Source organism: Pseudomonas sp. GW823-FHT02C02 (assembly GCF_058797635.1).
Genome location: NZ_JBXAJV010000029.1, coordinates 1 through 57,671, shown reverse-complemented (window position 1 = coordinate 57,671; position 57,671 = coordinate 1). Strand labels below are relative to the sequence as shown.

Annotated in this window: 52 protein-coding genes and 1 pseudogene (1 of these 53 running past the window's edge); 43 read left to right on the top strand and 10 right to left on the bottom strand. The window is 56.2% G+C overall.

Translation table 11 applies throughout. From position 1 onward, the window contains the following. Positions 1 to 658 carry the 3' portion of an NADPH:quinone reductase gene (locus AC1ROI_RS32920; RefSeq protein ID WP_102594685.1) on the top strand. It extends 320 nt beyond the left edge of the window, so 658 of the gene's 978 nt are visible here — the last part of the coding sequence; its start codon lies off the left edge, out of view; its stop codon occupies positions 656 to 658. 127 nt (positions 659 to 785) lie between these two features. Here AC1ROI_RS32920 and tsaC read toward each other — a convergent pair whose 3' ends face one another. The 3 genes from tsaC to AC1ROI_RS32905 form a co-directional block, all read right to left on the bottom strand. Then, positions 786 to 1,343 carry an L-threonylcarbamoyladenylate synthase type 1 TsaC gene (gene tsaC / locus AC1ROI_RS32915; protein ID WP_010465525.1) on the bottom strand — a complete coding sequence of 186 codons (558 nt, stop codon included), beginning with the start codon at positions 1,341 to 1,343 and terminating at the stop codon, positions 786 to 788. Between the two features lie 54 nt (positions 1,344 to 1,397). Further along, complete coding sequence (dprA, locus tag AC1ROI_RS32910) at positions 1,398 to 2,501, bottom strand: DNA-processing protein DprA (protein ID WP_102594516.1); 1,104 nt, start codon at positions 2,499 to 2,501, stop codon at positions 1,398 to 1,400. Positions 2,502 to 2,581: 80 nt separating this feature from the next. Then, positions 2,582 to 3,607: a LysM peptidoglycan-binding domain-containing protein gene (locus AC1ROI_RS32905; RefSeq protein WP_102594517.1), complete on the bottom strand. Its 1,026-nt coding sequence runs from the start codon at positions 3,605 to 3,607 to the stop codon at positions 2,582 to 2,584. Positions 3,608 to 3,777: 170 nt separating this feature from the next. Between AC1ROI_RS32905 and def the strand changes: the two genes are divergently transcribed. The 5 genes from def (at position 3,778) to AC1ROI_RS32880 (ending at position 8,461) form a co-directional block, all read left to right on the top strand. Further along, entirely contained in the window at positions 3,778 to 4,284 is a 507-nt protein-coding gene (def, locus tag AC1ROI_RS32900; protein ID WP_010465519.1) for a peptide deformylase, read from the top strand. Between the two features lie 57 nt (positions 4,285 to 4,341). Then, complete coding sequence (gene fmt, locus AC1ROI_RS32895) at positions 4,342 to 5,301, top strand: methionyl-tRNA formyltransferase (RefSeq protein WP_102594518.1); 960 nt, start codon at positions 4,342 to 4,344, stop codon at positions 5,299 to 5,301. Further along, on the top strand, positions 5,298 to 6,608 hold the full coding sequence (gene rsmB, locus AC1ROI_RS32890) for a 16S rRNA (cytosine(967)-C(5))-methyltransferase RsmB (RefSeq protein WP_102594519.1): 1,311 nt from the start codon (positions 5,298 to 5,300) through the stop codon (positions 6,606 to 6,608). The genes fmt and rsmB overlap by 4 nt, the downstream gene beginning before the upstream one ends. A gap of 23 nt (positions 6,609 to 6,631) precedes the next feature. Beyond that, positions 6,632 to 8,005: a Trk system potassium transporter TrkA gene (gene trkA / locus AC1ROI_RS32885; RefSeq protein ID WP_010465514.1), complete on the top strand. Its 1,374-nt coding sequence runs from the start codon at positions 6,632 to 6,634 to the stop codon at positions 8,003 to 8,005. A gap of 141 nt (positions 8,006 to 8,146) precedes the next feature. Continuing rightward, a complete protein-coding gene (locus AC1ROI_RS32880) occupies positions 8,147 to 8,461 on the top strand; it encodes a tetratricopeptide repeat protein (protein ID WP_010465512.1) in 315 nt (104 codons plus the stop codon). Here the strand turns inward: AC1ROI_RS32880 and AC1ROI_RS32875 are convergent, their stop codons facing one another. The 3 genes from AC1ROI_RS32875 to tag all read right to left on the bottom strand — a co-directional run bounded on the left by AC1ROI_RS32875 (position 8,462) and on the right by tag (position 10,348). After that, entirely contained in the window at positions 8,462 to 8,701 is a 240-nt protein-coding gene (locus AC1ROI_RS32875) for a pilus assembly protein PilZ (RefSeq protein ID WP_102594520.1), read from the bottom strand. Positions 8,702 to 8,862: 161 nt separating this feature from the next. After that, complete coding sequence (locus AC1ROI_RS32870) at positions 8,863 to 9,750, bottom strand: lysophospholipid acyltransferase (protein ID WP_010465508.1); 888 nt, start codon at positions 9,748 to 9,750, stop codon at positions 8,863 to 8,865. 40 nt (positions 9,751 to 9,790) lie between these two features. Further along, positions 9,791 to 10,348 carry a DNA-3-methyladenine glycosylase I gene (gene tag, locus AC1ROI_RS32865; protein WP_077748847.1) on the bottom strand — a complete coding sequence of 186 codons (558 nt, stop codon included), beginning with the start codon at positions 10,346 to 10,348 and terminating at the stop codon, positions 9,791 to 9,793. An 81-nt stretch (positions 10,349 to 10,429) separates the two neighbouring features. Between tag and glyQ the strand changes: the two genes are divergently transcribed. The 4 genes from glyQ to AC1ROI_RS32845 all read left to right on the top strand — a co-directional run bounded on the left by glyQ (position 10,430) and on the right by AC1ROI_RS32845 (position 14,840). Next, the gene (gene glyQ / locus AC1ROI_RS32860) at positions 10,430 to 11,383 is read left to right on the top strand and encodes a glycine--tRNA ligase subunit alpha (RefSeq protein WP_003213601.1); all 954 of its coding nucleotides are present in this window, start codon (positions 10,430 to 10,432) and stop codon (positions 11,381 to 11,383) included. Next, positions 11,380 to 13,434, top strand: a complete 2,055-nt coding sequence (glyS, locus tag AC1ROI_RS32855; protein ID WP_010465502.1) for a glycine--tRNA ligase subunit beta — start codon at positions 11,380 to 11,382, stop codon at positions 13,432 to 13,434. Before glyQ ends, glyS begins: the two co-directional genes overlap by 4 nt. A gap of 4 nt (positions 13,435 to 13,438) precedes the next feature. Beyond that, entirely contained in the window at positions 13,439 to 13,978 is a 540-nt protein-coding gene (gmhB, locus tag AC1ROI_RS32850) for a D-glycero-beta-D-manno-heptose 1,7-bisphosphate 7-phosphatase (protein WP_167362290.1), read from the top strand. An 82-nt stretch (positions 13,979 to 14,060) separates the two neighbouring features. Beyond that, on the top strand, positions 14,061 to 14,840 hold the full coding sequence (locus AC1ROI_RS32845; protein WP_102594521.1) for a lysophospholipid acyltransferase family protein: 780 nt from the start codon (positions 14,061 to 14,063) through the stop codon (positions 14,838 to 14,840). 266 nt (positions 14,841 to 15,106) lie between these two features. On the opposite strand, the gene gyrB is transcribed toward AC1ROI_RS32845, so the two are convergent. Genes gyrB through dnaA form a run of 4 tightly spaced genes read right to left on the bottom strand, consistent with a single transcriptional unit; the run spans position 15,107 to position 21,323 of the window. Next, a complete protein-coding gene (gene gyrB / locus AC1ROI_RS32840) occupies positions 15,107 to 17,530 on the bottom strand; it encodes a DNA topoisomerase (ATP-hydrolyzing) subunit B (RefSeq protein ID WP_010465497.1) in 2,424 nt (807 codons plus the stop codon). A 5-nt stretch (positions 17,531 to 17,535) separates the two neighbouring features. Next, positions 17,536 to 18,639, bottom strand: a complete 1,104-nt coding sequence (gene recF, locus AC1ROI_RS32835; RefSeq protein WP_010465495.1) for a DNA replication/repair protein RecF — start codon at positions 18,637 to 18,639, stop codon at positions 17,536 to 17,538. A gap of 20 nt (positions 18,640 to 18,659) precedes the next feature. Beyond that, positions 18,660 to 19,763: a DNA polymerase III subunit beta gene (gene dnaN / locus AC1ROI_RS32830; protein ID WP_008155702.1), complete on the bottom strand. Its 1,104-nt coding sequence runs from the start codon at positions 19,761 to 19,763 to the stop codon at positions 18,660 to 18,662. A 39-nt stretch (positions 19,764 to 19,802) separates the two neighbouring features. After that, a complete protein-coding gene (dnaA, locus tag AC1ROI_RS32825) occupies positions 19,803 to 21,323 on the bottom strand; it encodes a chromosomal replication initiator protein DnaA (RefSeq protein WP_102594522.1) in 1,521 nt (506 codons plus the stop codon). A gap of 566 nt (positions 21,324 to 21,889) precedes the next feature. On the opposite strand from dnaA, the gene rpmH reads away from it, so the two are divergent. From rpmH to AC1ROI_RS32660, 33 genes and pseudogenes are all read left to right on the top strand, one after another. After that, on the top strand, positions 21,890 to 22,024 hold the full coding sequence (gene rpmH / locus AC1ROI_RS32820; RefSeq protein WP_003213577.1) for a 50S ribosomal protein L34: 135 nt from the start codon (positions 21,890 to 21,892) through the stop codon (positions 22,022 to 22,024). Positions 22,025 to 22,040: 16 nt separating this feature from the next. Further along, positions 22,041 to 22,442 (top strand): ribonuclease P protein component, encoded by a 402-nt coding sequence (rnpA, locus tag AC1ROI_RS32815; RefSeq protein WP_010465490.1) that lies wholly within the window; start codon positions 22,041 to 22,043, stop codon positions 22,440 to 22,442. After that, complete coding sequence (yidD, locus tag AC1ROI_RS32810) at positions 22,435 to 22,680, top strand: membrane protein insertion efficiency factor YidD (protein WP_010465488.1); 246 nt, start codon at positions 22,435 to 22,437, stop codon at positions 22,678 to 22,680. Before rnpA ends, yidD begins: the two co-directional genes overlap by 8 nt. Before the next feature lie 2 nt (positions 22,681 to 22,682). Next, positions 22,683 to 24,368: a membrane protein insertase YidC gene (gene yidC, locus AC1ROI_RS32805; RefSeq protein ID WP_042932461.1), complete on the top strand. Its 1,686-nt coding sequence runs from the start codon at positions 22,683 to 22,685 to the stop codon at positions 24,366 to 24,368. Between the two features lie 79 nt (positions 24,369 to 24,447). Beyond that, on the top strand, positions 24,448 to 25,818 hold the full coding sequence (gene mnmE / locus AC1ROI_RS32800) for a tRNA uridine-5-carboxymethylaminomethyl(34) synthesis GTPase MnmE (RefSeq protein WP_010465483.1): 1,371 nt from the start codon (positions 24,448 to 24,450) through the stop codon (positions 25,816 to 25,818). A 550-nt stretch (positions 25,819 to 26,368) separates the two neighbouring features. Continuing rightward, on the top strand, positions 26,369 to 28,267 hold the full coding sequence (gene mnmG / locus AC1ROI_RS32795) for a tRNA uridine-5-carboxymethylaminomethyl(34) synthesis enzyme MnmG (RefSeq protein WP_102594523.1): 1,899 nt from the start codon (positions 26,369 to 26,371) through the stop codon (positions 28,265 to 28,267). Then, positions 28,264 to 28,908, top strand: a complete 645-nt coding sequence (rsmG, locus tag AC1ROI_RS32790; RefSeq protein ID WP_102594524.1) for a 16S rRNA (guanine(527)-N(7))-methyltransferase RsmG — start codon at positions 28,264 to 28,266, stop codon at positions 28,906 to 28,908. The genes mnmG and rsmG overlap by 4 nt, the downstream gene beginning before the upstream one ends. An 18-nt stretch (positions 28,909 to 28,926) precedes the next feature. Then, positions 28,927 to 29,724, top strand: coding sequence for a ParA family protein (locus AC1ROI_RS32785; protein ID WP_010465477.1), 798 nt, complete (start codon positions 28,927 to 28,929; stop codon positions 29,722 to 29,724). A gap of 9 nt (positions 29,725 to 29,733) precedes the next feature. Then, positions 29,734 to 30,606, top strand: coding sequence for a ParB/RepB/Spo0J family partition protein (locus tag AC1ROI_RS32780; protein WP_077748853.1), 873 nt, complete (start codon positions 29,734 to 29,736; stop codon positions 30,604 to 30,606). Between the two features lie 148 nt (positions 30,607 to 30,754). Further along, positions 30,755 to 31,162, top strand: coding sequence for a F0F1 ATP synthase subunit I (locus AC1ROI_RS32775; protein ID WP_010465473.1), 408 nt, complete (start codon positions 30,755 to 30,757; stop codon positions 31,160 to 31,162). A gap of 16 nt (positions 31,163 to 31,178) precedes the next feature. Continuing rightward, positions 31,179 to 32,048 (top strand): F0F1 ATP synthase subunit A, encoded by an 870-nt coding sequence (gene atpB, locus AC1ROI_RS32770; RefSeq protein ID WP_010465471.1) that lies wholly within the window; start codon positions 31,179 to 31,181, stop codon positions 32,046 to 32,048. A gap of 133 nt (positions 32,049 to 32,181) precedes the next feature. Beyond that, positions 32,182 to 32,439 (top strand): F0F1 ATP synthase subunit C, encoded by a 258-nt coding sequence (gene atpE / locus AC1ROI_RS32765; protein WP_002555987.1) that lies wholly within the window; start codon positions 32,182 to 32,184, stop codon positions 32,437 to 32,439. 56 nt (positions 32,440 to 32,495) lie between these two features. Then, complete coding sequence (locus tag AC1ROI_RS32760) at positions 32,496 to 32,966, top strand: F0F1 ATP synthase subunit B (RefSeq protein ID WP_007948090.1); 471 nt, start codon at positions 32,496 to 32,498, stop codon at positions 32,964 to 32,966. Positions 32,967 to 32,978: 12 nt separating this feature from the next. Further along, the gene (locus tag AC1ROI_RS32755) at positions 32,979 to 33,515 is read left to right on the top strand and encodes a F0F1 ATP synthase subunit delta (protein ID WP_010465467.1); all 537 of its coding nucleotides are present in this window, start codon (positions 32,979 to 32,981) and stop codon (positions 33,513 to 33,515) included. Between the two features lie 21 nt (positions 33,516 to 33,536). Continuing rightward, entirely contained in the window at positions 33,537 to 35,081 is a 1,545-nt protein-coding gene (gene atpA / locus AC1ROI_RS32750) for a F0F1 ATP synthase subunit alpha (RefSeq protein WP_010465465.1), read from the top strand. Between the two features lie 50 nt (positions 35,082 to 35,131). Next, positions 35,132 to 35,992: a F0F1 ATP synthase subunit gamma gene (gene atpG / locus AC1ROI_RS32745; protein ID WP_010465463.1), complete on the top strand. Its 861-nt coding sequence runs from the start codon at positions 35,132 to 35,134 to the stop codon at positions 35,990 to 35,992. Positions 35,993 to 36,019: 27 nt separating this feature from the next. Then, the gene (gene atpD, locus AC1ROI_RS32740; protein WP_008155715.1) at positions 36,020 to 37,399 is read left to right on the top strand and encodes a F0F1 ATP synthase subunit beta; all 1,380 of its coding nucleotides are present in this window, start codon (positions 36,020 to 36,022) and stop codon (positions 37,397 to 37,399) included. 45 nt (positions 37,400 to 37,444) lie between these two features. Then, entirely contained in the window at positions 37,445 to 37,870 is a 426-nt protein-coding gene (locus AC1ROI_RS32735; RefSeq protein WP_010465460.1) for a F0F1 ATP synthase subunit epsilon, read from the top strand. Positions 37,871 to 37,986: 116 nt separating this feature from the next. Continuing rightward, entirely contained in the window at positions 37,987 to 39,354 is a 1,368-nt protein-coding gene (glmU, locus tag AC1ROI_RS32730; RefSeq protein WP_102594525.1) for a bifunctional UDP-N-acetylglucosamine diphosphorylase/glucosamine-1-phosphate N-acetyltransferase GlmU, read from the top strand. A 255-nt stretch (positions 39,355 to 39,609) separates the two neighbouring features. Continuing rightward, complete coding sequence (locus AC1ROI_RS32725; protein WP_010465456.1) at positions 39,610 to 40,386, top strand: DeoR/GlpR family DNA-binding transcription regulator; 777 nt, start codon at positions 39,610 to 39,612, stop codon at positions 40,384 to 40,386. A gap of 1 nt (position 40,387) precedes the next feature. Beyond that, entirely contained in the window at positions 40,388 to 42,220 is a 1,833-nt protein-coding gene (gene glmS / locus AC1ROI_RS32720; protein WP_010465454.1) for a glutamine--fructose-6-phosphate transaminase (isomerizing), read from the top strand. A gap of 279 nt (positions 42,221 to 42,499) precedes the next feature. Then, positions 42,500 to 43,357 carry a TnsA endonuclease N-terminal domain-containing protein gene (locus AC1ROI_RS32715; RefSeq protein WP_102594539.1) on the top strand — a complete coding sequence of 286 codons (858 nt, stop codon included), beginning with the start codon at positions 42,500 to 42,502 and terminating at the stop codon, positions 43,355 to 43,357. Continuing rightward, a complete protein-coding gene (locus AC1ROI_RS32710) occupies positions 43,354 to 45,519 on the top strand; it encodes a TnsB C-terminal domain-containing protein (RefSeq protein ID WP_102594526.1) in 2,166 nt (721 codons plus the stop codon). The genes AC1ROI_RS32715 and AC1ROI_RS32710 overlap by 4 nt, the downstream gene beginning before the upstream one ends. Beyond that, positions 45,519 to 46,988 (top strand): ATP-binding protein, encoded by a 1,470-nt coding sequence (locus AC1ROI_RS32705; RefSeq protein ID WP_102594527.1) that lies wholly within the window; start codon positions 45,519 to 45,521, stop codon positions 46,986 to 46,988. The genes AC1ROI_RS32710 and AC1ROI_RS32705 overlap by 1 nt, the downstream gene beginning before the upstream one ends. Positions 46,989 to 47,003: 15 nt before the next feature. Beyond that, positions 47,004 to 47,477 (top strand): annotated as a pseudogene (locus AC1ROI_RS32700) (TniQ family protein); the annotation flags it as partial. A 9-nt stretch (positions 47,478 to 47,486) separates the two neighbouring features. After that, positions 47,487 to 48,728, top strand: a complete 1,242-nt coding sequence (locus AC1ROI_RS32695; RefSeq protein WP_306461194.1) for a TnsD family Tn7-like transposition protein — start codon at positions 47,487 to 47,489, stop codon at positions 48,726 to 48,728. Between the two features lie 274 nt (positions 48,729 to 49,002). Continuing rightward, a complete protein-coding gene (locus tag AC1ROI_RS32690; RefSeq protein WP_102594529.1) occupies positions 49,003 to 50,673 on the top strand; it encodes a TnsD family Tn7-like transposition protein in 1,671 nt (556 codons plus the stop codon). 558 nt (positions 50,674 to 51,231) lie between these two features. Beyond that, positions 51,232 to 51,624, top strand: a complete 393-nt coding sequence (locus tag AC1ROI_RS32685) for a DUF6957 family protein (protein WP_371857866.1) — start codon at positions 51,232 to 51,234, stop codon at positions 51,622 to 51,624. A 279-nt stretch (positions 51,625 to 51,903) separates the two neighbouring features. Continuing rightward, positions 51,904 to 52,161, top strand: coding sequence for a BPSL0761 family protein (locus tag AC1ROI_RS32680; protein ID WP_102594530.1), 258 nt, complete (start codon positions 51,904 to 51,906; stop codon positions 52,159 to 52,161). Positions 52,162 to 52,445: 284 nt separating this feature from the next. Then, on the top strand, positions 52,446 to 53,579 hold the full coding sequence (locus AC1ROI_RS32675) for a nucleoid-associated protein (protein ID WP_047535429.1): 1,134 nt from the start codon (positions 52,446 to 52,448) through the stop codon (positions 53,577 to 53,579). Positions 53,580 to 53,581: 2 nt separating this feature from the next. Then, a complete protein-coding gene (locus AC1ROI_RS32670) occupies positions 53,582 to 54,844 on the top strand; it encodes a hypothetical protein (protein ID WP_102594531.1) in 1,263 nt (420 codons plus the stop codon). 316 nt (positions 54,845 to 55,160) lie between these two features. Beyond that, complete coding sequence (locus AC1ROI_RS32665) at positions 55,161 to 55,493, top strand: DUF2790 domain-containing protein (protein ID WP_102594532.1); 333 nt, start codon at positions 55,161 to 55,163, stop codon at positions 55,491 to 55,493. A 220-nt stretch (positions 55,494 to 55,713) separates the two neighbouring features. Continuing rightward, positions 55,714 to 57,039 carry an OprD family porin gene (locus AC1ROI_RS32660; protein WP_102594533.1) on the top strand — a complete coding sequence of 442 codons (1,326 nt, stop codon included), beginning with the start codon at positions 55,714 to 55,716 and terminating at the stop codon, positions 57,037 to 57,039. Positions 57,040 to 57,671: the final 632 nt, after the last annotated feature.

Sequence of the window (57,671 nt, the reverse complement as noted above, 5' to 3'; positions counted from 1 at the left end):
GCACTTGCCGGACGCCATCAGTTTTGAACAGGCCGCCGGTGTGATGCTCAAGGGCCTGACCGTGCAATACCTGCTGCGTCAGACGTATGAACTCAAGGGTGGCGAAACCATCCTGTTCCATGCCGCCGCGGGCGGTGTCGGATCCCTGGCCTGCCAATGGGCGAAGGCCTTGGGGGTGAAGTTGATCGGCACGGTCAGCTCGCCGGAGAAAGCCGCACTGGCCAAAGCCAACGGCGCATGGGCGACTATCGATTACAGCCACGAAAACGTCGCACAACGGGTGCTGGAATTGACTGACGGCAAAAAAGTCCCGGTGGTGTACGACGGCGTCGGCAAGGACACCTGGCTAACGTCGCTCGATAGCGTGTCACCACGGGGCCTGGTGGTGAGCTTCGGCAATGCGTCCGGCGCAGTGGACGGGGTGAACCTGGGGATTTTGGCGGCGAAGGGCTCGTTGTACGTGACCCGGCCGACGCTGGCGACCTACGCCAATAACGCAGAAAACCTGCAGCGCATGGCCGATGAGCTGTTTGAGATGATCATCAGCGGCAAACTTAAGGTGGACGTCAGCCAGAAGTATCCGTTGGCTGAGGCGGCGAAGGCGCAGACCGAGTTGTCGGCGCGGCGGACGACTGGCTCGACTGTTCTGCTGCCTTAACATCAAACTGTGGCGAGGGAGCTTGCTCCCGCTGGGCCGCGAAGCGGCCCCTCATATCTTTAAAAGAACGGGACTGCTGCGCAGTCCAGCGGGAGCAAGCTCCCTCTCCACAGGTGTTACTGCGGTCTTAATCCGGGCGAATGACGTTCCCGGTCGCGACATCGCGAATCACGCTCGGATTCTTGCGCCCACCCAGATTCCCGCCCAACACGTAGTCCACTTGCCCGCGGAAATACTGCTCGACGCGAATTCGCGTCCGCGCCGCTGGCCGGCCCTGAGGGTTAGCCGAGGTCGACACCAGCGGCCCGACCACCGCGCACAGATCCCGCACCAGCGGGTGGTCGCTGACGCGCAGCGCTACGGTTTCATGCACGCCGGTAATCCACTGCGGCAACAGATTCTGATGCGGCACCAGCCAGGTATTCGGCCCCGGCCAAGTGCTGGCCATGCGGTCCATCCACAGTTCCGGGAAGTCTTCGAACAGGAAGTCGAACTGACGAATATTGTCGGCTACCAGAATCAGGCCCTTTTCCACAGACCGGCCCTTGATCATCAACAGACGATAGACCGCTTCTTCATCCCACGGATCGCAACCCAGGCCCCAGACCGCTTCGGTTGGATAGGCAATTACTGCCCCTGCGCGAACGGCTTGTGCGGCTTGTTGCACGCGCCAACTGTTGACCATGAAAAACTCTCCGGAATAAGGCTCTGCGCAGTTTACCGATCTTCCTTATAAAACCTAGCTCACCCGCGCAAACCAGCGCCCGCTTTCGCACACCGCCCGGCCGTCCATTTCCAGCTCCGTCAACGCTGCCAGCACTTTGGACAAGGCCCAGCCACTGCTGACCGACAACGCTTCGCTGGTGTGGGGCGCGGCGTGAAGCAACAGGAGCAGTGGATGAGTGGGTGCTTGCAGCGTCTCTGTGGACAACGGCAACCGTTGCCAGCCGCGCAAGGCTTCGAGGATATGCTCGGTGGTTTCCACCAATACCGCACCGTCACGGATCAGCTGATGACAACCCTTGGCGCCAGGGTGGTGGATCGACCCTGGAATCGCATACACCTCGCGTCCTTGCTCCGCCGCCAGCCTCGCCGTTATCAATGAACCGCTGGCGACACTCGCTTCGACCACCAGCACCCCGAGGGATAAACCGCTGATGATCCGGTTGCGCCGGGGAAAGTTTCCGGCACTGGGGCCGGCATCCAGCGGGAACTCGGAAAGCACTGCGCTGCCCGAGGCGATCATGGCGTCCGCCAGCCGCCGATTGCGCTGTGGATAAAACTTTTCAAGTCCCGTGCCAAGGACCCCGACCGTTCGCCCGCCCACGTCCAGCGCGGCTTGATGCGCGGCGGCATCGATGCCTAGCGCCAGACCGCTGGTGATGACGAAACCGGCGCCGGCCAGGCTGCGCGAAAACGCCGCCGCAGTGTCCATGCCCGGTCGCGAGGCGCGCCGACTGCCGACCATCGCCAATTGCGGTTTTTCCAGAATGTCGGGATCGCCTGCCACAAATAACAGCGGCGGCGCATCGCTGATTTCCGCCAACAGCGCCGGGTACTCAGGCTGGTCCCACATCAATAAATGCTGGCCCGGGCGCTCTAGCCAGGCCAATGCGTGGGCCGCGCCATCGCGTACTTCATTGACGCGCCGTGCCTCGGCGCACGCCAGCGGCAAGCCCAGCGAACGCCAGGCGCTGGCGGGCGCGCTGATGGCTTTGGACGCCGAGCCGAAGGCTTCGAGCAATTTCTTGAAACGCGCCGGGCCGAGTTCTGGCAATCGGTGCAGACGTAAACGAGCTTCCAGTTCCGCAGGGGAAACCGGTGTGACGGCAGACAGCGACATGGATCATCCTTGATCGTTATGAGCCCCGTTCAAACGGGAATAAGCTGTGGATAACTCTGTTGGTAACTTGTGGAGCCTGCTTACGGATTTCGCACCTTATCCATCACCGCCAGAGAGCGCGATGCGTTGAGTACCAGCCCGTAACTGAGCTTGTCGTAAGTGCGGAACACCATCAGCAAACCGGCACGCTCATCGGGGATTTTCAGTGGCTGGCCAGTGATCCGGTCGCGTACGGTTTCACCGGTTTTCATCACCACCAGCACGTTGCCTTCGGCCAGGCCATCACGCTGACCTTTGTTCAGGGTAACCACATCCAGCGCGCCAATCTGGGTAACCCCGCGCGGCACATCGATGATCAAGCCATTGATCTCGGTTTTTGGCGCACTGGGCATGAAGGTCGAGTTGATGGATCGTTCTTCACCGCTGAACAAACGGTCGCCGAGACGCACTTCTTGAGTCGTGCGTTGCAGTGCCAGGGTGGCGACGTCGCCCTCGGTGGCCACAATCTCGCCACCGCCGATGTCATCAGCATTGATCCCCAAAAACTCTTTGCTATCGGGATCGGTGTAGACCTTGCCCTGGCGGAAGATGCCGTAGACCGGCTGGTTCGGGTCGAAATGGCCACGGGCGAAAATGCGGTCACCGGTGCCACTGAGCACGCGTTCGGCATCGCCGGCGACGATATAAGGCGCCTTGTCGAAGTCCTCGACCTTGTCGACGATGCGGTTGCTCAGCAAAAAGCTGTTGATCGATTGCAGCGGAATGCTCGGGATCGCATCGGCCACCGACGAGCTGCGCACCCGAGGCGAGAGCTTGATGGTGCCGCGCGAAGCACCGCGATTGAGGGTCAGGCGGGGCTGGCCGTTGACATAGACCAGCGACAGCGAGTCGCCGGGATAGATGAGATTAGGGTTTTCGATCTGAGGATTGGCTTGCCACAGTTCCGGCCACTTCCACGGCTCCCGGAGGAATTTTCCGGAAATGTCCCAGAGAGTGTCACCCGTCACCACGGTGTATTGCTGTGGAAAACCTTCCTTGAGTTGCACTTGCCCGTGCGCCAAACCGGCCGAGGCCAGAAGGAGCAAGGCGAGTAGTGATTTCCTCATGCGGTGAATCCCTTTATTATGTGTGTTCGCGTGAAACGCCAGAGCCCTCGTGGCTCGCTCCTGACTCTTTGATAAAAGAAAAGGAGCTACGCTTCACAACGGTAGCCTGCATCTTCGGACCTGCCAGGCCATCGACCCGACTTTACCTCACACGTGCAGCAATTAAGCTTATGGCCATTTTAGACATCCTCGAATTTCCCGACTCGCGCCTGCGCACTATCGCCAAACCTGTGGCCGTAGTGGACGACGAAGTGCGTCAGTTGGTCGATGACATGTTTGAAACAATGTATGAAGCGCCAGGCATCGGCCTCGCCGCGACCCAGGTCAACGTGCACAAACGTATCGTCGTGATGGACCTCTCCGAAGACCGCAGCGAACCACGGGTGTTCATCAACCCCGAGTTCGAACCGCTGACCGACGAGATGGAGCAATACCAGGAAGGCTGCCTCTCGGTGCCGGGCTTCTACGAAAACGTCGATCGCCCGCAGAAGGTCAAGGTCAAGGCCCTGGACCGCGACGGCAAGCCTTACGAACTGATTGCCGAAGGTCTGCTCGCCGTGTGCATCCAGCACGAATGCGACCACCTCAACGGCAAATTGTTCGTCGACTACCTGTCGAACCTCAAACGCGACCGAATCAAGAAGAAACTGGAAAAGCTCCATCGCCAGAACGCTTGATGCCCTTCTTTCAAAGGCTTGCTGCGGCAAGCCTTTTTCTTTTCAGAGATTGCTCCCATGACTGAGCCACTGCGCATCGTCTTTGCCGGCACCCCGGAATTCGCCGCCGAACACCTCAAGGCCCTGCTCGCCAGCCCTTACGAAGTCGTCGCGGTTTACACCCAGCCGGACCGTCCGGCGGGCCGTGGGCAAAAGCTGATGCCAAGCCCGGTCAAGCAACTCGCGCTGGAACACAACATCCCGGTGTTGCAACCGCCAACGCTGCGCAACGAAGACGCCCAGGCTGAACTGGCCGCACTCAAGCCGGACTTGCTGGTGGTGGTCGCCTATGGCTTGATCCTGCCGCAAGCGGTGCTGGATATTCCGCGCCAGGGTTGCATCAACAGCCACGCTTCGTTGCTGCCACGCTGGCGCGGGGCGGCGCCGATCCAGCGTGCAGTCGAAGCAGGCGACAGTGAAAGCGGCGTGACCGTGATGCGCATGGAGCTGGGCCTCGACACCGGGCCGATGCTGCTGAAAGTCACCACGCCGATCACCGCCGAAGACACCGGCGGCAGCCTCCACGACCGTCTCGCCGAAATGGGCCCACCGGCCGTGATCCAGGCGATTGCCGGCCTCGCCGCCGGAACGCTGGAAGGCGAAGTGCAGGATGACAGTCTTGCAACGTATGCTCACAAATTGAACAAAGACGAAGCACGCATCGACTGGAGCCGTCCGGCGGTTGAGCTGGAACGCCTGGTCCGCGCGTTCAACCCTTGGCCGATCACCCACAGCACGCTGAACGGCGAAGCGTTGAAAGTGCTGGCCGCGAGCCTCGCTGAAGGGCAGGGCGCACCGGGGCAAATCCTCAGCGCCAGCAAGGACGGCTTGCTCGTCGCCTGCGGTGAGCAAGCGCTATGCCTGACCCGTCTGCAATTGCCCGGGGGCAAGGCGCTGAACTTCAGCGACTTGTTCAACAGCCGTCGTGAGAAATTCGCCGTCGGCACCGTGCTCGGTCAAGCGGCGGACGCTCAATGAATCCACGTCTGGCCGCCGCCAAGGCACTTGCCGCTGTTCTTAACGGAAAAGCCTCACTCAACAGTTCGCTGCCGACACAAATGGACAAGGTTGAAGACCGTGATCGCGGCTTCACCCAGGACCTGGCCTTCGGCACGGCGCGCTGGCAACCACGTTTGTCGGCGCTGGCGGCCAAGTTGTTACAGAAGCCGTTCAAGGCTGCGGACGCCGATGTCGAGGCGCTGCTGCTGGTCGGCCTCTATCAATTGCTCTACACCCGCGTCCCGGCCCACGCCGCCATCGGCGAAACCGTCGGTTGTGCCGACAAGCTGAAAAAGCCTTGGGCCAAAGCCTTGCTCAACGCCGTGTTGCGCCGCGCCCAGCGTGAAAGCGAAGCGTTGCTGGCCGAGCTGGAACACGACCCGGTGGTGCGCACCGCCCACCCGCGCTGGCTGCAAAAATCCCTCAAGGCATTCTGGCCTGAGCAATGGGAAGCCATTTGCGCGGCGAACAATGCGCATCCACCGATGATTCTGCGGGTCAACCGCCGCCATCACGCCCGCGACGCTTACCTTGGGCTGCTGACTGAGGCCGGCATCGCCGCTACGCCGTGCGTCTACAGTCAGGACGGCATCATTCTCGAAGCTGCCGCCGACGTGCGCAGCCTGCCAGGCTTCGCCGAAGGCTGGATCAGCGTGCAGGACGAAGCGGCGCAATTGGCCGCCGATCTGCTCGGCCTCGCGCCGGGCCAACGGGTACTGGATGCCTGCTGCGCACCGGGCGGCAAGACCTGCCACATCCTCGAAGCCGAGCCAAAACTGGCGGGCGTCGTGGCCGTGGATCTGGAAGCCAAGCGTCTGGTGCGCGTGCGCGAGAACCTCGCACGCCTGGGCCTGAGCGCCGAGCTGATCGCCGCCGACGGCCGCGACACGGCGACCTGGTGGGACGGCAAACCCTTCCAGCGCATTTTGCTGGATGCGCCATGCTCGGCGACTGGCGTGATCCGACGTCACCCCGACATCAAGCTGACTCGCCAACCGGATGACATCGCTGCACTCGCGGTGCTTCAGGGCGAGCTTTTGGACGCCATGTGGATAACTCTGGAAGTCGGCGGGATTCTGCTTTACGCCACCTGCTCCACGCTGCCGACCGAGAACACTGAAGTCATCGAAGCCTTCCTCGCTCGCACGCCGGGTGCGCGTGAACTGGACCTCGCCACGGCGGCCGGTATCAAGCAACCTCACGGTCGCCAGTTGCTGGCCCAGGAAGGCGGCCACGACGGGTTCTACTACGCCAAGCTGATCAAGATCGCCGCCGCGCGCGGTTAACCGGTTTATAAGGGAGTGACTGGATGAAAATCATCATCCTCGGCGCAGGCCAGGTCGGCGGTTCGCTGGCAGAACATCTGGCCAGCGAGGCCAACGACATTACCGTGGTCGACACCGACGGCGAACGCCTGCGCGACCTCGGCGATCGGCTGGACATCCGTACCGTGCAGGGCCGCGGCTCGTTGCCGACGGTGCTGCGTCAGGCCGGCGCGGACGATGCCGACATGCTAGTGGCAGTAACCAACAGCGACGAAACCAACATGGTGGCCTGTCAGGTCGCCCACACCCTGTTCCATACCCCGACCAAGATCGCCCGGGTCCGCGAAGCCGCGTACCTGACGCGCTCCGAGCTGTTCGATAACGAAGCAATTCCGGTTGACGTGCTGATCAGCCCGGAACAGGTTGTCACCAATTACATCAAGCGCCTGATCCAGCATCCGGGCGCGTTGCAGGTGATCGACTTCGCCGAAGGCAAAGCGCAACTGGTGGCGGTGAAGGCCTACTACGGCGGACCGTTGGTGGGCCAGCAACTGCGCCAGTTGCGGGAACACATGCCCAATGTTGAAACCCGGGTTGCAGCGATTTTCCGCCGCGATCGGCCGATCCTGCCCCAGGGCGATACGGTGATCGAGGCGGATGACGAAGTGTTTTTCATTGCCGCCAAGGCAAATATCCGCGCGGTGATGAGTGAAATGCGCCGTCTGGATGAAACCTACAAGCGCATCGTCATTGCCGGTGGCGGGCAGATCGGTGAACGCCTGGCCGAGGCGATCGAAAGCCGCTACCAAGTGAAGATCATCGAGATGAACCCGGCCCGCTGCCGCCATCTCTCGGACACCCTCGACAGCACCGTGGTGTTGCAGGGCAGTGCTTCCGACCGCGACTTGCTGATGGAAGAGAACATTGCCGACGCAGACATCTTCCTGGCCCTGACCAACGATGACGAAGCCAACATCATGTCCTCGCTGCTGGCCAAGCGCCTGGGTGCGAAGAAGGTGATGACGATCATCAACAATCCGGCTTACGTGGACTTGATCCAGGGCGGCGATATCGACATCGCCATCAGCCCGCAACTGGCAACCATCGGCACGCTGCTGGCCCACGTGCGGCGCGGCGATATCGTCAGCGTGCACTCATTGCGCCGCGGCGCGGCGGAGGCCATCGAGGCGATTGCACATGGTGATGAAAAGTCGAGCAAGGTGATTGGCAAGGCGATCCAGAACATCGGTTTGCCGCCGGGGACGACGATTGGCGCGATCATTCGTGATGAAGAGGTGATCATTGCGCATGACAACACGGTGATCGCGGCGGGCGACCATGTGATTTTGTTCCTTGTGGATAAAAAGCATATTCGGGATGTGGAGAAGCTGTTCCATGTGGGGCTCAGCTTCTTCTGATCCGAGGACCTCTTCGCGGGCAAGCCTCGCTCCTACAGGTCCGAGGCGTGCCCATAATTGGCGAATGCTCCAAAACCGTAGGAGCTAGGCTTGCCCGCGAAGGCAATTTCGAACTCCACACATAAACAAAGGTGTTGCCCGATGCTCGAATCCCTGGAAAAAATGCTCGCCAAGGGTGTGGATAACTCATTGCTGCGCTTCGGCCTTGGCAAGGGTTATCTGGATCTTGGGGAAAACGCCAAGGCCGCCGAGCATTTCCAGCGTTGCGTCGAGTTCGATCCAAAGTATTCGGCGGCCTGGAAGTTGTTAGGCAAGGCCCATCTGGCACTGGCCGACTTTCCAGCTGCGCGTCAGGCGTGGGAGCAGGGCCTGGAAGCCGCCCGTGCGCATGGCGACAAGCAGGCAGAGAAGGAGATGACGGTGTTTCTGAAGAAGCTTGAGCGTCAGGCGCACTGATCAGAGGTAACGCAGGCCGATGCCATCGGCATCGACCAGCACCACTTCCATGCGCACGCGTGGCGCACCGGTGGGCAAGCCCTGTACCTGTCCAAAAACCACCGCGCCTTTAGGCAACGACGACAAGCCGGGATGCTTGACGTAGACACTCGTGGCCGACAGGTTACGTGTCTGACCGAGGCATTCGCCGAAGCTTTCGTGAGTGATCTTGATGCGAAACGATTTGCGGTGCTCGGACATCTTTTGCGCCCTTGTATGAACCGTTGTGGATAACCTGCCCCCTGTGGGAGCGAGGCTTGCCCGCGAAGAGATCATTACATTCAACATTGATGCTGGATGCTATATCGCTTTCGCGGGCAAGCCTTGCTCCTACAAGTTATCCACAGATCATGCCAATCAACTCAATACCAACGCTCTTCACCGGGTGGCCGCTTCTTGAAGCGCTTCATGCTCCACATGTACTGGCTCGGATAGGCCCGCACATACCGCTCGACCACCTGACTCATGGCTGCGCACGACGTTTCGGTATCGGTGCTGTACATGGCTTCGGGCGCGGCTTCCAGGATCACTTTGTAACCTGAACCGTCCGGCAGGCGCAGGGCATGCAAGAACACGCCGACCGCTTTACCGCCGGCGAGCATGTTCGGTACGAACTTGCTGGTCAGCGCCTGGGTGGCGAAAAAAGGTACGAATATCCCAGCGGATTCGGCTGGTTCCGGGTCAGCGGGAATACCCACTGCACCACCTTTGCGCACTTCCTTGATGACGCTGAGGATGCCTTCCTTGGTGGAAGCGGCCACGCGGTTACCCAATTGCACCCGCTGTTTGCGCAGCAGATCATCCACGGCTTTCAGTTTCGGCGGTCGGTAGAAAATGATCGGTTTGCACTGGTTGCAATAGAAGTGGTTCAACACTTCCCAATTACCCAGGTGGCTGGTGATGCCGACCACGCCCTTGCCGGAGGCGAGGGCGTCCTTCAACACATCGAGCCCTTCGACTTCACGCACCAGATCGATCGAACGCTGGGCCGGCCAGATCCAGGCGCAGGCGCTTTCGGTCAGGGACTTGCCGATGTCTTTCAGGCTCTGGCCGACCAGACGCTCGCGTTCAGCCGGGTCCATTTCGGGGAAGCACTTGGCGAGGTTGATCCGCACCACATCGCGGGAACGGTTGGGTGTTTTCCACATGACCCAGCCAATGGCCGAGCCCACGGCTTGCACTGCCCGCCACGGGAGCAGGGCAAACAGCCGCAGAGCGCCTACCAGCAAGGCGCCTTTAAACTTATCCACAGGTCACTCCTGATCTTGTGCGGTGCGCGAGGCGGCTATTCTAACCGCCGTTGGCAAGCTGAGCGTAGCGGTCGCAGTCTTGCGTGTGGTCCATGACCATGCCCGAGGCCTGCATCATCGCGTAGCAAATGGTCGGACCGACGAACGTGAAGCCGGCCTTTTTCAAGCCTTTGCTCATCTCCACCGCCGTCGGCGTGACCGCCGGCACTTCGGTGCGATCCTTGAAATGATTGATCACAGGCGTGCCGCCGACGAAGGACCAGAGAAACGTTACCGGGTCCTCCAGCGCCAGCCAGGCCTGGGCGTTGCGTCGGGCGGCGTTGAGTTTGAGGCGATTGCGAATAATGCCCGGATCGAGCATCAATTCATCGATTTCCGCGTCGCTCATCTGCGCCACCCGTTGTACGTCGAAGCCGAACAATACCTCGCGATATCGCTCACGTTTTCGCAGCACGGTGATCCAGGAAAGGCCGGCCTGGAACCCTTCGAGCAAAAGCAACTCGAACAAACCCTGCGCATCGCGTAGCGGCGTGCCCCACTCCTGATCGTGATAAGCCATGTACAGCGGATCTTCGGAACACCAAAAGCAGCGTGGCATAAGGCTCCAGGGGGCGTGCGCAGGACCGAATCGGGTATACTCCCGCTCTTTAAATCGCAGCCCAAGAAACAGGTGAATTTCGTGAGCCAGCCTACGCCAGCCGTGCGTACCTTCCAAGACTTGATCCTCGCCCTCCAGCAATACTGGGCCGAGCAAGGTTGTGTGGTACTTCAGCCCTACGATATGGAAGTAGGCGCCGGCACTTTCCACACCGCTACATTCCTGCGCGCCATTGGCCCGGAAACCTGGAACGCCGCTTATGTGCAGCCCAGTCGTCGCCCGACTGACGGCCGCTACGGCGAAAACCCGAATCGTCTGCAGCACTACTACCAGTTCCAGGTAGTCCTGAAGCCGAACCCGGATAACTTCCAGGAACTGTACCTGGGCTCCCTCAAGCACGTCGGCCTGGACCCGTTGGTCCACGACATTCGCTTCGTCGAAGACAACTGGGAATCGCCGACACTGGGCGCCTGGGGTCTGGGCTGGGAAGTCTGGCTCAACGGCATGGAAGTGACGCAGTTCACTTACTTCCAGCAAGCGGGCGGCATCGAGTGCTACCCGGTGACCGGCGAGATCACTTACGGTCTGGAACGTCTGGCCATGTACCTGCAAGGCGTGGACTCGGTCTACGACCTGGTCTGGGCTGACGGTCCGTTCGGTAAAGTGACTTACGGCGACGTGTTCCACCAGAACGAAGTGGAGCAGTCGACCTACAACTTCGAACACGCCAACGTCGAGAAGCTGTTCGAACTGTTCGACTTCTACGAAAGCGAAGCCAAGCGCCTGATCGAACTCGACCAGCCGCTGCCATTGCCGAGCTACGAAATGGTGTTGAAGGCCTCCCATACCTTCAACCTGCTGGATGCGCGCCGGGCGATCTCGGTGACCGCGCGTCAGCAATACATCCTGCGTGTGCGCACCCTGGCGCGTTCCGTTGCGCAAGCCTACCTGCTGGCTCGCGCCAAGCTGGGCTTCCCGATGGCGACCCCGGACCTGCGTGACGAAGTACTGGCCAAGCTGGAGGCTGCACAATGAGTGCTCAAGATTTTCTGGTTGAACTGGGCACCGAAGAACTGCCACCCAAAGCCCTGAACACCCTGGCCGACGCGTTCCTGGCCGGTATCGACAAGGGCCTGCAAGCCGCGGGCCTGAACTACGAGACCAAAACCGTCTACGCCGCACCACGTCGTCTGGCTGTGCTGATCACCTCGCTGGCGACTCAGCAGCCGGATCGCAGCATCAACCTCGACGGCCCGCCACGTCAGGCCGCGTTCGATGCCGAAGGCAACCCGACTCAAGCAGCACTGGGCTTCGCCAAGAAATGCGGCGTCGACCTGAGCGAAATCGATCAAAGCGGCCCGAAACTGCGTTACAGCCAAAGCATCGCCGGCAAGCCGACTGCGAGCCTGCTGCCGACCATCGTTGAAGATTCGCTGAACGACCTGCCGATCCCAAAGCGCATGCGCTGGGGTGCTCGCAAGGAAGAATTCGTTCGTCCGACCCAGTGGCTGGTAATGCTGCTCGGTGACCAGGTCATCGATTGCACGATCCTCGCCCAGAAGTCCGGTCGTGATTCCCGTGGTCACCGCTTCCATCACCCGGAAAGCGTGCGTATCACTTCGCCGGCCAATTACCTGAGCGACCTGCGTGCCGCCTACGTACTGGCCGATGCCAACGAGCGTCGCGAGCTGATCAGCAAACGCACCGAAGAGCTGGCGACGATGCAGGAAGGTACTGCCATCGTTCCCCCAGCCTTGCTCGACGAAGTGACCGCGCTGGTCGAATGGCCGGTGCCGCTGGTGTGCTCGTTCGAGGAACGTTTCCTCGACGTGCCACAAGAAGCCCTGATCACCACCATGCAGGACAACCAGAAGTACTTCTGCCTGCTGGATGCCGACGGCAAGTTGCTGCCACGTTTCATCACCGTGGCCAACATCGAAAGCAAAGACCCGCAGCAGATTATCGCCGGTAACGAGAAAGTGGTTCGTCCACGCCTGACCGACGCCGAGTTCTTCTTCAAGCAAGACAAGAAGCAGAAACTCGAAGACTTCAACCTGCGCCTGCAGAACGTGGTGTTCCAGGAAAAACTCGGCAGCGTCTATGACAAGGCCGAGCGCGTTTCCAAACTGGCCGCGTTCATCGCGCAACGCATTGGCGGCAACGCAGCCTGGGCTTCCCGTGCCGGCCTGCTGTCCAAGTGCGATCTGGCGACCGAGATGGTCGGTGAGTTCCCGGAGATGCAAGGTGTCGCCGGTTACTACTACGCCCTCAACGACGGCGAGCCGGAAGAAGTCGCACTGGCCCTGAACGAGCAGTACATGCCGCGCGGTGCCGGTGCTGAACTGCCGACCACCCTGACCGGTGCGGCCGTGGCCATCGCCGACAAGCTCGATACCCTGGTCGGTATCTTCGGCATCGGCATGCTGCCAACCGGCAGCAAAGACCCGTATGCCCTGCGTCGTGCTGCACTCGGCGTGTTGCGCATCCTGATCGACAAGAAGCTCGACCTCGACCTGAACGACGCCGTGGCATTCGCCGTGAATGCGTTCGGTACCAAGGTCAAGGCTGCCGGCCTGAACGATTCGGTGCTGGAGTTCATCTTCGACCGTCTGCGTGCCCGTTACGAAGACGAAGGCGTGGATGTCGGGACTTACCTGTCGGTCCGTGCCCTGAAACCGGGTTCTGCCCTGGACTTCGATCAGCGCGTACAAGCCGTGGAAGCGTTCCGCAAATTGCCGGAAGCCGCAGCCCTGGCCGCAGTGAACAAACGCGTTTCGAACTTGCTGAGCAAGGTCGAAGGCTCCATTCCTTCGGTCGTGGAAGCCAAGTACTTCGACAATGCCAACGAGTTCTCCCTGTACTCGGCGATCCAGCAGGCTGACCAGGCTGTACAGCCGATGGCCGCTGCCCGTCAGTACAGCGAATCGCTGGCCCGTCTGGCTGCCTTGCGCGAGCCGGTGGATGCGTTCTTCGAGGCCGTGATGGTCAACGCTGAAGACGCCAAGGTCCGCGCAAACCGTTACGCATTGCTGGCGCGCCTGCGTGGACTGTTCCTCGGCGTTGCCGACATTTCGATGCTGGGCTGAGGGACTGCTGTTGAAACTGCTGATTCTCGATCGGGACGGGGTGATCAATTACGACTCCGACGCTTACATCAAGTCGGTGGAGGAGTGGATTCCGCTCCCCGGTTCGATCGAAGCCATCGCGCAGTTGAGCAAGGCCGGCTGGACGGTGGCGGTGGCTACCAACCAGTCGGGCATCGCTCGCGGCTATTACGACATCGCTACCCTGGACGCTATGCACGAGCGCTTGCGTTCGTTGGTGGCGGAGCAGGGCGGCGAGGTCGGGCTGATTGTCTACTGCCCGCACGGGCCGGACGACGGCTGCGATTGCCGCAAGCCAAAACCCGGGATGTTGAAAACCATCGCCGCTCATTACAACGTATCGCTGACTCATCTATGGTTCGTCGGCGATACCCTTGGTGACCTGGAAGCCGCCAAAGCCGTCGACTCTCAGCCAGTTTTGGTAAAGACCGGGAAAGGCGAAAAGACTCTGGGCAAGACCCTGCCGGTGGGCACCTTGATTTTTGACGATCTTGCGGCGATTGCCGCAGAACTTATCCACAATTAGAGTGCTTCGATTGTTCCTGACCAAGGATTGATCGGGAGTGCGCTTGAATAGGCGGGCAGTGCCCGCAACGGTAAATGTCGCCATGTCGATACTGCAGGCCATCAGAACCTTCCTCTTTTACCTGCTGCTGGGCACCAGCTCCTTGCTTTGGTGCAGCCTGAGCTTTTTAATCGCGCCGTTTCTGCCGTTCAAGGCGCGGTATCGCTTCATCAATGTGTACTGGTGCCGTTGCGCCTTGTGGCTGAGCAAAGTCTTTCTGGGCATCAGCTACGAAGTAAGGGGCGCCGAGAACGTGCCTGACCAGCCCTGCGTGATTCAGTCGAACCACCAGAGCACCTGGGAGACCTTCTTTCTCTCTGCCTACTTCGAGCCATTGAGCCAAGTGCTCAAGCGCTCATTGCTGTTCGTGCCATTCTTCGGCTGGGCCATGGCCATGTTGCGACCGATCGCTATCGACCGCGACAATCCGAAAGCTGCGCTCAAGCATGTGGCGAAGAAGGGACATGAATTGCTGAAGGATGGCGTCTGGGTGCTGATCTTCCCCGAAGGGACTCGCGTTCCTTATGGCACCATCGGCAAGTTCTCACGCGGTGGCACCGCATTGGCAGTCAATGCCGCACTTCCAGTCCTGCCGATTGCGCACAATGCCGGCAAGTTCTGGCCGAAAACCGGTTGGGCGAAGAAGCAAGGCATCATCACCGTGATCATTGGCGAGCCAATGTACGCCGTAGGCAGTGGGCCGCGCGCCATTGCCGATCTGAATGACCGTGTGCAGAGCTGGAACGAGCAGATGCAGCGGGAAATGGGTTCGCTGCCAGCCGCCCCAGCCGCCCCCTCGGCCAACGATCAAGTGGCTGTCTGAGATTCTGTGGATAACCTGTGTACCGTTTTACCGAAAACTAACGTTTTATGAGCGTATCTTTATGATTTATATATATATTTCTTAAACTCATAAAACTCCGGAAATGGTGCATAAGTTTTTTTCGGGCGCAAAAAAACCGGCTGATATAGCCGGTTTTTTTATGCCTGCGATTTGCGATGTGTTTGGCTCTGCGATCATCTTTGAAGGTATAAAAAAAAGGCCAACGCTGAGCGTTGGCCTTTTTCAATTAGCAGTCAGCTGCTGGATTAGAAATCCAGGTTAGACACCGCCAAGGCGTTGCTTTCGATGAAGTCACGACGAGGTTCGACCGCATCACCCATCAGGGTGTTGAAGATCTGGTCTGCGCCAATGGCGTCTTCGATGGTCACTTTGAGCATCCGGCGCTGGCTTGGGTCCATGGTGGTTTCCCACAGCTGATCCGGGTTCATTTCGCCCAGACCTTTGTATCGCTGGATGGTGTGACGCTTGGTGCTTTCAGCCATCAGCCATTCAAGGGCTTCCTTGAACTCGGTGACCGGCTTTTTGCGCTCGCCACGCTGGATGTACGCACCGTCGTCCAGCAAGGTGCTCAGTTGAGCGCCCAGGGATACAACGGTTTTGTAATCGTTGCTGCCGAAGAAGTCGCGGTTGAAGGTGACGTAGTTCGACAGGCCGTGGGAGATCAGTTCGACCTCTGGCAGCCAGACGTTACGTTCACGGTCTTCACGCAGGCTGGCTTTGTAGACCAGGCCAGACTTCTCGACAGTGCGCAGACGGACTTCGTACTGGGCCATCCAATTCTGCATCGCTGCGTGATCAGACAATTGCTCCAGACTGACAGCAGGCAGATAGATGAAGTGCTCGGTCAGTTCCTGTGGGTACAGTCGCGACAGACGCTTGAGAGTCTTCATTACCAGACGGAAGTCGTTCACCAGACGCTCAAGGGCAGGTCCGGAAATACCCGGAGCATCCTCGTTCAGGTGCAGGCTCGCGTCTTCCAGGGCCGACTGCGTCATGTACTCTTCCATGGCGTCGTCGTCTTTGATGTATTGCTCTTGCTTGCCTTTCTTGACCTTGTACAGCGGCGGCTGAGCGATATAGATGTAGCCGCGCTCGATCAGTTCCGGCAACTGACGGAAGAAGAAGGTCAGCAGCAGGGTACGGATGTGCGAACCGTCGACGTCAGCATCGGTCATGATGATGATGTTGTGGTAACGCAGCTTGGCGATGTTGTACTCGTCGCGGCCGATGCCACAGCCCAGCGCGGTGATCAAGGTGCCCACTTCTTGCGAAGAGATCATCTTGTCGAAGCGCGCCTTCTCGACGTTCAGGATCTTGCCTTTCAACGGCAGGATGGCCTGGGTCCGGCGGTTGCGACCCTGCTTGGCGGAGCCGCCAGCAGAGTCACCTTCCACGAGGTACAGTTCTGACAGGGCAGGGTCTTTTTCCTGGCAGTCAGCCAGTTTGCCCGGCAGGCCGGCGATATCCAGCGCACCTTTGCGACGGGTCATCTCACGGGCTTTACGCGCCGCTTCACGAGCGCGAGCCGCGTCGATCATCTTGCCGACGACCAGTTTGGCCTCGTTCGGGTTTTCCAGCAGGAAGTCGGAGAAGTACTTGCCCATTTCCTGTTCTACCGCTGTCTTCACTTCGGAAGACACCAGCTTGTCTTTGGTCTGGGAGCTGAACTTCGGATCCGGGACTTTCACCGAAATGATTGCGGTCAGGCCTTCACGGGCATCGTCACCGGTGGTCGCGACCTTGTGCTTCTTCGCCAGGCCTTCCGCTTCGATGTAGGTGTTCAAGTTACGCGTCAGTGCGGAGCGGAAACCCACCAAGTGAGTACCGCCATCGCGCTGTGGAATGTTGTTGGTGAAGCACAACAGGTTCTCGTTGAAGCTGTCGTTCCACTGCAGGGCGATTTCCACGCCGATGCCGTCTTCGCGCTGGATGTTGAAGTGGAACACCTGGTTGACCGGAGTCTTATTGGTGTTCAGGTATTCAACGAACGCACGCAGGCCACCTTCATACTTGAACAGCTCTTCCTTGCCGCTGCGCTCATCCTTGAGGACGATACCGACACCGGAGTTGAGGAAGGACAGTTCACGAATCCGCTTGGCCAGGATGTCCCAGCTGAAGTGGATATTCTTGAAGGTCAGATCGGACGGTTTGAAGTGGATCTGGGTGCCGGTGGTTTCGCTCTCACCGACAATTTTCATCGGCTCTTTCGGAACGCCGTGAATGTACGTCTGTTCCCAAATCTTGCCGCTGCGGCGAACGGTCAGGACCAGCTCTTCGGACAGGGCGTTGACCACCGAAACACCTACACCGTGCAGACCGCCGGATACTTTGTAGGAGTTGTCGTCGAACTTCCCGCCGGCGTGCAGCACGGTCATGATGACCTCGGCTGCCGAAACGCCTTCTTCTTTGTGCACGTCTACCGGGATGCCACGACCGTTGTCGCGAACGGTGATGGATTCATCCGGGTGGATAATGATGCTGATGTCGTCACAGTGGCCAGCGAGCGCTTCATCGATGGAGTTGTCGACTACCTCGAAGACCATGTGGTGCAGACCGCTGCCATCGTCGGTGTCACCAATGTACATACCAGGACGTTTACGGACGGCATCCAGGCCTTTCAGCACCTTAATGCTCGTTGAGTCGTAGGTATTCGTATTTTCTTCGCTCAATGCCTTCACTCCCGATGGTCGTGGGTCTGGGTGATACGGCCCTGTTCCACGTGGAACAGAGCGACTGGCGTTTCCGTCTGCCAGCCGTCCCTCAATAATTCGTGATCTACACAGGTGATAAACACCTGGCAGCGTAAGTCTTCCAGCAAGCGGCAAAGCGCGCGACGGTGGTGCTCGTCCAGTTCGGACGGCAGGTCATCCACCAGATAAATACACTGGCCGCGTCGGGCCTGGCTTACCAGGTGCCCTTGGGCAATCCGCAATGCACAGACCACCAACTTCTGCTGACCACGGGACAAGATGTCCGCGGCGTTATGTGCACCCAACCTAAGGCGCAAATCAGCACGTTGTGGTCCGGCTTGGGTATGACCCATTTGCTGATCCCGCTGAAGGGACCCGGCGAGCACAGCACTCAACTCCCGGTCCTTGTCCCAACCGCGGTAATAGCTGAGCGTCAAACCCTCGAGCTCAACCAGTTCGCTCAAGGTCTGTTCAAAGACTGGTTTCAAGGCTTTGATGTAAGCGCGGCGGTATTCATCTATTTCAGCGCTGGCCTGGCACAGTTCCCTGTCCCAAACCGCTTGCGAAACGGCGTCAAGTGTACCATGCCGCAGCCAAGAGTTTCTCTGGCGCAGGGCCTTCTGCAAGCGCTGCCAGGTGGACATGAATCGCGGTTCCACGTGGAACACACCCCAGTCGAGAAACTGCCGACGAATCTTCGGTGCGCCTTCCAGCAAGCGGAAGCTGTCCGGGTTAATCAACTGAAGCGGCAGGATCTCCGCCAGTTGCGCCGCACTGCGAGCGTTCTGGCCGTCGATGCGAATCTGAAACTCGCCCTGCCTGTCTCGAGATATCCCCAACGCGCTATGGCCACCCTCGGCCAGTTCAACCTGCCCAAATACCGTGCATGCCAGTTGCTCGTACTGAATGACGGGCAACAATCGGGTGCTACGAAACGAACGGGCAAGCCCCAGCAGGTGAATGGCTTCCAGAACACTGGTTTTGCCGCTGCCGTTGGCGCCGTAAAGAATATTGATTCGGGGGGAGGGGGAGAAGGTCACCGGGTGCAGATTACGCACCGCGGTGACCGAGACGCGACTTAAAGACATCTAGCTTCTGCTGAGCATGATTACAGACGCATCGGCATGACAACGTAGGCCGAGTCATCGTTGTCGGACTCTTGCACCAGCGCACTGCTGTTCGAGTCGGACAGGATCAGGCGAACCTGCTCGGTGGTCATCACGCCCAGCACGTCGAGCAGATAGCTCACGTTGAAGCCGATTTCCAGATTGCCGCCGTTGTACTCGACGCCGACTTCTTCTTCAGCTTCTTCCTGCTCCGGGTTGTTCGCCTGAATTTTCAGCTGGCCGTTGGCCAATTGCAGTCGGATACCGCGGTACTTCTCGTTGGACAGGATCGCAGTGCGGCTGAATGCTTCACGCAGGGCTTGGCGATCACCGAGTACCAGCTTGTCGCCGCCTTTTGGCAGAACGCGCTCGTAATCAGGGAATTTACCGTCGACCAGTTTCGAAGTGAAGGTGAACTCGCCGGTGGTCGCGCGGATGTGGTGTTGACCCAGCACGATGCTGACGATGCCGTCCGGCTCGGTCAGCAAGCGCGCGAGTTCAAGGATACCTTTGCGCGGCACGATGACCTGATGGCGATCCGGCTGACCGATATCGGCCTTCATCGAGCACATCGCCAGACGGTGACCGTCGGTGGCCACGGCGCGGATGATGCCTTCGGACACTTCAAGCAGCATGCCGTTCAGGTAATAACGCACGTCCTGCTGGGCCATGGCGAAGCTGGTACGTTCGATCAAACGACGCAGCTTGCTCTGCTCCAGGCTGCAAGTCAGCGAGCCAGGGCCTTCTTCGACCGTAGGGAAATCGTTGGCCGGCAGGGTCGACAGGGTGAAGCGGCTACGACCGGCCTTCACGACGAGCTTCTGCTCATCGACCTTAATGTCGATCAGCGCATCGTTCGGCAAGCTCTTGCAGATGTCCATCAGCTTGCGCGCAGGCACAGTGATGGAACCCGGGTCCGCAGGCTCTTCGAGTTGCACACGACCGACCAGCTCGACTTCCAGGTCGGTACCGGTCAGCGACAGTTGCTGGCCTTCGACAACCAGCAGCACGTTGGAGAGCACCGGCAAGGTCTGTCGGCGCTCGACGACGCCTGCGACCAGTTGCAGGGGTTTCAACAGGGCTTCGCGTTGAATGGTGAAATGCATGGTCTAGTCCCTTGCCTTAATAAGCTGCGCTGGTGTTCATCAAGTAGTCAGTGTACGCAGCAGGTTCTTGTAGTCCTCGCGGATGTCCGCGTCGGATTCCTTAAGTTCGTTGATCTTGCGGCAGGCGTGCAAAACGGTCGTATGGTCGCGGCCACCAAACACATCGCCGATTTCGGGCAGGCTGTGGTTAGTCAACTCTTTGGACAACGCCATTGCAACCTGACGCGGACGTGCGACCGAGCGAGAACGACGCTTGGACAGCAGATCGGAAATCTTGATCTTGTAGTACTCGGCGACCGTGCGCTGAATGTTATCCACAGAGACCAGTTTGTCTTGCAGCGCCAACAGGTCTTTCAGGGATTCGCGAATCAACTCGATGGTGATGTCGCGGCCCATGAAGTGCGAGTGTGCGATCACGCGTTTAAGCGCGCCTTCCAGCTCACGGACGTTGGAGCGGATACGCTGGGCAATAAAGAACGCCGCATCGTGTGGCAGATCGACTTTGGCCTGGTCAGCCTTTTTCATCAGGATCGCGACGCGGGTTTCCAGCTCCGGCGGCTCGACGGCGACCGTCAGGCCCCAGCCGAAGCGGGATTTAAGGCGCTCTTCAAGGCCTTCGATTTCTTTCGGGTAGCGGTCACTGGTAAGAATGACCTGCTGGCCACCTTCAAGCAGGGCGTTGAAGGTGTGGAAAAACTCTTCCTGGGACCGCTCTTTGCGAGCAAAGAACTGAATGTCATCGATCAGCAGCGCATCCACCGAACGGTAGAAGCGTTTGAACTCGTTGATCGCGTTCAGCTGCAGGGCCTTGACCATGTCGGCGACGAATCGCTCCGAGTGCAGGTACACGACCTTGGCATTCGGGTTCTTCTTTAATAGATGGTTACCCACAGCATGCATCAAGTGAGTCTTACCCAAGCCGACGCCGCCATAAAGGAAGAGCGGGTTGTAACCGTGCTTGGGGTTATCCGCGACCTGCCAGGCCGCAGCCCGGGCCAGCTGGTTGGACTTACCCTCGACAAAGTTTTCGAAGGTGAACGTGCGGTTCAGGTAACTGGTGTGCTTGAGCGCGCCTTCGACTTGCACCGTGCGCTGCTCGGACCGAATAGGAGCCTGTTGCGAGCTGGCGCCGGCCATCGGGTCGAAGCTGTCGCGTGACGGCTCTTCACTGACCTCCGCCACTTTTTGCGTCGCACGCTTGGTCGGTGCGGTCGCCGGGGGAGGCGCTGGAGCGCTGACAGGCGCTTGAGCGGCCTGAGCCTGGGAAGCAGCGGCGGCCAACGGTGCATTTGGTGCCGCACGCGGTGCCGAACTGCGTTTGCTGCCTATTAATAAGGAGAGCGCGGGCGCGATGCCATTGCCATGCTCATCCAGCAGTTCAAGGACGCGGCCCAGGTACTTTTCGTTGACCCAGTCGAGAACAAAACGATTCGGTGCGTAGACACGCAACTCGTCGCCTTCGGCTTCGACCTGTAGTGGACGGATCCAAGTGTTGAATTGTTGGGCAGGCAGCTCATCGCGCAAAAGCTCCACGCACTGCTGCCAAAGTTCCACTGACACGGATATCCCCTAAGTTGAAAGCCGGTGAGGCAAAAACAAGCGGCCATTGTAGCGGCCAGACGTCCACTTATCCACATGCAGGTTGCGCACAGGCCATGAATTATCAACGCGTTAACCGCCAAAAAGGCGACCAATGGTATGTGCATAAGCTCTGTGGATAACCGCCCATGAGGGCACTGGACAAGTGGGGGTGAAACTCGGTGGATAACCCTCCTGTGGATAACTGTCCATTCCACCCACAGCTTATCCGACAGTGCAGCACAGGCTGCCCCCTGTTTTCCACCGTAGTTGTCATTCTCTGTACAGCACGGGATAGAAGGGCTGAAGGTAGTTATCCACAACTGAACGCCTCCCTAGCTTTTATAAGCTTTACAGAAAAGCTTTAAATAACTTCCTTCTTTATTTCTATATCTAGCGAAGACGTGCGGACGAGAAAATGCCTGGAGATCTATTTATAAGGAAACGCTGGTTGGAAATTGACCTAGAGGCTTGCTTTCTCTAGAATCCCCGGTCTCTTAAAACGGGGGCCATTCCGGCCCGTTGTGGACGAACCAGGTAACACGACAATGAAACGTACTTTCCAACCAAGCACTATCAAACGCGCTCGTACCCACGGTTTCCGTGCTCGCATGGCTACCAAGAACGGTCGTGCCGTCCTGTCGCGTCGTCGCGCCAAAGGTCGTGCGCGTCTGGCAGTTTGATAATCCGGCACTGGAGGTGAGTCAGGACTTCAGTCGGGAAAAGCGTCTGCTTACTCCCCGGCATTTCAAGGCAGTCTTTGACTCCCCTACCGGCAAGGTTCCGGGGAAAAATCTCCTGCTCCTTGCGCGCAACAACGATCTTGATCACCCCCGTCTCGGGTTGGTTATCGGGAAAAAGAGCGTAAAGCTCTCCGTCGAGCGCAATCGCCTCAAACGTCTGATGCGCGAATCGTTTCGCCTGAACCAGGATTCACTGGTCGGTTGGGACATCGTTATCGTCGCGCGCAAAGGTTTGGGTGACGTAGAAAACCCCGAATTGATTCAGCATTTCGGCAAGCTCTGGAAGCGTCTGGCACGTAGCAAGCCGGTACCAGCAGTCAAAACCGAAACTGTAGGGGTAGACAGTCCCGATGCGTAAACTGGCACTCGTTCCGATCCAGTTTTATCGCTATGCCATTAGTCCTCTGATGGCCAGTCACTGTCGTTTCTACCCCAGTTGTTCCTGCTACGCGTATGAAGCCATAGAAAATCATGGCCTTCTGCGCGGTGGCTGGCTGACCTTTCGTCGTTTAGGTCGCTGTCATCCGTGGAATCCCGGTGGTTATGACCCGGTTCCGCCTATCCCTACCTCCCGTTCTTCTTCGATGGCCGAGTAATCATGGATATCAAACGCACGATCCTGATCGTCGCCCTGGCAATCGTGTCCTACGTTATGGTTCTTAAATGGAACCAGGACTATGGCCAGGCTGCCCTGCCGACTCAGAATGTTGCTTCCAGTACTACCGCACCGGGCCTACCGGACACGGCGACTGGCAATAATGCTTCTGTCAGTGACGACATTCCACGCGCACCAAGTGATACCAGTGCAACTGCACCCACTGAAACACCAGTGGCTGTAAGCAAAGACCTCATCCAGATCAAAACGGATGTGCTCAACCTGGCTATCGATCCACAAGGTGGTGATGTTGCCCAACTGACGTTGCCGCTGTATCCACGTCGCCAGGACCATCCGGAAATTCCATTCCAGTTGTTCGATAACGGCAACGAGCGGACTTATCTGGCCCAGAGCGGTCTGATCGGCACCGACGGTCCGGACGCAAGTCCAGCCGGTCGCCCGGTTTACTCCTCCGAGAAGAAGATCTACCAACTGGCTGACGGTCAGGACCAAATGGTCGTGGACCTCAAGTTCAGCAAGGACGGCGTCAACTACATCAAGCGTTTCACCGTAAAACGTGGCTTGTATGACGTAACCGTTTCCTACCTGATCGACAACGAAAGCGCCAAGCCTTGGTCGGGTGCGATGTTCGCCCAGCTGAAGCGTGACGCCAGCTCCGATCCTTCTTCCAGCACTGCCACCGGCACCGCGACTTACCTGGGCGCCGCCCTGTGGACAAGTAACGAGCCGTACAAGAAAGTGTCGATGAAGGACATGGACAAGGCTCAGCTGAAAGAAACCGTTAACGGTGGTTGGGTTGCCTGGTTGCAACACTACTTCGTGACCGCGTGGATTCCGGCGAAGGGCGAAAACAACCTCGTCCAGACCCGTAAAGACAGCAAAGGCAACTACATCATCGGCTACACCGCTCCGGCAGTGACCGTTGCACCAGGTGCAAAAGCCGAAGTCAGCGCTGTTCTGTACGCCGGTCCAAAAAGCCAGGCTGTGCTGAAAGAGTTGTCCCCAGGTCTGGAATTGACCGTCGATTACGGCATCCTGTGGTTCATTGCCCAGCCAATCTTCTGGCTGCTGCAACACATCCACGCGCTGATCGGTAACTGGGGCTGGTCGATCATCTTCCTGACTATGCTGATCAAGGGGATTTTCTTCCCGCTGTCGGCTGCCAGCTACAAATCCATGGCGCGCATGCGTGCAGTGGCACCGAAACTGGCTGCGCTGAAAGAGCAACATGGCGATGATCGGCAGAAAATGTCGCAAGCCATGATGGAGCTGTACAAGAAAGAGAAGATCAATCCGCTGGGTGGTTGCTTGCCAATCCTCGTGCAGATGCCGGTTTTCCTGTCGCTGTACTGGGTTCTGCTGGAAAGCGTTGAAATGCGCCAAGCGCCGTTCATGCTGTGGATTACTGACCTGTCGATCAAGGATCCGTTCTTCATTCTGCCGATCATCATGGGTGCAACCATGTTTATCCAGCAGCAGTTGAACCCGACTCCTCCGGATCCGATGCAGGCGAAGGTCATGAAGCTGATGCCAATCATCTTCACCTTCTTCTTCCTGTGGTTCCCGGCTGGTCTGGTGCTGTACTGGGTTGTGAACAACTGCCTGTCCATCGCCCAACAGTGGTACATCACTCGTAAAGTTGAAGCAGCTACCAAAGCAGCTGCCTGATTTACACTGTGGATAACCACTCAAAACGCCCCCTAGTGGGGCGTTTTGCTATCTGTCACTTTTGTCTGGGTACTGGTTTATGAGCGTTCCTCGGGAAACCATCGCAGCTGTCGCCACCGCTCAAGGTCGCGGCGGTGTGGGCATCGTCCGTATTTCCGGGCCGTTGGCGAGCATTGCTGCCAGGGCGATCAGCGGTCGGGAATTGAAACCTCGATTTGCCCACTACGGTCCGTTTCTCAACGAAAACGAAGAGGTGCTGGACGAAGGCATCGCGTTGTATTTTCCGGGACCGAACTCCTTCACCGGCGAAGATGTGCTTGAACTGCAGGGGCACGGCGGGCCGATTGTTCTCGATATGCTGCTCAAACGTTGTCTGGAACTGGGCTGTCGTCTGGCTCGGCCAGGAGAATTCAGTGAACGCGCCTTCCTCAACGACAAGCTCGACCTGGCCCAGGCGGAAGCCATTGCCGACTTGATCGAGGCCAGTTCTGCACAGGCTGCGCGAAATGCACTGCGTTCGTTGCAAGGCGCATTCTCCTTGCGTGTGCATAACCTCACCGAGCAGTTGATCGGCCTGCGCATCTACGTCGAGGCTGCGATCGATTTCCCGGAAGAAGAAATCGACTTCCTGGCCGACGGCCACGTACTGGCCATGCTCGACAAAGTGCGCGATGAATTATCCACAGTGCTTCGTGAAGCCGGGCAAGGTGCCTTGCTTCGCGACGGGATGACCGTGGTCATTGCCGGCCGACCCAATGCCGGCAAGTCCAGCCTGCTGAATGCCTTGGCCGGTCGAGAAGCCGCGATCGTGACCGAGATTGCCGGCACCACCCGGGATATTCTTCGCGAACATATCCACATCGATGGCATGCCGTTGCACGTGGTCGACACCGCCGGTCTGCGGGATACCGATGACCAGGTGGAAAAAATCGGCGTCGAGCGGGCGTTGAAAGCCATCGGCGAAGCAGATCGGGTGTTGCTGGTGGTCGATGCGACCGCTCCTGAGGCACTTGATCCGTTTGCGTTATGGCCGGAGTTCCTTGAAATCCGCCCGGATCCGGCAAAAGTTACGCTGATCCGTAATAAGGCTGACCTGACGGGAGAAGCGATTGCCCTGGAAGTCAGTGACGATGGCCACGTCACCATCAGCCTTAGTGCCAAATCTGGCGGTATGGGGCTGGAATTGCTACGCGAACATCTCAAGGCCTGCATGGGTTACGAGCAGACTTCGGAAAGCAGCTTCAGTGCACGCAGGCGTCACCTTGATGCGTTGCGACACGCCAGCGCATCCCTTGAGCATGGCCGTGCGCAGTTGACTCTGGCGGGTGCTGGTGAGCTGCTGGCGGAAGATTTGCGCCAGGCTCAGCACTCTTTGGGTGAGATCACCGGCGCATTCAGCTCGGATGATCTGCTGGGACGTATTTTTTCCAGCTTCTGCATCGGTAAATAGTCCTTCCGATATTCACAGACAGGCCGTTCGCGCCTGTCTGTTCCCTCCCTTGCCTTAAATTTCCTCCAGTGCCGAGCAGATTCTTTCTGCTTGAGCGGATTTTCCGTGTCCGGAATTTGCTCGATCAGCATTTATCTGTGGATTAAGCCCTGTGAGTAAGTGCCACTAAGGGCAGTTGATAACAGGGCGTGAAAACTGAAGATAACCGCCCCTGTGGATAACCATCCCTTTCATCCACAGGCTTAAACCGGTTATCCAAGGGCCTCCTTGGTACATGACCACAGGGTTTTGAATCGCTGTACATATTGAATATAAAGGCTTGTAGCGATCTATCCACAGAAATGTGACTCAGTAGAAATAAACATAAAAACAAAGATTTAATAAATTTCTCTCTTTTTAATTTCTATAACCCCGACTTCTCCACAGCTGGTTAAATTTTGTGCAAAGGGTTCTTTAGGAAGGGCGAAGTCCCTATACTTGTCGACCAGGTCCAGAAACCTGAGCTCAAACTATTCCTGATTACCTAACTGAAGCAGGCACGAGGTGCGTGGTGGATTTCCCTTCCCGTTTTGAAGTGATCGTCATCGGCGGCGGTCATGCCGGTACCGAGGCAGCACTGGCCTCAGCACGTATGGGTGCAAAAACCCTGTTGTTGACGCATAACGTGGAAACCCTCGGTGCCATGAGTTGCAACCCCGCCATCGGTGGGATCGGTAAAAGCCATCTGGTGAAAGAAATCGATGCCCTCGGCGGCGCGATGGCCATGGCTACCGACAAAGGTGGTATTCAATTTCGCGTGTTGAACAGCCGCAAAGGTCCGGCCGTACGAGCGACTCGCGCTCAGGCAGACCGGGTTCTGTACAAGGCCGCTGTCCGCGAAGCTTTGGAAAACCAGCCGAACCTGTGGATATTTCAACAAGCTGCTGATGACCTGATCGTCGAGCAGGAACAAGTGCGCGGTGTTGTCACCCAGATGGGTCTGCGTTTCTTCGCCGATTCCGTGGTGTTGACCACTGGCACCTTCCTCGGTGGACTTATCCACATCGGCTTGCAGAATTACTCCGGTGGCCGTGCCGGCGATCCGCCATCGATCGCCCTGGCTCATCGTCTGCGTGAATTGCCGCTGCGAGTCGGTCGCCTGAAAACCGGTACGCCACCGCGGATCGACGGTCGTTCTGTGGATTTCTCGGTGATGACCGAGCAAGCAGGCGATACACCGATCCCGGTGATGTCGTTCATGGGGTCCAAAGAGCAACATCCGAAACAGGTGAGCTGCTGGATTACCCACACCAACGCTCGCACCCACGAAATCATTGCCGCCAACCTCGATCGTTCTCCGATGTATTCCGATGCAGGGCTGATCGAAGGCATCGGCCCGCGGTATTGCCCGTCGATCGAAGACAAGATCCACCGCTTTGCCGACAAGGAAAGCCACCAGGTCTTCATCGAGCCGGAAGGTTTGACTACGCACGAGCTGTACCCGAACGGGATATCCACCTCCTTGCCGTTCGACGTGCAACTGCACATCGTGCAATCGATCCGCGGCATGGAAAACGCGCACATTGTTCGTCCTGGCTATGCCATCGAGTACGACTACTTCGACCCGCGTGACCTGAAGTACAGCCTCGAAACCAAAGTCATCGGCGGTCTGTTTTTCGCCGGGCAAATCAACGGCACCACTGGTTACGAAGAAGCCGGCGCCCAGGGTTTGCTGGCTGGCGCCAACGCGGCTCTGCGTGCGCAGGGCAAAGATGCCTGGTGCCCGCGTCGCGACGAGGCGTACATCGGGGTGTTGGTCGACGACCTGATTACTCTCGGAACTCAAGAGCCGTACCGGATGTTCACGTCCCGTGCCGAGTACCGCCTGATCCTGCGTGAAGACAACGCCGACCTGCGTCTGACCGAAAAAGGTCGCGAGCTGGGTCTGGTGGATGACGCGCGTTGGGCGGCCTTCTGCAAGAAACGCGAAAGCATCGACCTTGAAGAACAGCGCCTGAAAAGTACCTGGGTCCGCCCGGGCACTGAGCAGGGCAATGCGATTTCCGAGAAGTTCGGTACGCCGCTGACTCACGAATACAATTTGCTCAACCTGCTGAGCCGTCCGGAAATCGACTACGCTGGTCTGATCGCCGTGACCGGTGGGGGCGCGGAAGATCCACAAGTCGCCGAGCAGGTCGAAATCAAGACCAAGTACGCCGGCTACATCGATCGCCAGCAGGATGAAATCGCTCGTCTGCGGGCCAGCGAAGATACAAAACTGCCTGTGGATATCGATTACACAAACATTTCCGGTCTCTCAAAAGAGATCCAGAGCAAGCTCGGCGCGACCCGTCCAGAGACTTTGGGCCAGGCGTCACGTATCCCGGGTGTCACGCCGGCAGCGATTTCGCTGTTGATGATTCATTTGAAAAAACGCGGCGCGGGCCGTCAGTTGGAGCAAAGCGCTTGAGTTCGTTGGTCACCTCGCAACATGCCGAAGAGTTATCCACAGGCGCTCGCCAGCTCGGTGTCACGCTGACAGAAGCCCAGCATGCGCAGCTGCTGGGCTACCTGGCCCTGTTGATCAAATGGAACAAGGCTTACAACCTGACTGCCGTGCGCGATCCGGACGAAATGGTCTCCCGTCATCTGCTCGATAGTTTGAGCGTGATGTCGTTTGTCGAGAATGGTCGCTGGCTGGACGTTGGCAGCGGCGGCGGCATGCCGGGTATTCCGTTGGCCATCCTGTTTCCAGAGTCGCAAGTGACCTGTTTGGACAGCAACGGCAAGAAAACCCGCTTCCTGACCCAGGTCAAACTCGAACTCAAACTGGATAACCTGCAAGTTATCCACAGTCGTGTCGAAGCTTTCCAGCCTGCCCAGCCATTCAACGGGATCATCTCCCGGGCGTTCAGCAGCATGGAAAACTTCAGCAACTGGACTCGCCACTTGGGCGATGCCGATACACGCTGGCTGGCAATGAAGGGCGTTCATCCGGCTGATGAGCTGGTAGCATTGCCGGCAGACTTCCACCTCGATAGCGAACACGCCCTGGCCGTACCTGGTTGCCAAGGCCAACGCCATCTGCTGATACTGCGCCGCACGGCATGATTGGGAACACAAGCAAGAATGGCTAAGGTATTCGCGATAGCGAACCAGAAAGGTGGTGTGGGTAAAACCACCACCTGCATCAACCTCGCAGCATCCCTGGTCGCTACCAAGCGCCGGGTGCTGTTGATCGATCTCGATCCACAGGGCAACGCCACCATGGGTAGCGGTGTGGATAAACACGGGCTGGAAAACTCGGTCTACGACCTGCTGATCGGCGAGTGCGACCTGGCTGAGGCCATGCACTACTCCGAGCACGGCGGATACCAGCTGTTGCCGGCCAACCGTGACCTGACTGCAGCCGAAGTGGTTCTGCTGGAAATGCAGATGAAGGAAAGTCGCCTGCGCAGTGCGTTGGCGCCGATCCGTGAAAACTACGATTACATTTTGATCGACTGCCCGCCGTCGTTGTCGATGCTGACGCTGAACGCGTTGGTTGCAGCTGACGGGGTAATTATCCCCATGCAGTGCGAGTACTTCGCGCTCGAAGGTTTGAGCGACCTTGTGGATAACATCAAGCGCATCGCTGAATTGCTCAACCCGAATCTGAAAGTCGAAGGCCTGTTGCGGACCATGTATGACCCGCGCCTGAGCCTGATGAACGATGTATCGGCGCAGCTCAAGGAACACTTCGGCGAGCAGCTGTACGACACCGTCATCCCGCGCAACATCCGTCTGGCCGAAGCACCTAGCTATGGCATGCCGGCGCTGGCCTACGACAAAGCGTCGCGTGGCGCTATCGCCTATCTGGCGTTGGCCGGCGAGCTTGTTCGTCGTCAACGCAAAAACTCACGCACCGCCGCCGCTCAGGCAACTTAAGGAATCCCCATGGCCGTCAAGAAACGAGGTCTCGGACGTGGACTGGATGCACTGCTGAGTGGTCCGACTGTCAGCTCGCTGGAAGAACAAGCGGTCCAGGCCGATCAGCGTGAGCTGCAGCACCTGCCCCTGGACCTGATCCAGCGCGGCAAGTACCAGCCGCGTCGGGACATGGATCCTCAGGCGCTGGAAGAACTGGCGCAGTCAATCAAGGCCCAGGGCGTGATGCAGCCGATCGTGGTGCGTCCGATTGGCAGCGGTCGCTTTGAAATCATCGCCGGTGAACGCCGCTGGCGCGCCAGCCAGCAGGCTGGCCAGGAAACCATCCCGGCGATGGTTCGCGATGTGCCGGATGAAACCGCGATCGCCATGGCGCTGATCGAGAACATCCAGCGCGAAGACCTCAATCCCATCGAAGAAGCCGTGGCCTTGCAGCGTTTGCAGCAGGAATTCCAGCTGACTCAGCAACAAGTCGCCGAAGCCGTGGGCAAATCCCGCGTGACCGTGGCCAACCTGCTACGCTTGATCGCGTTGCCGGAAGTTATCAAAACCATGCTGTCGCACGGCGACCTGGAAATGGGTCATGCGCGTGCTTTGCTCGGTTTACCGGAGAATCAACAGGTTGAAGGGGCGCGACATGTTGTCGCACGAGGGCTGACGGTGCGCCAAACCGAGGCACTGGTTCGCCAGTGGTTGAGTGGCAAACAGGAGCCTGCTGAACCGGTTAAACAGGACCCTGATATCGCCCGACTCGAGCAGCGCCTGGCTGAACGCCTAGGCTCTGCGGTGCAGATCCGCCACGGAAAGAAGGGGAAAGGGCAGTTGGTTATTGGTTACAACTCCCTCGATGAGCTTCAAGGTGTGCTCGCGCACATTCGTTGAAACATTTCCTCATGTAGCGTGCAGTCGGAAATCACTACCTGACGGTTGAATAGGGGCAGAACCGCCCCTATACTCTGCGCGCATTTTGTCGGCACAAATTATGCCAAGTTATTGAATTCTGGCAGCCGACCATTGGGGAGTAATTGTGATGGAAAGCCGCACGCCAAACCGCTTGCCGTTCCATCGCCTGGCAGTTTTTCCGGTGTTAATGGCTCAGTTTGTCGTTTTGCTGATCGCCGCTTTGGCGCTCTGGCAATGGCACGGAGTCGTTGCCGGGTACTCAGGACTCTGCGGAGGCCTGATAGCTTTGCTGCCCAATGTTTATTTCGCTCACAGGGCATTTCGGTTTTCCGGCGCCCGAGCAGCCCAAGCCATCGTCCGGTCTTTTTATGCCGGTGAGGCGGGCAAACTGATTTTGACGGCAGTGCTCTTTGCATTGACGTTCGCAGGTGTGAAGCCATTGGCGCCGCTAGCTGTATTCGGCGTCTTCGTGTTGACCCAACTGGTCAGCTGGTTCGCGCCCCTGCTGATGAGAACAAGACTTTCGAGACCTTAGGGCGTTTGAGGCAACCATGGCAGAAACAACCGCTTCGGGCTATATCCAGCACCACTTGCAGAACCTGACCTTCGGTCAGCACCCAACTGGCGGGTGGGGTTTTGCCCACACCGCAGCAGAAGCCAAAGAAATGGGCTTCTGGGCTTTCCACGTCGATACTCTCGGCTGGTCGGTCGCGTTGGGTCTGATCTTCGTTCTTCTTTTCCGCATGGCGGCGAAGAAGGCGACTTCCGGTCAGCCTGGTGCTTTGCAGAACTTCGTTGAAGTATTGGTCGAATTCGTCGATGGCAGCGTGAAAGACAGCTTCCATGGCCGTAGCCCGGTGATTGCACCGTTGGCACTGACCATCTTCGTCTGGGTCTTCCTGATGAACGCCGTCGACCTGATTCCGGTCGACTGGATTCCTCAGCTGGCCATCCTGATCACTGGTGATGCGCACATTCCATTCCGTGCCGTATCCACCACTGACCCGAACGCTACCCTGGGCATGGCCCTGTCGGTGTTCGCGTTGATCATTTTCTACAGCATCAAGGTCAAGGGCATCGGCGGCTTTATCGGCGAACTGACCCTGCACCCGTTCGGCAGCAAGAACATCTTCGTTCAAGCCCTGCTGATTCCGGTGAACTTCCTGCTGGAGTTCGTGACACTGATCGCCAAGCCAATCTCGTTGGCACTGCGGCTGTTCGGCAACATGTACGCCGGCGAACTGGTCTTCATTCTGATTGCTGTGATGTTCGGCAGCGGTCTGCTCTGGCTTAGCGGCCTGGGCGTAGTTCTGCAGTGGGCGTGGGCTGTGTTCCACATCCTGATCATCACCCTGCAGGCGTTTATCTTCATGATGCTGACCATCGTCTACCTGTCGATGGCACACGAAGAGAACCATTAAGACCAGTCTCGACTAGTCTGATGTCCCATCCGGTCAAACGGGTGGGGGCCCGAACAGGGCTATGAAACGATTTGTTTTACCGCTTTAAAATCTAAAAAACCTAAACCATACGACGTAAAAGTCGGGAGGAAAGATGGAAACTGTAGTTGGTCTAACCGCTATCGCTGTTGCACTGTTGATCGGCCTGGGCGCACTGGGTACCGCAATTGGTTTCGGCCTGTTGGGCGGCAAGTTCCTGGAAGGCGCAGCGCGTCAGCCAGAAATGGTTCCAATGCTGCAAGTTAAAATGTTCATCGTTGCCGGTCTGCTCGACGCCGTAACCATGATCGGTGTTGGTATCGCTCTGTTCTTCACTTTCGCGAACCCATTCGTTGGTCAACTCGCTGGCTAATTACTCGAACCTTCGAGTAATTGGTGTGATGTGCAACGAACGAGCGAGGTGTTGGCGTGAACATTAATGCAACCCTGATTGGCCAGTCCGTTGCGTTCTTCATTTTTGTACTGTTTTGCATGAAGTTCGTGTGGCCTCCGGTCATCGCGGCTTTGCACGAACGTCAGAAGAAGATCGCGGATGGACTGGACGCTGCCGCCCGAGCAGCTCGCGACCTGGAGCTGGCCCAAGATAAAGCGGGTCAGCAACTGCGCGAAGCAAAAGCTCAGGCAGCCGAAATCATTGAGCAAGCCAAGAAACGCGGTAACCAGATCGTTGAAGAGGCTGTTGAAAAAGCCCGTATCGACGCTGACCGTGTGAAGGTTCAGGCTCAGGCCGAGATCGAGCAGGAACTGAACAGTGTCAAAGACGCGCTGCGTGCCCAATTGGGTAGCCTGGCAGTCTCTGGCGCCGAGAAGATCCTGGGTTCCACAATCGATCAAAACGCGCACGCGGAGCTGGTAAACAAACTGGCTGCTGAAATTTAAGCGAGGGCGATCATGGCAGAATTGACCACGTTGGCCCGACCTTACGCTAAGGCAGCCTTCGAGCACGCCCAGGCCCACCAGCAACTGGCCTCTTGGTCAGCCATGCTCGGCCTGGCTGCAGCAGTGTCGCAAGACGGCACTATGCAGCGCGTGCTCAAGGCCCCGCGACTGACGAGCGCAAACAAGGCCGCCACGTTTATTGACGTGTGCGGCGACAAGTTTGATGCCAAGGCACAGAACTTCATTCACGTCGTTGCCGAAAACGACCGTCTCCCGCTTTTGCCGGAGATATCCGCTCTGTTCGACCTGTACAAGGCTGAACAAGAGAAGTCGGTAGACGTTGAAGTGACCAGTGCTTTTGCATTGAACCAAGAACAGCAAGACAAACTCGCCAAGGTTCTCAGTGCACGACTCAACCGGGAAGTGCGCCTGCAAGTCGAGGAAGACAAATCCCTTATTGGGGGCATTGTCATCCGCGCCGGCGACCTGGTTATCGATGGCTCGGTTCGCGGCAAACTCGCGAGCCTTGCCGAAGCATTGAAATCTTGAGTTTGAAGGGGCAGCAGAGCAATGCAGCAACTCAATCCTTCCGAAATAAGTGAAATTATCAAGGGCCGCATCGACAAGCTCGATGTGACCTCCCAAGCCCGTAACGAAGGCACTGTCGTCAGCGTATCTGACGGTATCGTGCGGATTCACGGTCTGGCCGACGTCATGTACGGCGAGATGATCGAGTTTCCGGGCGGCGTCTTCGGTATGGCTCTCAACCTGGAGCAAGACTCCGTAGGTGCCGTTGTATTGGGCTCCTATCAGTCTCTGGCTGAAGGCATGAGCGCCAAGTGCACCGGCCGCATCCTCGAAGTTCCGGTTGGTAAGGAACTGCTGGGTCGCGTAGTCGACGCACTGGGTAACCCAGTTGACGGCAAAGGTCCGCTGAACAACACCGAGACCGATGCGGTCGAGAAAGTTGCTCCAGGCGTGATCTGGCGTAAGTCGGTAGACCAGCCTGTACAGACTGGCTACAAGGCTGTCGATGCCATGATTCCTGTCGGCCGTGGCCAGCGTGAGCTGATCATCGGTGACCGTCAGATCGGTAAAACCGCTCTGGCGATCGACGCGATCATCAACCAGAAAGACAGCGGCATTTTCTGCGTCTACGTCGCGATCGGTCAGAAGCAATCGACCATCGCCAACGTGGTTCGCAAGCTGGAAGAAAACGGCGCACTGGCTAACACCATCGTCGTGGCAGCGAGCGCTTCGGAATCTGCAGCACTGCAATTCCTGGCACCGTACTCCGGTTGCACCATGGGTGAATTCTTCCGCGACCGCGGTGAAGACGCGCTGATCGTTTATGACGATCTGTCCAAGCAAGCAGTGGCTTATCGCCAGATCTCCCTGCTGCTGCGCCGTCCACCAGGCCGTGAAGCTTACCCAGGCGACGTGTTCTATCTCCACTCCCGTCTGCTGGAGCGCGCATCCCGCGTTTCGGAAGAGTACGTAGAGAAGTTCACCAACGGCGCAGTGACCGGCAAAACCGGTTCCCTGACCGCACTGCCGATCATCGAAACCCAGGCTGGCGACGTTTCCGCGTTCGTTCCGACCAACGTGATTTCCATCACCGACGGTCAGATCTTCCTGGAATCGGCCATGTTCAACTCCGGGATCCGTCCTGCTGTGAACGCCGGTGTTTCGGTATCCCGTGTGGGTGGTGCCGCTCAGACCAAGATCATCAAGAAGCTCTCCGGTGGTATCCGTACCGCTCTGGCTCAGTACCGTGAACTGGCGGCATTCGCCCAGTTCGCTTCTGACCTGGACGAAGCGACCCGTAAGCAACTTGAGCATGGTCAGCGCGTTACCGAGCTGATGAAGCAGAAGCAATACGCACCAATGTCGATCGCTGACATGGCGCTGTCGCTGTATGCCGCTGAGCGTGGGTTCCTGACTGACGTCGAAATCGCCAAGGTCGGCAGCTTTGAACAAGCGCTGATTGCTTTCTTCAACCGCGATCACGCCGATTTGATGGCGAAGATCAACGTGAAGGGTGACTTCAATGACGAAATCGACGCTGGCATGAAAGCCGGTATCGAGAAGTTCAAGGCCACCCAAACCTGGTAAGCCGCAGCGGGAGCCGCAAGGCTCCCGCTTGCTAACCTGATAGGTGTTACATGGCAGGCGCAAAAGAGATTCGCAGTAAGATTGCGAGCATCAAAAGCACGCAAAAGATTACCAGCGCCATGGAAAAAGTGGCGGTCAGTAAAATGCGCAAGGCACAAATGCGCATGGCTGCTAGCCGTCCTTATGCGGAGCGCATCCGCCAGGTTATTGGCCATCTGGCCAACGCCAACCCGGAATATCGCCACCCATTCATGCTCGACCGTGAAGTAAAGCGCGTCGGTTATGTCGTGGTGAGCAGTGACCGTGGTCTGTGTGGTGGCTTGAACACCAACCTGTTCAAGGCTTTGGTCAAGGACATGGCGGTAAACCGCGAAAACGGCGTCGAGATTGATCTGTGTGTTGTTGGTAGCAAGGGTGCGGCTTTCTTCCGCAACTTCGGCGGTAACGTCGTAGCAGCTATCAGCCACCTGGGTGAAGAGCCGTCGATCAATGACCTGATCGGCAGCGTCAAGGTGATGCTGGATGCCTACCTGGACGGCCGTATTGACCGCCTGTCCGTGGTGTCCAACAAATTCGTTAACACCATGACGCAATCGCCTACCGTGGAGCAGTTGATTCCGCTGGTGGCAACCCCGGATCAGGAACTCAAGCACCACTGGGATTATCTGTACGAACCGGACGCCAAAGAGCTGCTTGACGGCTTGATGGTCCGTTACGTGGAGTCGCAGGTCTACCAGGCGGTGGTCGAGAACAACGCGGCTGAACAAGCTGCGCGGATGATCGCGATGAAGAACGCTACCGACAACGCCGGTGATTTGATCAGCGATTTGCAGCTGGTCTACAACAAGGCGCGTCAGGCTGCGATCACCCAAGAGATCTCGGAAATCGTCGGCGGCGCTGCCGCGGTTTAACGGTTCAAATATTCAGAGGATCCAGCTATGAGTAGCGGACGTATCGTTCAAATCATCGGCGCCGTTATCGACGTGGAATTTCCACGCGACAGCGTACCGAGCATCTACAACGCGCTGAAAGTAGTGAGCGCGGCTGAAACCACCCTCGAAGTTCAGCAACAGCTGGGCGACGGCGTGGTTCGTACCATTGCGATGGGTTCCACCGAAGGCTTGAAGCGCGGTCTGGAAGTCACCGACTCTGGCGCAGCCATCTCCGTACCAGTCGGTAAAGCGACCCTGGGCCGGATCATGGACGTCCTCGGTAACCCGATCGACGAAGCTGGCCCGATCGACACCGAAGAGCGCTGGGGCATTCACCGTCCTGCGCCAACCTTCGCTGAACAAGCGGGCGGCAACGACCTGCTGGAAACCGGCATCAAGGTTATCGACCTGGTTTGCCCGTTCGCCAAGGGTGGTAAAGTCGGTCTGTTCGGTGGTGCCGGTGTAGGCAAAACCGTAAACATGATGGAACTGATCCGTAACATCGCCATCGAGCACAGCGGTTATTCCGTGTTCGCCGGTGTGGGTGAGCGTACTCGTGAGGGTAACGACTTCTACCACGAGATGAAGGATTCCAACGTTCTGGACAAAGTGGCACTGGTTTACGGTCAGATGAACGAGCCGCCGGGTAACCGTCTGCGCGTAGCACTGACCGGCCTGACCATGGCCGAGAAGTTCCGTGACGAAGGTAACGACGTTCTGCTGTTCGTCGACAACATCTATCGTTACACCCTGGCCGGTACTGAAGTATCCGCACTGCTGGGCCGTATGCCTTCCGCAGTAGGTTACCAGCCGACCCTGGCCGAAGAGATGGGTACTCTGCAAGAGCGTATCACTTCGACCAAGAACGGTTCGATCACCTCGATCCAAGCGGTATACGTACCTGCGGATGACTTGACTGACCCGTCGCCAGCGACCACCTTCGCCCACTTGGACGCCACCGTCGTTCTGTCCCGTGACATCGCTTCCCTGGGTATCTACCCAGCGGTCGATCCACTCGACTCGACTTCGCGCCAGCTGGACCCGAACGTAATCGGCCAGGACCACTACGACACCGCTCGCGGCGTACAGTATGTTCTGCAACGTTACAAAGAACTGAAGGACATCATTGCGATCCTGGGTATGGACGAGCTGTCGGAAGCCGACAAGCAGTTGGTAAACCGTGCTCGTAAGATCCAGCGTTTCTTGTCGCAGCCGTTCTTCGTGGCTGAAGTCTTCACCGGTGCTTCGGGTAAATACGTTTCCCTGAAAGACACCATTGCTGGCTTCAAAGGCATCCTCAACGGTGACTACGACCACCTGCCAGAACAAGCGTTCTACATGGTCGGCGGCATCGAAGAAGCGATCGAGAAAGCCAAGAAACTGTAATCCCGGCGCCCGGCAACGGGCGCTAATTTAGGTTGAGGCAATCAGATGGCTATGACAGTCCATTGCGATATCGTCAGCGCGGAAGGGGAAATCTTTTCCGGCCTGGTCGAGATGGTGGTTGCGCACGGTGCACTGGGTGATCTTGGTATCGCCTTGGGTCACGCGCCGCTGATCACTAATCTCAAGCCGGGTCCGATCCGCCTGATCAAGCAGGGCGGGGAAGAGGAGGTGTATTACATCTCCGGTGGTTTCCTCGAGGTTCAGCCGAACATGGTCAAGGTTCTTGCCGACACCGTGCAACGTGCTGCCGACCTGGACGAAGCCTCCGCTCAGGAAGCCGTTAAGGCTGCCGAGAAGGCCTTGCATGAGCGGGGCGCGGAATTCGATTACGGTTCTGCTGCCGCACGTCTGGCCGAGGCCGCAGCTCAGCTGCGCACCGTCCAGCAGATCCGCAAGAAGTTTGGCCACTAATAGGCCATTGCTTGTTGCGCGATTGATTAAAAAGGGTAGCCTCGGCTACCCTTTTTTCTTTTCCGTTTTTCATAACCTGGTCGCAGCCGCTGACCACCCAGGATTGGTAGCCAGTCATGTCTCTTGAAATCGTTATTCTCGCTGCCGGCCAAGGCACTCGCATGCGTTCGGCGTTGCCGAAAGTTCTGCACCCGATCGCCGGCAACTCGATGCTTGGCCATGTTATCCACAGCGCCCGGCAACTTGATCCACAGCGCATCCACGTGGTGATTGGCCATGGCGCCGAAGCGGTGCGCGAGCGTCTGGCGGCGGATGATCTGAATTTCGTCCTGCAGGACCAACAGCTGGGTACCGGCCATGCGGTGGCTCAGGCCGTGCCGTTCATCGAGTCCGACACCGTACTGATCCTGTACGGTGACGTTCCGCTGATCGAAGTTGAAACCTTGCAACGTTTGCTCAAGAAAGTGGCCCCGCAGCAACTGGGCTTGCTCACCGTCGAGCTGGATGACCCGACCGGTTATGGCCGCATCGTCCGCGATGCCGCCGGCAAGGTCACGGCCATCGTTGAGCAGAAAGACGCCAACGAGTCCGAGCGCGCAATCACCGAAGGCAACACCGGCATTCTGGCCCTGCCTTTCGCACAGCTGGGTGGATGGATGAGCCGTCTCTCCAACAACAATGCCCAAGGCGAGTATTACCTGACGGACGTGATCGCAATGGCAGTCAGCGATGGTCTGGTGGTGGCCACTGAGCATCCCCATGACGCCATGGAAGTGCAGGGCGCCAACGACCGCAAGCAGCTCGCCGAACTCGAGCGTCATTATCAGTTGCGCGCCGGTCGCCGCTTGATGGCTCAAGGCGTAACCCTGCGCGACCCGGCCCGCTTCGATGTACGCGGTGAAGTCACCGTCGGCCGAGACGTGCTGATCGATATCAACGTGATCCTCGAAGGCAAGGTGATCATTGAAGATGATGTGATGATCGGCCCTAACTGTGTAATCAAGGACAGTACCCTGCGCAAAGGCGTGGTGATCAAAGCCAACAGCCATATCGAAGGTGCGATCCTGGGCGAAGGCAGCGATGCCGGTCCATTCGCACGTCTGCGTCCGGGTACGGTGCTTGAAGCTCGCGCGCATGTGGGTAACTTTGTCGAACTGAAAAACGCCCACCTGGGTGAAGGCGCCAAGGCCGGTCATTTGACCTACCTGGGCGATGCCGAGATCGGTGCGCGCACCAACATTGGCGCGGGCACCATCACGTGCAACTACGATGGCGCCAACAAGTGGAAAACCGTCTTGGGTGAAGACGTGTTCATCGGTTCCAACAACTCGTTGGTGGCGCCTGTGGATATCTCTTCCGGTGCGACGACGGCGGCCGGTTCAACCATCACCCAGAATGTGGATAACGCGCAGTTGGCTGTGGGTCGGGCACGTCAGAAAAATATCGATGGCTGGAAACGGCCGGTGAAGATCAAAAAGAGCTGAGTTATCCACAGCGCGTTGCGGCGGTTTTGAGATTGTCTTCGCGGGCAAGTTGGATCGTCGCCCGCTCGCTCCTGCAGGATCCATGTCGTTAACAAATTTTGTGAATGACTCCGGCCCATAGGAGCGAGCGGGTGGCGATCCGACTTGCCCGCGAAGCTTTTATCCACAGATAATTTTTCTAGCGCAGACTTGACGAAGTTTCGCCAATAGGTTTTGATTGCTTCCGTTATCTTTCGAATCGAAACTTACTCGCTCATGTCGAAACGCAACACACCCCAACGCCGCCACAACATTCTCGCCTTGCTCAATGAACAGGGCGAAGTCAGTGTGGACGAGCTGGCCAAGCGCTTCGAAACTTCGGAAGTTACGGTTCGCAAGGATTTGGCTGCGCTTGAAAGTAATGGTCTGCTGCTACGCCGTTACGGCGGGGCGATCACCATGCCTCAGGAGCTGGTGGCCGACATCGGTCAACCGGTTTCCAAATACAAGCAAGCCATCGCCCGCGCTGCTGTTACGCGGATTCGTGAGCATGCTCGGATCATCATCGACAGCGGCAGCACCACCGCCGCGATGATCCCGGAACTCGGCCAACAGCCGGGCCTGGTGGTGATGACCAACTCCTTGCACGTTGCCAATGCGTTGAGCGAACTCGAACACGAGCCGGTGCTGTTGATGACCGGTGGCACCTGGGACCCGCATTCCGAGTCCTTTCAAGGCCAGGTCGCCGAGCAGGTACTACGCTCTTACGACTTCGACCAGTTGTTCATCGGTGCCGATGGCATTGACCTGGTTCGCGGTACCACCACCTTCAATGAATTGCTGGGTCTGAGCCGGGTCATGGCTGACGTCGCCCGTGAAGTGATCGTGATGGTGGAGGCCGACAAGATCGGCCGCAAGATTCCTAATCTGGAGCTGCCCTGGAGCAGCGTCCATACCCTCATTACCGATGAACGCCTGCCACTAGCGGCACGCGATCAGATTCAGGCCCGCGGCATCAATTTGATTTGCGCGGCTGTCAGTCAGGAGAAATAGCATGTGTGGAATTGTTGGCGCAGTCGCAGAACGTAACATCACCGCCATCCTGCTCGAGGGCCTCAAGCGCCTGGAGTACCGTGGCTATGACAGCGCCGGTGTGGCGGTCTTCACCAACGACGAAAAGCTCGAGCGCATGCGTCGTCCGGGCAAGGTCAGCGAACTGGAAAACGCGTTGGAAGCCGAACCTCTGATCGGTCGCCTCGGCATCGCCCACACCCGCTGGGCCACTCACGGTGCGCCGTGCGAGCGCAACGCGCACCCGCATTTCTCCGGCGACCTGGCCGTGGTGCACAACGGCATCATCGAGAACCACGAAGCCCTGCGCGAACAGCTGAAAGCCTTGGGTTACGTGTTCACCTCGGACACCGACACCGAAGTCATCGCACACCTGCTGAACCACAAACTCAAGGACCTGCGCGATCTGACCGTGGCCCTTAAAGCCACCGTTAAAGAATTGCACGGTGCTTATGGTCTGGCCGTAATCAGCGCCGATCAACCGGATCGTCTGGTGGCAGCGCGTAGCGGCAGCCCGTTGGTGATCGGTCTGGGCCTGGGTGAAAACTTCCTCGCTTCCGACCAGTTGGCCCTGCGCCAGGTCACCGACCGTTTCATGTACCTGGAAGAAGGCGATATCGCCGAAATTCGCCGCGACAGCGTGCACATCTGGGACGTGAACGGCCAAACCGTAGAGCGCGAAAGCGTGCAGTACCGCGATGGCGCTGAAGCAGCCGACAAGGGCGAATTCCGCCACTTCATGCTCAAGGAAATCCACGAGCAACCGGCCGTGGTTCAACGCACCCTCGAAGGTCGTCTGAGCCCGAACGGTGTCTTGGTGCAGGCGTTCGGTCCACAGGCTGCCGAGCTGTTCGCCAAAGTGCGCAACGTACAGATCGTCGCCTGCGGCACGAGCTACCACGCCGGTATGGTTGCCCGGTACTGGCTCGAAGAGCTGGCCGGTATCCCGTGCCAGGTCGAAGTCGCCAGTGAATTCCGCTACCGCAAAGTCGTGGTGCAACCGGATACCCTGTTTGTCACCATTTCTCAGTCCGGCGAAACCGCCGATACCCTGGCTGCCCTGCGCAACGCCAAGGAACTGGGCTTCCTCGCCAGCCTGGCGATCTGCAACGTCGGCATCAGCTCGCTGGTGCGTGAATCCGACCTGACCCTGCTGACCCAGGCCGGTCGCGAAATCGGCGTGGCCTCCACCAAAGCCTTCACCACCCAATTGGTCGGCTTGCTGTTGCTGACCCTGTCCCTGGGTCAGGTTCGCGGCACCTTGGCCAAAGGCGTCGAAGCCACTCTGGTCGAAGAACTGCGTCGTCTGCCAACCCGTCTGGGCGAAGCCTTGGCCATGGACAGCACCGTAGAGAAAATCGCCGAGCTGTTCGCCGAGAAGAACCACACCCTGTTCCTCGGTCGTGGCGCGCAATTCCCGGTCGCAATGGAAGGGGCCCTGAAACTCAAGGAAATCTCCTACATCCACGCTGAAGCCTACCCGGCCGGCGAACTGAAGCACGGCCCGTTGGCGCTTGTGGATAACGACATGCCCGTGGTCACCGTGGCTCCGAACAACGAACTGCTGGAGAAGTTGAAATCCAACCTCCAGGAAGTCCGCGCCCGTGGCGGCCAGTTGATCGTCTTCGCAGACGAGAAGGCTGGCATGACCAACGGCGAAGGCACCCACGTTGTCCACATGCCGCACATCCACGACATCCTGTCGCCAATCCTCTACACCATCCCGCTGCAGTTGCTGTCGTACTACGTGGCCGTGTTGAAAGGCACGGACGTTGACCAGCCGCGGAATCTGGCGAAGTCGGTGACGGTGGAATAAGTTATCCACAGCTGACTGAACACTTGGTTTCTGACAATAAAGACTGACACAAAACAATAAAGACTGACACTATAAAACATAGATTGACACAAGGCCGAACCCCCCGTATTTACGGGGGTTTCCATTTCTGGGCTGAGCCACCGGTCTAGATTCTCCGCTTCGTTTCGCTCCGGGAGTAGGCTAAAAAGCGCTATGCCATCGGCAGATGGTGAACGATTTTTTCCTATAACTATTTTTCAGGGCGAGGAGAGGCGGTCACGGCGGACGGAGGAGGAAGCATTGCGCGGTCGTAGGTTTTCGTCAGAGACAGACATTCAACGGCACATTACGAATGGATTCGGTAGCGGAGCTGGTGCCAGTTATCTGCCGTGGCTGCGCGTCCAAGATGTGCCTTCCAGAGGACGCTCCCACAAGATTCAAGGAGTGAAGATCGATCGCCTCCATCACCTCTTTTCTGACCTAGAACGCGCCTATTTTTTGGTATGTGAATTTTCGGAAAATGTTGTGGATATACGCGAACAGTATCCATTGCTGCCGCGAGAAAGTGCTCAAGCAATCGCTAGCTCTATTGGAGTGAGATACCCCAAGTATCCGAAGACAGTACTTCCTTACGTTATGACCACGGATTTTTTATTAACAATCAAAAAGTCCGATGGCAGCTTTAAATCCGTAGCCCGCACAATCAAATACCGCAGCGACCTCGAAGGTAAACAAGCCAAGAGAACGCTGGAAAAACTTGAGGTCGAAAAGCGTTTCTGGACTGGTCAACACGTTGATTGGGCCATTGTTACTGAAGAAATGTTCAGTCCCGACTTGATCAAGAATTTAGGCTTGCTCAGAAAATTCGCTCAGCTGCCGCGCGCCTTGGCAGAGCCCTCATTACATTCAGATTTTCTGGAACATTTAGCTAGCTGCCGTCCGTACCCGTGGAGTACTGCTGAAAGTCTGAGAAAGATTTCCGCACGTTTGTTTATCTCCTATCAAGATTCTCGGGCTTTATATCATCACCTGATATGGGCCAAGTCGATCAAGGTAGATTTGGTTGGTACTCCCATTCAAATGACTGCACCACTACCAACCTTTGAAATCATCGAAAACACAGCAAAAATTTTACTGGCGGCGGAGGGCTTATCATGAAAGTCCAAGTCAATGATTATTTCGAACCGGTCACTGAATTTTCGGTCGTTCCGGGCATCGTTAGGGTCTTGTATCTCAATGAGCGATACGATGCGGTGGTTTTGATCCAATTAACGGACCCGCCACGCCAACCGATTGGTTTGGGCTTGGAAGAGCTTCGCGGTTCCGTCATAGCAGGCGATACGAAGCCAGCCAAGATTGTTACGCCTGAGTTTCTCTTAGTGCTAGAGGATGACCTGGATGAGAAAAAGAAGCGGGAAAGGGATGAAAAGTGGAACATCATCGCGCCCCTGATCGACTCAGATTACCCAGGTCAGATATTTGCTCCCGGTGAGATGGGGCGAATGGTGGGCGCTAGAGCTGTTGAGCTTGGCATGCAGCGCAAGAGTATCTATCGACTTCTGTACCGTTACTGGATCAATGGCCAGGTTCGAAATGCGCTCTTGAAAAACTACGCGGGCGTCGGAGTTCCTGAGCGCAAGTATGATCCCGCAAAACCGCCCGGCAGGAAACCACGATACCAAGGTATTGCCGTTGCGCCGACCAAGCTTATTGATGCCGTGGATAAGCGCTGTATCCGTGTCGGTTACTCGTTATTCGTTGGGGATAAGACTTCTACGATAACCAGCGCCTATGTCGAGATGCTTAGAAGGTTCTACACAGCGAAAGACCTTTCGAAAAATCCAGAATCGGGTGGTCGCCTCCTACCCGATTCGGAAATTCCTTCCTTCAGGCAGTTCGATTATTGGGGAAAGCAATATTTCGACGAAGTTGAAACTGAACGCGGGCGTAAGGGAATGCGGAATTGGCTAAAAGATTGCCGCCCCCTTTCTGGAACCGTGCGTGACTGGCTTCGTGGTCCCTGCCATCAGTTTGAGATCGATGCCACCATTGCTGACATTTATCTCGTGAACGGCTACTCCAGGCGGATGCTCATTGGACGGCCGGTGGTGTACGTCGTCATCGATAGCTTCTCCGGCATGATCGTCGGTCTTTACATCGGGTTGGAGGGGCCGAGCTGGAACGGCGCGAGGCAAGCGCTGTTCAACGCTTTCACTTCGAAGGTTCAGTTTTGCGCTACCAACGGGGTCACAATCGATCCCGAAGAATGGGCCTGTCACCACCTCCCACATCACATCTACGCTGATCGAGGCGAGATGTTGGGGAAAGCAGCTGAAGGTCTTGCCACTGGCCTGAATATCGAGCTGGGAATCGCTCCGCCTTACCGGCCGGACTGGAAGTCGATGGTGGAGAGTCGGTTCGGTATCCTGAACGATTTGACGGGCATCAGGTGGCTACCAGGTGGCGTAGCGGCTAGGGAGAAGGAGCGTGGCGAGCGAGATTACCGACTCGACGCGACGCTCAGCATGAAAGAGTTCACTAAGATCATCATCCAGTGTGTCCTTCACTATAACCGCTTCAACCGGCAGCCCGACAGGCTCACTCAAGAGATGATGAACGACGGTGTCGACCCGACGCCGGTAGGTATTTGGACTTGGGCGTTGGAAAATGGCCACGTCGAACCAAACAATCATCCCGACGAGCTGGTTTATCTACATTTGCTTCCGCGCGAGCAAGCAACGGTGCAAAAGGGTGGTGTGCTATTCCGAGGGATGCACTATGTCTGTGATGTAGCGATCGAGAACAACTGGTTTGCGAAAGCCCGTAGCCGCGGGGTTTGGTCTATAGAGTGTTGGTATGATCCAAATTCCGCGGCACATATTTGGATCCGGGGCGACAACAAACAGTTCATCCGTTGCGATTTGCGTTCGTCCGATCACAAGTATGCTGATTATCGATCCGATGAAATTTTCGACCTGCTCGAAGCTTACCGCCAGGCTCCACCGGCTCATAAACGCGCTGAGTTGGAGAGTCGGATTTCGCTTCTAGAGGAGGTTAATCAAATCGTCAGTGGTGCGATGGCTGAGCGAAAAGAAGAGCCAGTCCCTGCGACCAAGGCCGAGATGATTGGAAATATTCGTGAGAACCGCGCTGTTGAACGCCTCAAGGAGCGGGAGACCGCCCATGTGCCAGAGGGTGTGAGGATTGACCCGCCTGGGCAAAAGGCAGAGACCGCCCCAGAACGCTCGGAGAACTTTGCCGGCCCTCGCAGCGCTCAGGTCATCGATATGCTCAAACGACTCCGCCCAGGACAAAACTAATGAAAGGCGCCCAAGTTTTCGCAAGCTACACCAAGCAGGCGATAGCGGACTACGCGGGAAATCCGCTCATCGAAGCGCTGCCACCTATCTTCTCAGAAGAGGTAGCAATCCAACTGATCTCGAATTTTCCCCGTCCTGTTGATCCAGAAGAGCTCGCCCTTGACCGTTCGACTCGGATCCACTGTATCGACCGGTTGAGGACGGTGGTTCAGTCTCTGATTGTCCACATGGATCTTGAGTCCGTATTTTCATTGCTGGTCCGACGTGGGTACGTCGGACGCAACCCGACTTCTCCAGACACTGTCAGACATCTACACTCGCTGTCGGGCGCACAGCGCTACCACGATGGATTCAAGTCCACTGCCGAAACGTTCAGTCTGGTTGGCCTTAGTGGCATTGGGAAGTCCACCGCCCTCGAAGCCATTTTGAGTCTCTACCCTCAAACGATCCGACACGAGCGTTATGAAGGAAAGCAGTTCGTTCATACCCAGATCACCTGGCTCAAGCTTGACTGCCCCCGAGATGGGTCGCTGGCAGGCTTCTGTCAGCAATTCTTCTATGCGGTCGGGCGAGCGTTAGGTGATGAGGATTACTACAAGCGGTATCGGGCCCGGAACATCAATGACTCGTTGCAACAAATGGAGCAGGTTGCGAGTACATTTTTCATCGGAGCTCTGCTGGTCGACGAACTTCAGAATCTGCACCTGGCGAAAACTGGGGGCAAGGACAACATGCTGAATTTCTTCCTCCATCTAGTGAACAACATCGGCATTCCCGTGGTGTTCATCGGGACAAATTCGATGATCAGCCTATTTTCGGACGTCATGCGCAACGCAAGGCGTTGCTGCGGCGTCGGGGTACTCGAATTTAAACGCTTTGAGAGGGACGATGACGAGTGGCGAATGCTCGTTGAAAACCTCTGGAGCTATCAGTGGTACCAGCAGCCGGCCGAACTGACCGAAGAAGTGTTTGATGCGCTGTATGAGCATACACAAGGCGTCACCGACTTTTTGGTGAAGCTTTTAGTGCTCAGTCAGAGGTATGCGATCCAGAGTGGTTCGGAATGCGTTACCGCCGAGACAATCGCGCTGGTGAGCAACACCAAGATGCAGATATTGAAGCCAGCTTTGTCCGCCCTGCGAAGCCGAGATCCGAAACGGATGCGGCAGTTCGACGATTTGCTTCCGATTGAAGACCAACTAAGCGATATGATGGCGTTCGATGGGTTGGCTCGGCCGGAACGACTGGCGTTGCTGCGCAGTGTCATCAGTCGCAGCGACAATAGTGCGCCAAAACCTAATGTGGCGCCCGTTAACCCAGTCAAATCGCAGTCGCCTGCGGCGGTAGCGGTTGAGACGTCAGAGGCACAGGCGCTAAGTGAAAGTGAAGACTCCATTGAGGCGTTGAAGAGCGCCGGTTGGATAAACAGCGATCTATTTGAGTTCTCTCTGTTGTATCGAAAGGGGTGAATAAAAGGTGCCGAAATGGGGCTCAAATTCCATTTCTTTCCGGCCGTGTTTCACGATGAGACGCTTCATAGCGTACTTTCAAGATACGCCCGCCTCTGTGGCATACGTAGCTGCAGAGCCGTTTTCGATGGAGCTCAGTCCGCTAACTTCTTCTCGCAGAACGTGGCTTTTCCGTGTCGACTAGCTGAGCTTGCCGAGGCGCTTCCGTGTGGCACAGGCCTATCGCTAGCTGAGGTTATAAAGCGCCATACGCTGCTGCCCTACTACGAACCTTTTTTGACCCAGCTACAGGTGGACGACGCCAATACCTTGATGGCGGGAAACGGCGAGGGGGTGATGCTAAGGTTGGGGTTAATTGCGAGTCGACTCGAATTCGCTTCGAGAGTGCGATTTTGCTTCGACTGTATCGACCAGGACATAGCCTGTGTGGGAGCAGCGTACTGGCACCGTGTGCATCAGCTTCCAGGCGTATTGATCTGTCCCCACCATGGAACCCAGTTGAAGTTCCTTGATTACCGCTGGTTTAGCCGAAATTCTCGAAGAATGCACTTACCGGACGATGAGGACGTTCAGTCTCACTCCATTTCGTTAGACATCCCTCAAAATCTACAAAGTGCTCTGCACGAAATAGCGCAGCGTTCGATGCAGGTGCTTGAGATCGATGTTCCTCCTTTATGTCCTGATGCTATTCGCTCGGTGTTTTTGGATGGTGCTATCGCCTTGGAAATGGCTTCCGACACTGGTCGGCTGCACTTAGGTAGATTGGCGCGGCACATGTCTGCGTTCTTTGAGGCTCTCCCCTCCTCAGGGGAGTACTCGATACTGAGCAAATCGTCTGCGGATATACCGGCGGCCTGGGTTGTGAAGCTTTTGCGTAAGCCGAGGGGCACCCATCATCCGCTGAAATTCATCCTGCTGGCCTGCGCGCTGAAGGTCGACATGGAAAGGATACTTCGGCAGAACGGGCCTATTACCGAGTCGCTGAATCGAACAGCCAATACCGAAACACCTGGTGGACGAGCTGCCAACAGATCTCCAACCAGTCGCTCAAGCACCATTGAGTATATGAGTGAGGCATCTGAAACGATCTGGAGGCTGGCGCTCTCGGGGGCTGACGCGAAGACCATAGCGTCAGTAACAAGGAACTCGGTTACATGCGTCTACCGAATGATACGCGCGATTTCGGATGGACCTGACCGATGGAAAGAGGCGAGGCTTTCGAAACAGCTGGGTGATAGGAGGACTCGATTTGAGGGGGATTACAGAGCTCGCCTAGCTCATGAGTGTCGAGATTATGTGTGGCTTCATCGAAACGATCGGCAATGGCTGTCTGAGCGCACACAAGAGCCAGGTAAAGCCCACAGACCGCGCAGACAGCAGACAGAAAGATTCAAAGACCTCGACCTTAACCTTGCCAATGAAGTGGTTCAATGCGCTGAAATGTTACGAACGCTTCCAGGTAAACCTGTCCGTATCTCACGGACAAAAATAGGCAGAGAGCTTCATGTGTTATCTAGGTTTGAAAAGCAGCTAAACAAGCTGCCGCACTGTGCGGCGGCACTGGCGGCCGAATGCGAAACCCTTGATGCATTCCATAGGAGGCGTTTGAGCTGGGCCGAGCGTAAGCTAAATCTAGACGGCAAAACAATTACTCAATCATCGATATATCGAACAGCGTGTATCAGAAAACCGCGTACAGGGGGACTGAATTCTGATTCTAGTATGGATATTGCTCTGTAACGCCGTCGCCAGAAGCCCCGTCAATGAGCAACGCTTAGATTCGCTGTGTGAGTTTTTGGCGAAGCAATACATAAAGGGTATTTATATTTGTTCGGTATTATATTATGACACCGAATAAAAAACGGCGAATTTTTTAAAGTAGTAGTTGGTGGCTGTTCGCTACTGTGTTGCGCTCATAAAAATCCTTGCCTGGGTACAGGGTGATATGTGATAAAAGTACTTCCTTCACGGGATTCGCCTCCTACCAGAACTCACGCTAAAAAATCGACTACTCATGTCCAGCATTCTTTTTTTTCCAATATCGATGCCAGATGAGACACTGTTATCTCGTATTACGAGGTACCATTTTTTGTCTGGAAACAAAACAGAGGCAGAAACGTTTCGTGACCTTTTTGGCGTTGCCCCATTTCAACTTTCGATTATACCAAAGCAATTAGGGAGCCTTGCGTCTCGATTACCTGGAGTTAAAGAAAGTAACTTTAATGAATTGCTTGAAATTAATACTTATTTTCCTGCATACAAACCTTTTATAGGGTTGTCAAAAGATCCATCTAAAGTACTGGACAGAGTTTTGTCAGATGTTGCCCGAGTGCCTAGGTGGGAGGGTACAAAAAATAGCAGAGCCAAGATTTGCTTAGCCTGTGTGCAGGCTGACCTCATAGAGTCAGGTTACGCATATTGGCACCGAGCTCATCATGTACCGGGCGTTACAGCCTGCTGGCGGCATGGCGAGGAACTTCTTCAATCTTGTCAGGATTGTTCTCACCCTTTCTTTCGTAGAAACAAGTTATTGCCTAACTTAACCGATGATTGTGTTTGTGGGTGGAGCGCTATTAAACCTGCGAACCGTTTACTAGCCTCATCTGAAGAACAAGAATATGCAGTTTTTGTAAATGATATTTTGCAACGCAATCTGCCATCGGTGGATTATAAGGTTTTAGCTGCCTGTTATCGGCGTCAAGCAAAGAAGCGTGGGTTTGTTCATGGAAATCTGATTGGTACTGCTAAATTGTTTAGCAGTATTCGTGAAAAGTTCGGCGATGAAATTATTTCGAAAATTGACCTGGCATACGCAGCTGGCATCCGACGTCAATGGATTAGACTATCGACAACAAGAGGTCAAATCGATATGCCGTTGGCACGGCATCTTCTAATATCTCTCCATCTTTTTGGTAGTGCAGAAAAATTTGAGAAATGCTTGGCAGAGGAGTCTCTACTTACTAGCTTGGTAAACCCGACGGCCCGTCTTAAAGAGAAAGCTTTGCCAGAAAGTAAAAAAAAGGCTTATCGAGAAAAAATCTCAATACTACTTGAAGTTAAGCCAGGTATTGGGATGGACTATCTTTGGGTTAATGCTTATCAAGTAACACGTTGGCTCAACGAAAACGATAAGGACTGGTTATTGAGTGAAATCAAAAGGGACGTAAAGCAGAAGAATATTGTCGACTCGGTGGTAAGTGATGAGGACGAAAAATACGCAACCATTCTTAAAGAAGGCGTTGAGAATTTGTACCGCATCACCCAAATACAGGTTCGAGTAAATATAAGTAACATGCTTGCACTTTTGCCGCGAAAAGTAAGTAGGGATCGTGCGACTCGTAAGTCGTTTCCGTTGGTGTCAGAACAACTTGAGCTTCATCTAGAATCTCTTTGGCATTTCCGGTTACGGAGATTTATATGGACGATGTCGGAGATCGCGAGGCTTAAGTTACCCCCAAACAGCTCCAGCTTCAAATTATTGACTACGGTGCCTCATGTGGCGTGTCTGGCGTTGATAAATCACTTCGAGTGGGATTTAGAATACATGGTTAAGGAAGGTATTGATGCTGAAATGATGCTTAGAAATACCGGCGTCTCGCGGCAATGGGAAGGTCCACCGGGTTATGATATTCCTATGGGTGGCAATGCATACATGGAGATGATTGCGTCCAATTCAAAGCCCTAGTAGATATTTTATGGAATGGCATAGCAATGCTCTGGTTCCGATGAACTCTGAGGCGTATTGCTGGGCGGTGGATGTCACTAATTATACTGACCCAGCGGCATAGCGACGAGGCATTGGAGGTGCACCGCTATCAGCGGCTTCAGCAGACAAAGGATCGATGTCGCGTACGCCAATATCGCTCCGCTCAATGCCGCAGACATCGGATTTCATGACGCCTCGTCTTCACTCCCATTAGCAGTTGGATTCAAGCATGGGCAATGGCATGGCGTCGGTAACTGGCGCAAGCCATTCCAGATGGCGACACCACCGATCGAAATAGTGGTGTTCAGTGAGGCGAGGTATACGTAGAGCTATAGGTCTTGAGAGCGTGAGCCCACAATCAGTGATATCTCGGCGTAAATCAGACCATAGCGAAAGGGCTAACCGTCAGCTTTTGAGCAGATGAGCCAAGTTTTGCGTGCTGTTCATCAGAGTTAAGACCGAGCGATTTACGTGCAGCTATGCTGACTGGTGTGATTGATCATTCGACTCGATTTTTGAAGTGGGTCGGAGGGACGAATGAATCTAGCGGGCCTAGTAGAACTGCTTTCCGGTGGTGAAAAAATACCTGGATGTGAGCTTGCTCATTCAGACGCCGTGGCTCTGGTCGGATTTTACTTCCCTGGACGCCCCTATTGCCTAGTCGCTGACTGGACAGTGGTTGATTTAGCTGTCTCCCCCCGTCAGTTAAAGGTCGTTGTTAGAAGAGGAGTCACTCCTACTTTGGTCAACGCTTTATTTGTTCTCCACGATAGCAAAGGACGTTTCCCACGCGGTCATTGGGTAAGAACCTCATTGGGTGTTTCCTTCACCCACGATTGCCTGTTCGAGACAAAAAACACCGTTTATGTGTTGATGGGACCCGGCCGAAGGATACGAACAGACCTGGACGTCGCGCAGAGCCTGTACTGAGAGTCACGGGTGCGTAATGTGGCATCCATCGACGTTCAATGTTTTGGGCTTCGTCCGACTCAACCCTCCCGGTATTTTCTCGGTGCTTACCAAGACATGGCGTTGGCCACGTATCAGCAATCGTTTCCTAGAGCCAGGCCCATGGGGACCTTGTTTACTTCAGGGGAGCCGAGCAGCGTGCTTGCTTCAAGTCAAATGAATGGCTCGCACCCACAGAGCCCTTGGCGATGGTGGTGGGCTTTCTAAGGTTAAGTGCAAATTCTAGCGGAGTGACGGCACATGACCATGCCCTGCGAGCGTACCCGGAGTACTGTCCAGACAGGCGAGTTCTTGCGTGAGCTGTCTCGAGATCAGACCCTCCCAGAATCTGTTCATCAGCAGGCAAAACGCCTCCTGCGGCATTACCCACAACCATGGGTGATCTTTGGGATAGGTTCTTTCGAAGAGTTGCTTCAAACGAAGGATCCGAGCGATCCAGCGCGAGAGTTCGCGATAGTGGTCCACACTCCCCAGTTGAGCTCCAGCACTGACGGATAAGGCTGGAAAAACTTTCTCAGACTGAGTCTATGATAGAGACCATGGTCTGTGACAATCCGAGATGATGCTGTCCGCGCTTCAACGCTCCGACCCTCGTGCTGATGAACGGCATATACTATTATGCTGTATGCATATACAGTTAGTGGGTTTTTGCGGCCTTACTCATCACCTAAGTGTTGAAGCCCTTAGGTGGTGTCAGGTGTCGAGATAAGCCCTGAAGTTTGTTGGGTAAGGTGTTATTTTCAGTGATTCCATATTGATACTATCGGAACGGAATTCGACCTATGATCACACTGAAAACAGCCATCATTCACAGCTTTAAGAAGCTGGCCAAGACCAGCTTTATCTCCGAGGTGGTCAAGAAGGATGTGGCGCTCGATACTGAAAATCCTGCGTTGCATTTTCTGGTCAATGGTATCCACGGCCTCATCGGCAAAGAAGGCAACAGCGTGGTCTATGGCCAGTTTGCCAATGATGACCGTCAGGGGCCGTTTCCAGAGCGCTTCACCGCGTTCGTAGAAGTACAAGATGATAAAGCGCAATTTATCGACTTGACCCACTTGGCAATGGACCAACTGGTGGAGCAAGCCGGTAATCAAGTCTTGTCGACTGGTGGACACATCCTTTGCGCCCAGTACACCTCGGGCGCAACCGACTTTTTCCTGGTCGCCAGCATGAAGGAGCGCGGTGGTATTCAGCTGGACGAAAACTACGTGCCGAAGGAAATTCAAGAGGTCGATCTCAACAAGGTTCAGCAGGCCGCCAGGATCAACTTGGCTAGCTTCGTGGCCATAAAGGCTATGGCTGCTGCGGCCGCTGCTGCGCCTGAGCAGGATGAGGATGACGCGGAGGATGAAGTGGATTCAACCTACCTGTGCTTCATCAGCCGCGGCCGTGATAGTCAGGCATCTGACTATTTCATTTCTGCACTGGGTTGTGCGAAAGGAGTGGCCTCCGGACGCGCTACCAAAAATGCCATTGATAACGTTGCCCGGTTTTTTCGCGACAACAAAGCGTTAAAAAGCTTTGGTTATAAGGCCAAAGAGGCGGTGATCAAATATCTGGAGGAGCAGTTGGCCGCAGGCAAGTCCGCGCGCCTGGACGCCATCTGCCACGTCGCTGTCGCACACGTACCTGCTGACTTAGTGGATGAAATCGTTGGGCTGAAAGACTATTTGAATAGTGAGAAACATAAGGTGCCGGACGACTTTACGGTCAATGCAAAATCGCTGAAAGAGAAGACCCGTATCAAGGGGGACGCTGCTAACTGGTCGTTGCAATTCGAGCGTGGAGCGTTAGGTAAGGATCCGGCCGCAGACGTTTACTATGATGAGGGACGGAAGAAGTTGACCCTGTCCAATCTGACTGCCGAACTGGTTGGTGTGATCGAGAAAGAATTGCTGGCTAGGGCTGGCTAAGAATGTTTTCCAATGTGGTAGCTCTCTACCGTGCCCTCGGAGCGCCCACCATTGAGGATGGGGTCATCCGCTATGAGGGGAGGCCAACGCCAGACATTATTGGTGCGTTGCGAATGTGTGATGACCTGCCCGCAGCCTATGGCAAGTTCGAGCATTGCTCCGAAGAAGCTGACTCACTCGATATTGAGTTTCGCTTGCCATCGAACGAGTCGGGCCGGTTCTACGCGAACTTAGGCGAGTTTGTCGCTCGCAATGGCTCATTGGGCAAGGGCCAATTTCCGAGCAACGTGTACATTGTTGAGCTCAGTTGGGCGGATAGTGATGACACCGAACCTTCGGCGATTAAGGCGCTCAGGCGCGTCTGCCGGCTGATCGAGCTGCTTGCACTGCTAGCGATCGGCGTCGACAAAGACAGCAGTCCAGATGGTTATAACCTGTTTTTTGCCTTGCCTCCTGATGGGGCTAAGCCTCCGAGAACTTTTCTGTTACCTACCCAGGTTGACGTCAAGGTTCTTGACTATGAGCTCAACCACCTGAGCTTGTTGGAAGAAATACTCAATCGAAAAAACGAAAACAAGGCGCACCTCTCCGAACGAAAATTGATGATTCGGATGGCGGTGGCGAGCGTCATCGAGAAGTTTGAGAGCGAGCAGAATCTGTTCTTGGTGATCGTGCGGGAGTGGCGGGAGGTCCTCGCCACGTACCGTGCGAATCTGCAAACCTACGTCTATAGCTTCTCGTTTGAGCGGGCCCGGCGCGAGGTGGCCCAGGCTGAAATCGACTATGGCACTAAGCTTAGCGGGGTACTGGGCGACATCGCGGGCAAGATGCTTGCCCTGCCGATATCGTTAGCAGGTCTGGTCGTGCTGGAGAAAACAACCTCAAAATTCGAAGGTTTTATTCTTGTCCTTGGCCTGGCAGTGGTCTCTGTGGTTCTGCTTGCGATCCTGCACAATCAAATGCTGCAAACAGAGCGCCTGCTACACAGTTTCAATGTCATCTTCGATGATTTTAAGGACAAGATAAAAACCTATCCCCCAAAACTTCAGGGCTTGCTCAGGATTACCATCGACCAGGTCGACAAGCAGGGCCGAACGCTAACCAAGACCTTTCGCTTGCTGAAGGGGCTGTCCTTGCTGCCAATCGTCGGGGCCTTGCTGCTGGCCGCGATTAAATACTGGGATGGTTTCATATGGCTATTGATGACCATCCTGTCGATCGTGTTTTCCGCGCTCAACGGAGCTCCGAGCTTTCTCAGCCCGTAATGGCATTTGTAACACGTTCGCTGCCTCATCTAGCTGTGCGCAAACGAATCATGCTACTGGAGTGTGCCAAGCAGCTCTCCGTGATATGGGGGATATGCATTTTCCAATAAAAGGCTCGTAGATACTTCATGTAGAACTCGAGCTAGTTTCTGATGCTCTTATAACGCATTCACGTACCCGCCAAAAAATGAAATTTCTAAGAGTCGAACTCACGAGTACAGGGACACCTTACACATATGTAATATTCGCGGCAGCTTTCTGAAAGGCATCATTGGTTATCCTCTAGTCAGAAGTAAGTGAGCTCTAGGAGAAAATCATGAAAGCATTAAAAGCACTTTTCGCCGTTTCTATTTTAACCTTGTCTTCATTAGCCATGGCTGAGGGCGGCGGTGACCGCGTTTACGGTCGGATGATGCAAGAAAACCAACAGGCGATGGAGCAATATGCCTTAAAAAATGGTAAGGCCATCCCTGAAGTTGTTCATTATGAATATGGTATGAACCTCGATATTCAGAAGGTGGTCAGTGTCACACAGGCCAACAAAACCTGTAGTGTTGCGCCTTCGCGCATGACCTATGAAGACTCGGCGGGCAAGCTTAATACCGTGGAGTACAAGATTATGGGTACCAACTGCCCACATGGAAGCTAGCCCCTTAGGGTCATGTCTACGTCAGATCATTCAATTACGCTTTTTAAGCATGCTTACTGGTCGCTGACATAGAAGTAATTTTCAGGTCACGCTGGAGTTATCTTTTGTATGAAATTATGTCTGCCTGCACGTAGAGGGAATCCCTATGTGCCGGTGGCTTTTTATAATGATAAAAATATTTCATAAAGAAACTCTGCCAAGCTAAAGCCTGGAGTGTTAAATGAACAATAAAAGCTTTTATGGTCTTTCTCTCATTGCCCTTGGCATGAGCATGGGGCAAGTTGCAGTGGCTGTTGAGCAAAAACCTGAGGGGTTCATTGAAGGGAGCACCTTTAGTCTTCTCAATCGTAATCTCTATTTCAATCGTGACTATCGAAAGGGCCAGTCAAGTCCTACAGGCAATGGCTACGCTGAAGAATGGGCTCATGGGATTATTGGACGTTTTGATTCGGGCTTTACCCAAGGCACCGTCGGGTTCGGCATTGATGCATTTGCAATGGTAGGACTCAAGCTTGATTCGGGTGATGGGCGCTCGGGGGCTCGAAGCTCAGTGGATGTCATGCCCTACAACAGCAAAGGCCAACCTGAAGACTCTTACTCAAAAGTAGGCGGAGCCGCGAAGGCTCGCTTTATGGATACGGTGGTCAAAGTAGGAGACGTATTTCCATCCACACCTGTCGTGGCGTATGGCGATTCTCGACTGCTGCCAGAGAGCTTTAGGGGGGCAACGTTCACCAATACCAGCATTAAAGACCTGACCATTCAGGGGGGCCGGCTGCATGCGATGAGCCAACCCAATTCGAGCAGCATGCGTGACGGCTTTTCGACTTTCTATGCCGGTGCTGTTGATGCTCCGTGGATTGCTTACCTAGGGGGGGATTACACCGTCAATGAGTTCGTTGGTGTGAGTCTTTACGCCAGCCAATTCAAGGACGTTTGGAATCAGTATTACGCTGGCACCTCCCTTAATTACCCGCTCTCAGACAACGTCGCGTTGATCGGTGGATTAAATTACTACCGTGCCGTCGACGAGGGTAAAAAACTCCTTGATAGCTTTGATAACAACATTTGGAGCGGCAAAACTGGGGTCAAATTCGGCGCTCATACGGTGACTGTTGGCTATCAGCGTAGCAACGGTAATGACGACTTCGATTACCTGCGCCAATCGGACTCAATTTTTCTGGATAACTCCATCCAATACAGCGACTTCAACTCTCCGAAAGAGCAATCCTTGCAGCTTCGCTACGACCTGGATATGCAAGCGTTCGGCATCCCAGGCCTAAGCTTCATGACCCGCTACGCGAAGGGGTGGGACGCTGATTATTCCAACGCGAACAGCGTGTATATGCGTCGCGGAGCAGATGGAGCGCCATTGCAAGACCAAAAGCGGTGGGAGCGAGACATTGAGGCTAAGTACATCATCCAGTCAGGCTCTCTGAAGGACATGTCACTGCGTGTTCGCCAAGCAACCACGCGTGCTACCGATTTCGAATCTGATTTGGACGAGGTCCGACTGATTGTCGAGTACCCACTGCAACTACTTTAACGAGCACTAACCTGCGGCACCAATTGTTCGACTACCAGGTACACCCCGTCTCCTTGTTTCTCCTTTGGTTTGGGAGGCGGCTTAGGCGCCCTAGTGGCGCCTTTTTTTATGTGCGCCCAGCATGGGCGCAATCTTGTGGGTGAAAGTCCCGCCGTAAGCTGACCACAGCGAACGAAGTGAAGCGCAACTGCATGAGGGCGACCGAGTGTGGGGAGGAAGCGTGAATCGAAACCGCGAGCCGATGTACAAGAACCGGATACAAGGCGAAGCCGACCAGGGCGAGCGGGCATAAAACCGCGAAGCTCTTGTGGTCAAGGGTCAGGCAGCGTAAATCCGGCGGTTGTGCGGTGAAGGATTGCGTTCTTACCTGGGGAGATCTCGCCTTGTGCCTGAAAGGGCGACGGCGCGAGTCGGAGCGAGAAGTCAGCAGAGGCCGTAGTAGTCTTTTTTTTTTGACGAAGGGCCGAACGAGAGAAAGCGTCATAGGCCATGTTGATGCGAAAGACCGGAAGTCAGATGCCTGCCAAACGCGGGGCGGACGGAGATAACGAGCGGTGAAACCGTGAGAAATCCTGTCAGCGACGAGGTCAATCGCCCGCAAAATGAACCCGATAACGCAGGACAAGGGCTGC

Excerpts from the sequence above, each read along its gene's own strand:
- AC1ROI_RS32735 (WP_010465460.1), top strand. The coding sequence starts at position 37,445 with ATGGCTATGACAGTCCATTGCGATATCGTCAGCGCGGAAGGGGAAATC.
- AC1ROI_RS32755 (WP_010465467.1), top strand. The coding sequence starts at position 32,979 with ATGGCAGAATTGACCACGTTGGCCCGACCTTACGCTAAGGCAGCCTTC.
- glyS (WP_010465502.1), top strand. The coding sequence starts at position 11,380 with ATGAGTGCTCAAGATTTTCTGGTTGAACTGGGCACCGAAGAACTGCCA.
- AC1ROI_RS32880 (WP_010465512.1), top strand. The coding sequence starts at position 8,147 with ATGCTCGAATCCCTGGAAAAAATGCTCGCCAAGGGTGTGGATAACTCA.
- AC1ROI_RS32665 (WP_102594532.1), top strand. The coding sequence starts at position 55,161 with ATGAAAGCATTAAAAGCACTTTTCGCCGTTTCTATTTTAACCTTGTCT.
- def (WP_010465519.1), top strand. The coding sequence starts at position 3,778 with ATGGCCATTTTAGACATCCTCGAATTTCCCGACTCGCGCCTGCGCACT.
- AC1ROI_RS32685 (WP_371857866.1), top strand. The coding sequence starts at position 51,232 with ATGAATCTAGCGGGCCTAGTAGAACTGCTTTCCGGTGGTGAAAAAATA.
- tsaC (WP_010465525.1), bottom strand. The coding sequence starts at position 1,343 with ATGGTCAACAGTTGGCGCGTGCAACAAGCCGCACAAGCCGTTCGCGCA.
- AC1ROI_RS32875 (WP_102594520.1), bottom strand. The coding sequence starts at position 8,701 with ATGTCCGAGCACCGCAAATCGTTTCGCATCAAGATCACTCACGAAAGC.
- atpD (WP_008155715.1), top strand. The coding sequence starts at position 36,020 with ATGAGTAGCGGACGTATCGTTCAAATCATCGGCGCCGTTATCGACGTG.
- dprA (WP_102594516.1), bottom strand. The coding sequence starts at position 2,501 with ATGTCGCTGTCTGCCGTCACACCGGTTTCCCCTGCGGAACTGGAAGCT.
- tag (WP_077748847.1), bottom strand. The coding sequence starts at position 10,348 with ATGCCACGCTGCTTTTGGTGTTCCGAAGATCCGCTGTACATGGCTTAT.
- AC1ROI_RS32680 (WP_102594530.1), top strand. The coding sequence starts at position 51,904 with ATGACCATGCCCTGCGAGCGTACCCGGAGTACTGTCCAGACAGGCGAG.
- AC1ROI_RS32725 (WP_010465456.1), top strand. The coding sequence starts at position 39,610 with ATGTCGAAACGCAACACACCCCAACGCCGCCACAACATTCTCGCCTTG.
- atpA (WP_010465465.1), top strand. The coding sequence starts at position 33,537 with ATGCAGCAACTCAATCCTTCCGAAATAAGTGAAATTATCAAGGGCCGC.
- AC1ROI_RS32710 (WP_102594526.1), top strand. The coding sequence starts at position 43,354 with ATGAAAGTCCAAGTCAATGATTATTTCGAACCGGTCACTGAATTTTCG.
- yidD (WP_010465488.1), top strand. The coding sequence starts at position 22,435 with ATGCGTAAACTGGCACTCGTTCCGATCCAGTTTTATCGCTATGCCATT.
- AC1ROI_RS32675 (WP_047535429.1), top strand. The coding sequence starts at position 52,446 with ATGATCACACTGAAAACAGCCATCATTCACAGCTTTAAGAAGCTGGCC.
- AC1ROI_RS32705 (WP_102594527.1), top strand. The coding sequence starts at position 45,519 with ATGAAAGGCGCCCAAGTTTTCGCAAGCTACACCAAGCAGGCGATAGCG.
- trkA (WP_010465514.1), top strand. The coding sequence starts at position 6,632 with ATGAAAATCATCATCCTCGGCGCAGGCCAGGTCGGCGGTTCGCTGGCA.
- atpB (WP_010465471.1), top strand. The coding sequence starts at position 31,179 with ATGGCAGAAACAACCGCTTCGGGCTATATCCAGCACCACTTGCAGAAC.
- AC1ROI_RS32905 (WP_102594517.1), bottom strand. The coding sequence starts at position 3,607 with ATGAGGAAATCACTACTCGCCTTGCTCCTTCTGGCCTCGGCCGGTTTG.
- rsmB (WP_102594519.1), top strand. The coding sequence starts at position 5,298 with ATGAATCCACGTCTGGCCGCCGCCAAGGCACTTGCCGCTGTTCTTAAC.
- AC1ROI_RS32690 (WP_102594529.1), top strand. The coding sequence starts at position 49,003 with ATGTCCAGCATTCTTTTTTTTCCAATATCGATGCCAGATGAGACACTG.
- rpmH (WP_003213577.1), top strand. The coding sequence starts at position 21,890 with ATGAAACGTACTTTCCAACCAAGCACTATCAAACGCGCTCGTACCCAC.
- mnmE (WP_010465483.1), top strand. The coding sequence starts at position 24,448 with ATGAGCGTTCCTCGGGAAACCATCGCAGCTGTCGCCACCGCTCAAGGT.
- AC1ROI_RS32775 (WP_010465473.1), top strand. The coding sequence starts at position 30,755 with ATGGAAAGCCGCACGCCAAACCGCTTGCCGTTCCATCGCCTGGCAGTT.
- yidC (WP_042932461.1), top strand. The coding sequence starts at position 22,683 with ATGGATATCAAACGCACGATCCTGATCGTCGCCCTGGCAATCGTGTCC.
- AC1ROI_RS32785 (WP_010465477.1), top strand. The coding sequence starts at position 28,927 with ATGGCTAAGGTATTCGCGATAGCGAACCAGAAAGGTGGTGTGGGTAAA.
- glmU (WP_102594525.1), top strand. The coding sequence starts at position 37,987 with ATGTCTCTTGAAATCGTTATTCTCGCTGCCGGCCAAGGCACTCGCATG.
- AC1ROI_RS32660 (WP_102594533.1), top strand. The coding sequence starts at position 55,714 with ATGAACAATAAAAGCTTTTATGGTCTTTCTCTCATTGCCCTTGGCATG.
- AC1ROI_RS32780 (WP_077748853.1), top strand. The coding sequence starts at position 29,734 with ATGGCCGTCAAGAAACGAGGTCTCGGACGTGGACTGGATGCACTGCTG.
- recF (WP_010465495.1), bottom strand. The coding sequence starts at position 18,639 with ATGTCTTTAAGTCGCGTCTCGGTCACCGCGGTGCGTAATCTGCACCCG.
- dnaN (WP_008155702.1), bottom strand. The coding sequence starts at position 19,763 with ATGCATTTCACCATTCAACGCGAAGCCCTGTTGAAACCCCTGCAACTG.
- atpG (WP_010465463.1), top strand. The coding sequence starts at position 35,132 with ATGGCAGGCGCAAAAGAGATTCGCAGTAAGATTGCGAGCATCAAAAGC.
- AC1ROI_RS32845 (WP_102594521.1), top strand. The coding sequence starts at position 14,061 with ATGTCGATACTGCAGGCCATCAGAACCTTCCTCTTTTACCTGCTGCTG.
- AC1ROI_RS32670 (WP_102594531.1), top strand. The coding sequence starts at position 53,582 with ATGTTTTCCAATGTGGTAGCTCTCTACCGTGCCCTCGGAGCGCCCACC.
- fmt (WP_102594518.1), top strand. The coding sequence starts at position 4,342 with ATGACTGAGCCACTGCGCATCGTCTTTGCCGGCACCCCGGAATTCGCC.
- glmS (WP_010465454.1), top strand. The coding sequence starts at position 40,388 with ATGTGTGGAATTGTTGGCGCAGTCGCAGAACGTAACATCACCGCCATC.
- atpE (WP_002555987.1), top strand. The coding sequence starts at position 32,182 with ATGGAAACTGTAGTTGGTCTAACCGCTATCGCTGTTGCACTGTTGATC.